This is a genomic window from Chryseobacterium sp. FP211-J200 (assembly GCF_001643375.1).
Lineage (GTDB): Bacteria > Bacteroidota > Bacteroidia > Flavobacteriales > Weeksellaceae > Epilithonimonas > Epilithonimonas ginsengisoli.
In genome coordinates this window covers 57,672-115,342 of the sequence record NZ_LSHB01000008.1, presented here as the reverse complement: position 1 = coordinate 115,342, position 57,671 = coordinate 57,672, and the positions used below count along the sequence as shown (strand labels likewise).

At 37.8% G+C, this 57,671-nt stretch carries 57 protein-coding genes and 1 pseudogene (2 of these 58 cut by a window edge); 19 read left to right on the top strand and 39 right to left on the bottom strand.

What is annotated here, in order from left to right; all coding sequences use genetic code 11:
• Positions 1 to 445, bottom strand: the 5' portion of a protein-coding gene (locus AXA65_RS02970; protein WP_165596557.1) for a helix-turn-helix domain-containing protein. 1,100 nt of this gene lie to the left of the window's left edge; 445 of the gene's 1,545 nt are visible here — the first part of the coding sequence; the start codon lies at positions 443 to 445; the stop codon falls past the left edge of the window.
• 254 nt (positions 446 to 699) lie between these two features.
• Between AXA65_RS02970 and AXA65_RS02965 the strand changes: the two genes are divergently transcribed.
• The 4 genes from AXA65_RS02965 (at position 700) to AXA65_RS02950 (ending at position 4,428) form a co-directional block, all read left to right on the top strand.
• On the top strand, positions 700 to 1,380 hold the full coding sequence (locus AXA65_RS02965; RefSeq protein WP_131797750.1) for a hypothetical protein: 681 nt from the start codon (positions 700 to 702) through the stop codon (positions 1,378 to 1,380).
• A gap of 147 nt (positions 1,381 to 1,527) precedes the next feature.
• Positions 1,528 to 1,893 (top strand): hypothetical protein, encoded by a 366-nt coding sequence (locus AXA65_RS02960; RefSeq protein WP_063968642.1) that lies wholly within the window; start codon positions 1,528 to 1,530, stop codon positions 1,891 to 1,893.
• Between the two features lie 49 nt (positions 1,894 to 1,942).
• Complete coding sequence (locus tag AXA65_RS02955; protein WP_063968641.1) at positions 1,943 to 2,698, top strand: T9SS type A sorting domain-containing protein; 756 nt, start codon at positions 1,943 to 1,945, stop codon at positions 2,696 to 2,698.
• Positions 2,699 to 2,817: 119 nt separating this feature from the next.
• Positions 2,818 to 4,428, top strand: coding sequence for a CTP synthase (locus AXA65_RS02950; RefSeq protein WP_063968640.1), 1,611 nt, complete (start codon positions 2,818 to 2,820; stop codon positions 4,426 to 4,428).
• A gap of 79 nt (positions 4,429 to 4,507) precedes the next feature.
• Here AXA65_RS02950 and AXA65_RS02945 read toward each other — a convergent pair whose 3' ends face one another.
• Positions 4,508 to 5,251 (bottom strand): SDR family oxidoreductase, encoded by a 744-nt coding sequence (locus AXA65_RS02945; protein ID WP_063968639.1) that lies wholly within the window; start codon positions 5,249 to 5,251, stop codon positions 4,508 to 4,510.
• Between the two features lie 97 nt (positions 5,252 to 5,348).
• On the opposite strand from AXA65_RS02945, the gene AXA65_RS02940 reads away from it, so the two are divergent.
• From AXA65_RS02940 to AXA65_RS02930, 3 genes are all read left to right on the top strand, one after another.
• Entirely contained in the window at positions 5,349 to 5,699 is a 351-nt protein-coding gene (locus AXA65_RS02940; protein WP_063968638.1) for a winged helix-turn-helix transcriptional regulator, read from the top strand.
• Between the two features lie 185 nt (positions 5,700 to 5,884).
• A complete protein-coding gene (gene yidC, locus AXA65_RS02935; protein WP_063968637.1) occupies positions 5,885 to 7,663 on the top strand; it encodes a membrane protein insertase YidC in 1,779 nt (592 codons plus the stop codon).
• A gap of 693 nt (positions 7,664 to 8,356) precedes the next feature.
• Complete coding sequence (locus AXA65_RS02930) at positions 8,357 to 9,019, top strand: TrmH family RNA methyltransferase (protein WP_063968636.1); 663 nt, start codon at positions 8,357 to 8,359, stop codon at positions 9,017 to 9,019.
• Here AXA65_RS02930 and AXA65_RS02925 read toward each other — a convergent pair.
• The 8 genes and pseudogenes from AXA65_RS02925 to tsaD form a co-directional block, all read right to left on the bottom strand.
• On the bottom strand, positions 9,016 to 10,128 hold the full coding sequence (locus AXA65_RS02925) for an NAD(P)/FAD-dependent oxidoreductase (protein ID WP_063968635.1): 1,113 nt from the start codon (positions 10,126 to 10,128) through the stop codon (positions 9,016 to 9,018). The genes AXA65_RS02930 and AXA65_RS02925 overlap by 4 nt on opposite strands.
• 39 nt (positions 10,129 to 10,167) lie before the next feature.
• Positions 10,168 to 10,749 carry a DUF1572 family protein gene (locus tag AXA65_RS02920; RefSeq protein WP_063968634.1) on the bottom strand — a complete coding sequence of 194 codons (582 nt, stop codon included), beginning with the start codon at positions 10,747 to 10,749 and terminating at the stop codon, positions 10,168 to 10,170.
• A gap of 92 nt (positions 10,750 to 10,841) precedes the next feature.
• Positions 10,842 to 11,549 (bottom strand): RsmE family RNA methyltransferase, encoded by a 708-nt coding sequence (locus tag AXA65_RS02915; RefSeq protein WP_063968633.1) that lies wholly within the window; start codon positions 11,547 to 11,549, stop codon positions 10,842 to 10,844.
• A gap of 116 nt (positions 11,550 to 11,665) precedes the next feature.
• A pseudogene (locus AXA65_RS02910) lies at positions 11,666 to 12,026 on the bottom strand (four helix bundle protein).
• A 48-nt stretch (positions 12,027 to 12,074) separates the two neighbouring features.
• Entirely contained in the window at positions 12,075 to 12,977 is a 903-nt protein-coding gene (locus AXA65_RS02905) for a DUF808 family protein (protein ID WP_063968632.1), read from the bottom strand.
• A gap of 372 nt (positions 12,978 to 13,349) precedes the next feature.
• Entirely contained in the window at positions 13,350 to 13,754 is a 405-nt protein-coding gene (locus tag AXA65_RS02900; RefSeq protein WP_063968631.1) for a hypothetical protein, read from the bottom strand.
• A gap of 42 nt (positions 13,755 to 13,796) precedes the next feature.
• Positions 13,797 to 14,300 carry a hypothetical protein gene (locus tag AXA65_RS02895; RefSeq protein WP_131797749.1) on the bottom strand — a complete coding sequence of 168 codons (504 nt, stop codon included), beginning with the start codon at positions 14,298 to 14,300 and terminating at the stop codon, positions 13,797 to 13,799.
• A gap of 66 nt (positions 14,301 to 14,366) precedes the next feature.
• A complete protein-coding gene (tsaD, locus tag AXA65_RS02890) occupies positions 14,367 to 15,383 on the bottom strand; it encodes a tRNA (adenosine(37)-N6)-threonylcarbamoyltransferase complex transferase subunit TsaD (RefSeq protein WP_063968629.1) in 1,017 nt (338 codons plus the stop codon).
• A 5-nt stretch (positions 15,384 to 15,388) separates the two neighbouring features.
• Here tsaD and AXA65_RS02885 point away from each other — a divergent pair, with 5 nt between their 5' ends.
• The 3 genes from AXA65_RS02885 to AXA65_RS02875 all read left to right on the top strand — a co-directional run bounded on the left by AXA65_RS02885 (position 15,389) and on the right by AXA65_RS02875 (position 21,069).
• Positions 15,389 to 20,038, top strand: a complete 4,650-nt coding sequence (locus AXA65_RS02885; protein ID WP_228391607.1) for a translocation/assembly module TamB — start codon at positions 15,389 to 15,391, stop codon at positions 20,036 to 20,038.
• A gap of 127 nt (positions 20,039 to 20,165) precedes the next feature.
• Complete coding sequence (locus AXA65_RS02880; RefSeq protein WP_063968628.1) at positions 20,166 to 20,636, top strand: Lrp/AsnC family transcriptional regulator; 471 nt, start codon at positions 20,166 to 20,168, stop codon at positions 20,634 to 20,636.
• A 64-nt stretch (positions 20,637 to 20,700) separates the two neighbouring features.
• Positions 20,701 to 21,069 carry a hypothetical protein gene (locus AXA65_RS02875; RefSeq protein WP_063968627.1) on the top strand — a complete coding sequence of 123 codons (369 nt, stop codon included), beginning with the start codon at positions 20,701 to 20,703 and terminating at the stop codon, positions 21,067 to 21,069.
• Positions 21,070 to 21,278: 209 nt separating this feature from the next.
• Here AXA65_RS02875 and AXA65_RS02870 read toward each other — a convergent pair whose 3' ends face one another.
• A complete protein-coding gene (locus AXA65_RS02870) occupies positions 21,279 to 21,845 on the bottom strand; it encodes a HupE/UreJ family protein (RefSeq protein ID WP_063968626.1) in 567 nt (188 codons plus the stop codon).
• A 30-nt stretch (positions 21,846 to 21,875) separates the two neighbouring features.
• On the opposite strand from AXA65_RS02870, the gene AXA65_RS02865 reads away from it, so the two are divergent.
• Positions 21,876 to 22,412: a DUF6702 family protein gene (locus AXA65_RS02865; protein ID WP_228391606.1), complete on the top strand. Its 537-nt coding sequence runs from the start codon at positions 21,876 to 21,878 to the stop codon at positions 22,410 to 22,412.
• A 367-nt stretch (positions 22,413 to 22,779) separates the two neighbouring features.
• Here the strand turns inward: AXA65_RS02865 and AXA65_RS02860 are convergent, their stop codons facing one another.
• The 5 genes from AXA65_RS02860 to radA form a co-directional block, all read right to left on the bottom strand.
• Complete coding sequence (locus tag AXA65_RS02860; protein WP_063968625.1) at positions 22,780 to 23,496, bottom strand: helix-turn-helix transcriptional regulator; 717 nt, start codon at positions 23,494 to 23,496, stop codon at positions 22,780 to 22,782.
• Positions 23,493 to 23,981, bottom strand: a complete 489-nt coding sequence (locus tag AXA65_RS02855; protein WP_063968624.1) for a hypothetical protein — start codon at positions 23,979 to 23,981, stop codon at positions 23,493 to 23,495. Before AXA65_RS02855 ends, AXA65_RS02860 begins: the two co-directional genes overlap by 4 nt.
• On the bottom strand, positions 23,909 to 24,241 hold the full coding sequence (locus AXA65_RS19750) for a hypothetical protein (protein ID WP_131797748.1): 333 nt from the start codon (positions 24,239 to 24,241) through the stop codon (positions 23,909 to 23,911). The genes AXA65_RS02855 and AXA65_RS19750 overlap by 73 nt, the downstream gene beginning before the upstream one ends.
• Positions 24,242 to 24,337: 96 nt before the next feature.
• Complete coding sequence (locus AXA65_RS02850; protein ID WP_063968623.1) at positions 24,338 to 24,910, bottom strand: ACP phosphodiesterase; 573 nt, start codon at positions 24,908 to 24,910, stop codon at positions 24,338 to 24,340.
• Between the two features lie 39 nt (positions 24,911 to 24,949).
• Entirely contained in the window at positions 24,950 to 26,293 is a 1,344-nt protein-coding gene (radA, locus tag AXA65_RS02845; protein ID WP_063968622.1) for a DNA repair protein RadA, read from the bottom strand.
• 152 nt (positions 26,294 to 26,445) lie between these two features.
• Here radA and AXA65_RS02840 point away from each other — a divergent pair, with 152 nt between their 5' ends.
• Positions 26,446 to 26,946, top strand: coding sequence for a peptidylprolyl isomerase (locus AXA65_RS02840; RefSeq protein WP_063968621.1), 501 nt, complete (start codon positions 26,446 to 26,448; stop codon positions 26,944 to 26,946).
• Between the two features lie 71 nt (positions 26,947 to 27,017).
• Here AXA65_RS02840 and AXA65_RS02835 read toward each other — a convergent pair whose 3' ends face one another.
• The 3 genes from AXA65_RS02835 to AXA65_RS02825 form a co-directional block, all read right to left on the bottom strand.
• Positions 27,018 to 27,752 carry a hypothetical protein gene (locus tag AXA65_RS02835; RefSeq protein ID WP_063968620.1) on the bottom strand — a complete coding sequence of 245 codons (735 nt, stop codon included), beginning with the start codon at positions 27,750 to 27,752 and terminating at the stop codon, positions 27,018 to 27,020.
• Between the two features lie 15 nt (positions 27,753 to 27,767).
• Positions 27,768 to 28,808 (bottom strand): hypothetical protein, encoded by a 1,041-nt coding sequence (locus tag AXA65_RS02830; protein WP_063968619.1) that lies wholly within the window; start codon positions 28,806 to 28,808, stop codon positions 27,768 to 27,770.
• Positions 28,809 to 28,905: 97 nt separating this feature from the next.
• Positions 28,906 to 30,345, bottom strand: a complete 1,440-nt coding sequence (locus tag AXA65_RS02825; RefSeq protein ID WP_063968618.1) for an aminoacyl-histidine dipeptidase — start codon at positions 30,343 to 30,345, stop codon at positions 28,906 to 28,908.
• 123 nt (positions 30,346 to 30,468) lie between these two features.
• Between AXA65_RS02825 and AXA65_RS02820 the strand changes: the two genes are divergently transcribed.
• Positions 30,469 to 31,263 carry a T9SS-dependent choice-of-anchor J family protein gene (locus AXA65_RS02820; protein ID WP_086048051.1) on the top strand — a complete coding sequence of 265 codons (795 nt, stop codon included), beginning with the start codon at positions 30,469 to 30,471 and terminating at the stop codon, positions 31,261 to 31,263.
• 86 nt (positions 31,264 to 31,349) lie between these two features.
• Here the strand turns inward: AXA65_RS02820 and yiaA are convergent, their stop codons facing one another.
• Both yiaA and ahcY read right to left on the bottom strand, forming a co-directional pair.
• A complete protein-coding gene (gene yiaA / locus AXA65_RS02815) occupies positions 31,350 to 31,742 on the bottom strand; it encodes an inner membrane protein YiaA (protein WP_063968616.1) in 393 nt (130 codons plus the stop codon).
• A gap of 324 nt (positions 31,743 to 32,066) precedes the next feature.
• Positions 32,067 to 33,380, bottom strand: a complete 1,314-nt coding sequence (gene ahcY / locus AXA65_RS02805; protein WP_063968614.1) for an adenosylhomocysteinase — start codon at positions 33,378 to 33,380, stop codon at positions 32,067 to 32,069.
• A 248-nt stretch (positions 33,381 to 33,628) separates the two neighbouring features.
• Between ahcY and AXA65_RS02800 the strand changes: the two genes are divergently transcribed.
• Positions 33,629 to 34,159, top strand: coding sequence for a HugZ family protein (locus tag AXA65_RS02800; RefSeq protein ID WP_063968613.1), 531 nt, complete (start codon positions 33,629 to 33,631; stop codon positions 34,157 to 34,159).
• 132 nt (positions 34,160 to 34,291) lie between these two features.
• Positions 34,292 to 34,945, top strand: coding sequence for an HAD family hydrolase (locus AXA65_RS02795; RefSeq protein ID WP_063968612.1), 654 nt, complete (start codon positions 34,292 to 34,294; stop codon positions 34,943 to 34,945).
• On the opposite strand, the gene AXA65_RS02790 is transcribed toward AXA65_RS02795, so the two are convergent.
• The 17 genes from AXA65_RS02790 to AXA65_RS02710 form a co-directional block, all read right to left on the bottom strand.
• Positions 34,942 to 35,646, bottom strand: coding sequence for a DUF421 domain-containing protein (locus tag AXA65_RS02790; RefSeq protein ID WP_063968611.1), 705 nt, complete (start codon positions 35,644 to 35,646; stop codon positions 34,942 to 34,944). The genes AXA65_RS02795 and AXA65_RS02790 overlap by 4 nt on opposite strands.
• An 83-nt stretch (positions 35,647 to 35,729) precedes the next feature.
• Positions 35,730 to 36,911 (bottom strand): hypothetical protein, encoded by a 1,182-nt coding sequence (locus tag AXA65_RS02785; protein ID WP_063968610.1) that lies wholly within the window; start codon positions 36,909 to 36,911, stop codon positions 35,730 to 35,732.
• A 144-nt stretch (positions 36,912 to 37,055) separates the two neighbouring features.
• Positions 37,056 to 37,892: a type 1 glutamine amidotransferase gene (locus tag AXA65_RS02780; protein WP_063968609.1), complete on the bottom strand. Its 837-nt coding sequence runs from the start codon at positions 37,890 to 37,892 to the stop codon at positions 37,056 to 37,058.
• Between the two features lie 79 nt (positions 37,893 to 37,971).
• Positions 37,972 to 39,075 (bottom strand): carboxylate-amine ligase, encoded by a 1,104-nt coding sequence (locus tag AXA65_RS02775; protein WP_063968608.1) that lies wholly within the window; start codon positions 39,073 to 39,075, stop codon positions 37,972 to 37,974.
• A gap of 194 nt (positions 39,076 to 39,269) precedes the next feature.
• A complete protein-coding gene (locus AXA65_RS02770; RefSeq protein WP_063968607.1) occupies positions 39,270 to 40,220 on the bottom strand; it encodes a RimK family alpha-L-glutamate ligase in 951 nt (316 codons plus the stop codon).
• Between the two features lie 149 nt (positions 40,221 to 40,369).
• A complete protein-coding gene (locus AXA65_RS02765) occupies positions 40,370 to 40,735 on the bottom strand; it encodes a hypothetical protein (RefSeq protein ID WP_063968606.1) in 366 nt (121 codons plus the stop codon).
• A 151-nt stretch (positions 40,736 to 40,886) separates the two neighbouring features.
• Positions 40,887 to 41,327: a hypothetical protein gene (locus AXA65_RS02760; RefSeq protein WP_063968605.1), complete on the bottom strand. Its 441-nt coding sequence runs from the start codon at positions 41,325 to 41,327 to the stop codon at positions 40,887 to 40,889.
• Entirely contained in the window at positions 41,327 to 42,802 is a 1,476-nt protein-coding gene (locus AXA65_RS02755) for a hypothetical protein (protein WP_063968604.1), read from the bottom strand. Before AXA65_RS02755 ends, AXA65_RS02760 begins: the two co-directional genes overlap by 1 nt.
• Before the next feature lie 96 nt (positions 42,803 to 42,898).
• Positions 42,899 to 43,612, bottom strand: a complete 714-nt coding sequence (locus AXA65_RS02750; RefSeq protein ID WP_063968603.1) for an alpha/beta fold hydrolase — start codon at positions 43,610 to 43,612, stop codon at positions 42,899 to 42,901.
• Positions 43,613 to 43,690: 78 nt separating this feature from the next.
• Positions 43,691 to 44,896 (bottom strand): acetyl-CoA carboxylase biotin carboxylase subunit family protein, encoded by a 1,206-nt coding sequence (locus AXA65_RS02745; RefSeq protein WP_063968661.1) that lies wholly within the window; start codon positions 44,894 to 44,896, stop codon positions 43,691 to 43,693.
• A 70-nt stretch (positions 44,897 to 44,966) separates the two neighbouring features.
• On the bottom strand, positions 44,967 to 45,620 hold the full coding sequence (locus tag AXA65_RS02740; protein ID WP_063968602.1) for a hypothetical protein: 654 nt from the start codon (positions 45,618 to 45,620) through the stop codon (positions 44,967 to 44,969).
• A 66-nt stretch (positions 45,621 to 45,686) separates the two neighbouring features.
• Complete coding sequence (locus AXA65_RS02735; RefSeq protein WP_063968601.1) at positions 45,687 to 47,093, bottom strand: M17 family metallopeptidase; 1,407 nt, start codon at positions 47,091 to 47,093, stop codon at positions 45,687 to 45,689.
• Positions 47,086 to 48,213 carry an alpha/beta hydrolase gene (locus AXA65_RS02730; protein WP_063968600.1) on the bottom strand — a complete coding sequence of 376 codons (1,128 nt, stop codon included), beginning with the start codon at positions 48,211 to 48,213 and terminating at the stop codon, positions 47,086 to 47,088. Before AXA65_RS02730 ends, AXA65_RS02735 begins: the two co-directional genes overlap by 8 nt.
• Before the next feature lie 229 nt (positions 48,214 to 48,442).
• Complete coding sequence (locus tag AXA65_RS02725) at positions 48,443 to 50,203, bottom strand: discoidin domain-containing protein (RefSeq protein ID WP_063968660.1); 1,761 nt, start codon at positions 50,201 to 50,203, stop codon at positions 48,443 to 48,445.
• 7 nt (positions 50,204 to 50,210) lie between these two features.
• On the bottom strand, positions 50,211 to 50,729 hold the full coding sequence (locus AXA65_RS02720) for a hypothetical protein (RefSeq protein ID WP_131797747.1): 519 nt from the start codon (positions 50,727 to 50,729) through the stop codon (positions 50,211 to 50,213).
• A 69-nt stretch (positions 50,730 to 50,798) separates the two neighbouring features.
• The gene (locus AXA65_RS02715) at positions 50,799 to 51,803 is read right to left on the bottom strand and encodes a bestrophin family protein (protein WP_063968598.1); all 1,005 of its coding nucleotides are present in this window, start codon (positions 51,801 to 51,803) and stop codon (positions 50,799 to 50,801) included.
• A gap of 23 nt (positions 51,804 to 51,826) precedes the next feature.
• The gene (locus AXA65_RS02710) at positions 51,827 to 52,243 is read right to left on the bottom strand and encodes an acyl-CoA thioesterase (protein WP_063968597.1); all 417 of its coding nucleotides are present in this window, start codon (positions 52,241 to 52,243) and stop codon (positions 51,827 to 51,829) included.
• A 135-nt stretch (positions 52,244 to 52,378) separates the two neighbouring features.
• On the opposite strand from AXA65_RS02710, the gene dnaA reads away from it, so the two are divergent.
• The 4 genes from dnaA (at position 52,379) to AXA65_RS02690 (ending at position 56,605) form a co-directional block, all read left to right on the top strand.
• The gene (dnaA, locus tag AXA65_RS02705) at positions 52,379 to 53,833 is read left to right on the top strand and encodes a chromosomal replication initiator protein DnaA (protein WP_063968596.1); all 1,455 of its coding nucleotides are present in this window, start codon (positions 52,379 to 52,381) and stop codon (positions 53,831 to 53,833) included.
• A gap of 84 nt (positions 53,834 to 53,917) precedes the next feature.
• On the top strand, positions 53,918 to 54,358 hold the full coding sequence (locus AXA65_RS02700) for a low molecular weight protein-tyrosine-phosphatase (RefSeq protein WP_063968595.1): 441 nt from the start codon (positions 53,918 to 53,920) through the stop codon (positions 54,356 to 54,358).
• A 39-nt stretch (positions 54,359 to 54,397) separates the two neighbouring features.
• A complete protein-coding gene (locus AXA65_RS02695; protein WP_063968594.1) occupies positions 54,398 to 55,675 on the top strand; it encodes a dicarboxylate/amino acid:cation symporter in 1,278 nt (425 codons plus the stop codon).
• 231 nt (positions 55,676 to 55,906) lie between these two features.
• The gene (locus tag AXA65_RS02690) at positions 55,907 to 56,605 is read left to right on the top strand and encodes an SAM-dependent methyltransferase (RefSeq protein WP_063968593.1); all 699 of its coding nucleotides are present in this window, start codon (positions 55,907 to 55,909) and stop codon (positions 56,603 to 56,605) included.
• A gap of 3 nt (positions 56,606 to 56,608) precedes the next feature.
• Here the strand turns inward: AXA65_RS02690 and fabF are convergent, their stop codons facing one another.
• Positions 56,609 to 57,671 carry the 3' portion of a beta-ketoacyl-ACP synthase II gene (gene fabF, locus AXA65_RS02685; protein WP_063968592.1) on the bottom strand. It continues 173 nt past the right edge of the window, so only the last 1,063 of its 1,236 coding nucleotides appear in the window; the start codon falls outside the window, past its right edge — the gene reads right to left on this strand; its stop codon occupies positions 56,609 to 56,611.

The following is a 57,671-nucleotide window of genomic DNA, read 5'->3' as shown; positions in this document are numbered from 1 at the left end:
TCAGGTTGGAAGCATTCAATTGGTAGATGTAAGCCAATAGGTTTTCCGGATAACGCTGGGACTTTATCTTCGAAGCATTGTCAACCAGATTCTGAGAGATTCTGATGGATTGTTTATAGAGTTGAAGGGATTGATATTGTTGAGCCAGTGCGTTATCTGAGTAGAAAGAGGTGTTGTCATTTCTGTTTTCACTCAGATCTTTATTAATGGATTGCTCAATGGATTTTGCGTAATCGCCTTTGAAATTGTAAGCTCTGGATGATAAGATTTGAAGACGTTGTTTGATGAGTTCAGATTCTTTGTTCTCATCTATATTTTGAAGAATTTGGAAAGTGTTATCCGGATTTTCATAGAGGCTTTTGTAAGCTTTGTCGAGAAGTTGCAAAGTTTCTGGGTTGCTTTGTGCCGAAATCAGAATGACGCCAGAAAAAATTAAAAACCACAAAAAAAAGCAATCGTCGCATAACATAAAAATAGCTTTTTTATTTGTGAAATACACGATTTTTGATACTTTGATTGCAAATATGGAATCAATTTAAGCTTGTTTTTAAATATTTGATTTTTAATAGCTTGAAACTTTAATCCTTTCTAAATTCACGAATTCGGAAAGATAAAAGTTAGGAAATGATATTATTTTAACATAAAATTGTGGAAGTAAGTTTCATCAAAAAATTTCACATTCTAAATATTTTAAAAATTATGAAAAAAGTCTATCTACTTTTACTCGGTATCACTGCTATGAACGGAGTGAACGCTCAACAAATGGAATTCAGATTAATAGACGAGATGGGTGCTCGTTTCTATGACATCAATGACAGTGGGTCTGCCATACATTCTGGTGCGTATTATGATTATACGACCAACACGACTACACCAACTGAAGGTGGACAGGCGACCAACCGAATCAACAATGTTGGCGATGTTGCTGGTGCAAGTGTCCTTGTAATTTCTGAAGAAGAAAGCATTGCAATGGCAGCTTATAGAAAAAATGGAACATGGACCTCTGTAGGCTATTTTGAAGGCGAGACTCCAAGCAGTAGCTCATTTGCCAACTCAAACGATATCTCACAAAATAGTAAATACGTGACGGGACAGATCGGTGCAACCGGATATACCAGTTGGCCGTTCCTTTATGATACAGAGACTAATACATTGACAAAACTTTCTGGTGACAATCTCTACGAAAACGGTCGTGGAGAAGCGGTCAACAGCAACGGAATTGTTGCGGGATTTGTGGATAGACCTGATATTCTAGACGAAGGGTCATTATGGATGCCAGCTTACTTTGAAGCTAATGGAACTTTACATTACATCGATTCTGCAACACCAGAATTTGGCGAAGCGGCTGATGTCAACAATGCAGGTATTGTAGTAGGTTAGAAAGGTGCGAAACCTTTTATCTATAATATTACGACTGGTGTTTATAAATCTTTCAATCCACCTAGTGGCTTTGATAGAGCTGTATTCACGTCAGTTTCAGAAAACGGAATTGCTTTAGGCTATGCAGGAAATGCGGGTAATAGAGAAGTGATCATCTATCATCCATCATTAGGTTCTGGTCCTATTTTCTTAAAAGACATTTTAGTTAGAAATGGTGTAACTCTTACGACATTTGATGGCAAATTAGGAACGGGCATGAACATTTCTCCTCATGGTAATTTTGTTTGCGGTTTTGATAACACGATTCCTCCTTTGTTTGCAGCTGGTTGGGCTGTTAATATGAACAACTTGTTGCTAGATGACAACGATTGCGCAATTACTTGTCCTGAGAATATAGAAACTGCACTTGCAAGTGCTTCTCAAACTGGGGCGGTTGTCAACTATACTTTGCCGATTGTTTGTGGTTCATCATCATCTACTGGATTGACTACAGTTTTGGTTTCCAGGACTTGAATCAGGTTCTCAGTTCCCAATCGGAACAACAGATGTTGTTCATAATCTTGTGGATGCGGACGGAAAAGTGGTGTATGTATGTTCTTTCCAAGTGAAGGTGAATGATATATATTGTACAACGTCTTCACAGTGGGGTGTAGATGCGATCACCAAAGTGCAGTTTGCAGGTATTGATAACTCTTCTGATCCTTACTCTGCGGTATCAAATGAATATTATTTGGGTCAAACAGGAGAAGTTTATCAGGGCAGTCAATATCCTTTCGTATTGGAAGCTAATACAAATGGTGGATATGACTATGCAACAGTCTATGTGGATTGGAATCAAAATGGAAGTTTTGCAGATGCAGGAGAAACTTTTGAAGCTGGAGGCATTACCTCTGATGGTGCAGATGGTGTTCAGATCTCTTCAAATATCACAGTGCCGGCTGATGCTACAATTGGGAAAACAAGAATGAGAGTATTATTGAACTGGGATACTCCGATTGCCAATCCTTGTGATAATGCAGATCATTTCTACGGCCAATCAGAGGATTACACTTTGGATGTCAAGGAGTCGTTAGCAACTTCTGATATTAACAAAAACAATGTTTCCATCTATCCAAACCCAGTTAAGAATGTTCTTAATTTCAATGGCGCGAAAAATATTTCTAAAGTAGAAGTTTACAATGTTGCTGGACAGAAAGTGAGATCTGTAGAGAATTTGTCAGATAACAAGATCGAATTATCTAATTTGACCAAAGGTATTTACATCATCAGAGCCAACATCGATGGTTTGGTTAAGTCCTTCAAATTTATCAAAGAATAGTAATTATTTTCTTTAGATTTTAATGAATGAGCGGGTAGATTTCTATCCGCTCTTTTTATTTTCCCGCTCAGAATTGCTTTTTCACCTCAGATAGTTTAACTTTGCACAAACCTAATCTAATGAGTAAAAAAGAAACGAAATACATCTTTGTGACAGGAGGTGTGACATCGTCACTGGGTAAAGGAATAGTCTCCGCTTCTTTGGGACTTTTATTAAAATCGAGAGGTTTTAAAGTGACTATCCAAAAACTTGACCCTTATATCAATATCGATCCGGGAACCCTTAATCCTTATGAACACGGCGAATGTTATGTGACCGAAGACGGCGCAGAAACAGACCTGGACCTTGGACATTATGAGAGATTCCTGGACAGTCCAACTTCCCAAAACAACAACGTTACAACAGGTAAGATCTACCAAACCGTTATCGAAAAAGAACGTAAAGGTGATTTCCTAGGAAAAACCGTTCAGGTCATTCCGCATATTACCAATGAGATCAAGCGTAGGATCAAGATGCTTTCCAAAAAGGATTATGACATCATTATCACAGAGATCGGCGGAACGGTTGGTGATATCGAGTCTCTTCCTTACATAGAAAGTGTTCGTCAGTTACAGTGGGAATTAGGCAAGAACAATTCTATGGTCATCCATTTGACATTGTTGCCTTATTTGGCTTCAAGCGGAGAACTTAAAACAAAACCTTCCCAGCATTCCGTTCGTCAATTGATGGAAAGCGGAATCCAGGCAGACGTTTTGGTTTGCAGAACAGAGCACACCATTCCAAAAGAGCAGAAAGCTAAGTTGGCGCAATTCTGTAACGTAGGTCTAGGAAACGTGATCGAATGTATCGATATGGATACGATCTACGAAGTGCCATTGTATCTACAAAAACAAAATTTCGATGAGGTTGTTTTAAATGAATTAAATCTTCCAGTAGGAAAAGAACCAAATCTAAAAGACTGGAAAACGTTCCTTAAGAAATATAAAAATCCAAAAAAGACCGTCGAAATTGCTTTGGTTGGGAAATATGTTTCTCTTCAGGATTCTTACAAATCTATTGCCGAAGCATTTATCCACGCAGGTTCCGATATGGAAACCGAAGTCAAGATCAAATGGGTTTACAGTGGCGATATCGAGGTTGAAGGCGCTGAGAAATTATTGAATAACGTGGACGGGATTCTGATCGCACCAGGTTTTGGAGATCGTGGGATCGAAGGTAAAATTCAGGCGGCCAAATATGCAAGAGAGAACAAAATCCCATTGTTAGGAATTTGTCTTGGAATGCAGATCATGACAATCGAATTTGCTAGAAATGTCCTGGAACTTAGCAAAGCCAACAGTATGGAATTCGATACTTCTACGCCTGATCCTGTAATTTCTTTGATGGAAGAACAGAAAAACGTAGTGGACAAAGGCGGAACGATGCGTCTTGGTGCATGGAAATGTGTTCTGAAGCAAGGTTCGAAATTGGCAGAGGTGTATGGTGCGAAGACCATTTCTGAACGTCACCGCCACAGATACGAATTCAATAGTGATTATAAAAAAGACTTCGAAGACAAAGGGCTGGTTCCTACAGGACTGAATCCGGAAACTGGTTTGGTAGAAACATTGGAATTGAAGGATCATCCTTTCTATGTTGGTGTCCAATATCACCCGGAATATAAAAGTACGGTGGCAACGCCACATCCATTATTCAAAGCGTTTATTAGCGCTGCTGTAAAAGGGAAGTAAAAGCATTATTTAATAAACAAAAACAGCTACGGATCTATATTCGTAGCTGTTTTTTTCATTAATGATAATTTCGAGTCGTCTATTTCCTTGCAAAAGTAGTGTAACCACCGTCAACCAATAGTTCTGTTCCGCTGATGTAACTGGCATCATCCGAAGATAAGAATAAGACCGTTTTTGCAATTTCGCTTGGATCACCTAATCTGTTCAGAGCGATCAATGTTGGAAAATGATCTCTGATCTCACTTGTTGTAACTTTCTCCAATCCTTCCGTTTTCACTGCGCCTGGACTTACAATGTTGACTCTGATCTTTCTCTCAGCCAATTCGTTTGCTGCGATATGAGCGATTTTGTTTAATGCACCTTTGGTTGCGGAATAAATACTTGATCCCAAATTGGCAGCGGTCGCAACAGTGGATGAGGTAAATACCACAGATGCGCCATCTTGTAAATGGGGCAGCAACTTCTGTAATGTAAAATAAGGACCTTTCACATTGGTGTTGAATTGTGCATCAAAATCAGCTTCTGTTGATTCTTGAATCGAGCTAAACACTGCAATTCCCGCATTCAAATAAAGGACATCTATTTTGTTTCCACTTTCTGCAATTGTTTTTTCTAAAGCTGAAATACCTTCTAGATTTGATGTGTCAGAAACCACGGTCTTCAAATTTGAACTGTTGATCCTTGAAGCCGCTTTTTCAAGATTTTCTGCATTTCTTCCAGTGATCAAGACATTAGCTCCAGCGTTGATGAATGCCTGTGCTGTTGCAAATCCTATTCCGGTAGTTCCGCCAGTAATGACGACGTTTTTATTCGTGAAATTCATTTTGATGTATTTTAATATTGTGATGCAAATTTACATCATCAAAATATCTTTTCGTAACTTTGTAACTAAAAGTAACATTCGGGTAACAAACTAACTTATGGCGGAACAAGATTGTAAAGATATCAACAAGAAAAAGATAATGGCAATCCACGATGCGATGGATGTGTTGAGCGGAAAATGGAAAATTTCCATCCTGTCATCAATTTGCTATTACAACAAAAGAAGATTTTCGGATATTTTAAATGATGTAGAAGGAATCTCAAACAGAATGCTAAGCAAGGAATTAAAAGATCTGGAAATGAACCAACTTTTACAAAGAACAGTGTTAGATACAAAGCCAATTTCTGTTCAATATCAACTGACAGATTACGGACTGAAATTAAAAGACATCATCAACAATCTTTCCGATTGGGGAACAGAACACAGAAAGGTCATTATCGGTAAATAATTAAAGGATCTATCAAACAAAAAAGTAATTCCTTTCCTTAATCGTCTTTATAACAGAATCTGAAAAATAAATCCTATTTTTGCAGACCAAAATGATGTAGATTTTGAATTAATGAATTGTCATCCTGAGCGGAGTCGAAGGGTCAAGTCAAATTTCAAATCTTAAACTTTAAATTATATTCTATAATGCAGCAAAACAACGGATTAGATAAAAGCCAGCTGATCAGCTTCGGTGTTTTTTCTATGATTCTTATCGGTTTTATGTTTTATTTCCAAAACCGAAACGCAAAAGCCGAGCAGGAACAACTGGCAATTGATGCCAAAAAAACAGAGCAGACCACCAAAGCAAAACCGGTTGCAAACAACCTGAATGCAGCGACTGTGACGCCAGCTTCTGTTCAGAAGGTCAATCTTCAGAACGATGAGCTAGCACTTGAGTTCTCCAGCGTTGGTGGACAATTGAGCTCCGTAAAACTGAATAAATATGAAGCTTTCGGTGGAAAACCACTTTATCTTTTCAGCAACAACAATGCAAGCTATGGTTTCCAGTTCAAAGACAAAACCAACAAGGTTTTCAATACCAAAGATCTTGTCTTTGTACCAACCGTTGCAGGAAACTCTGTAACCTTGACTTCGAAAATCGGAACTGCAATTATTCAATTCGTTTATACACTTAAAGCAAAATATACGGTTGATTTCCAGGTGAAAACACAAGGTTTGGCAACATTGGTCAACGATGGCAAAGCTGAATTCATTTGGGATTACACAGTAAAAGGTGCAGAAAAAGGAAGATCTCAGGAAGAAACTCACACAGAGTTCGCCTACTCTTTCAACAACTATAAAGATTACGATTACGACGCTCGTACCGATATGGAAGAGCCGGACGAAACACTCAACTGGATCGGTGTGAAACAACAGTTTTTCTCCGCCGTGATCGAAGCTAAGAATGGATTCACAAAATCAAAAGGCAATCAGGAGATCATCGAAGAAGGTGAGTTCCTGAAGAAATTCAATTACAACGGTCAGGTCAACTTGGCTGGAAACGAATTGAATCAAGATTTCACTTGGTACTTTATGCCACTGGATATGGACCTTTTAAAATCGTTTGACAAAAACTTCGATGAGATCCTGCCATTAGGTTGGTCATTCATCGGATCACTGAACAGATATGTCTTCATGCCATTGTACAATTTGATCTCATCTTGGGGCGTTGCCGCTGGTTGGGCCATTTTCTGGATGACGATCATTGTGAAGTTGATCTTGTCTCCGGTAATGTTCAAACAGCATAAACTAAGTGCAATGATGAAGGTCATTCGTCCGGAGATCGATGAGGTGAACGCCAAATTCAAGGATGCGGATCCAATGAAAAAACAACAGGAAACGATGGCCGTTTACAGGAAGGCCGGCGTGAATCAAATGGCGGGTTGTTTGCCAGCCTTGGTTCAGATCCCGTTGTTCTACGCACTATTCCGATTCTTCCCGAATATGATCGACCTGAGAGGCAAAAGCTTCTGGTTCGCACCGGATCTTACGGCCTACGATGATGTGATCAAATTTGGATTCAAAGTGCCATTGTTAGGCGAGCATTTGAGTATTTTCGCATTGGCTTGTACCGTTGTGATATTGATCTACACGGTGATGACTTCAGGAAACATCCAACAGCCACAACAGGAAGGAATGCCGAATATGAAAGTGTTGATGTACATCTTCCCGATCACATTCCTATTCTTCCTGAACAGTTCAGCTTCCGGTCTATCTTGGTATTATTTCGTGTCGAATGCGATCAATATTGTGATCATCTTGGTCATCAAATATTTCATCCTCGATGAGAAAAAGATCCACGCTCAGATCCAGGCCAACAAGCAGAAGGAACCGAAGAAAGAAGGGAAGTTCCAGAAGAGAATGAGAGAGATGATGGAGCAGGCGCAACAGCAGCAGGCACAACAGCAAAATAAAAAGAAATAAATATAAAGGCGGTAATTTTTTACCGCCTTTTTTATTACCTCAACTATTCATCGTTTCAAATTCTCAATATCAACTATCGATTATCAATTATAATTAGGAGCCGGGAACCTGCTGTCCACTATATCTTTTTTATTTTTTTTAGACGCTTTGTCATTCCAATTCACGCTCAGGACAAAAAAAATAAAAAAGGATGCCGTTTCCATCAGGGCTAGTGATTACGTCAAAGATTCAAGATTTGCCATCAAAATTAGATTTGCAAAAAATTAATGATGTCCAAAGAAAAATATAAACAAAGTGACCAACAAAATGTTTAAAGAATGAATTTACAGGTCGCTCTGGTGGAGCTATATCTTTGACGACTTATTTTTTCTACTAATAGCAAGTCCCTACAGGACTAAATACAGCTCCAATAGGAGCGGACTGTTAATAAGAAATACAAATAGTTTTAATTAAAGCTCCAGAGGAGCGACCTGTTAATTGTTTTTGAATTTAATCTTAAAATTGATGAATACTTTATGGGTTGTGCAATTTATACCAAGATTTATTTTTTCTTTGATGAGTTTACCTCTTTGCGAAACTTAAAATATTTTCAATAATGTCCAAAAAAAACTTTGCGGACTTTGCGTTTAAAATTTACATTTTTATAAAAAGAAAATCCCGAAATTTGCACGCTCCAACTTAAAACCCAAAACATTGAATCCAAATTCTACCTACGAATATCTCCAACAATTCCTAACTGAAGAACGTCTTGCTAAGATTGAACATTATTCACAGGAAAGCTCAGATTTCGTTCTGCCAGTGATGGAGGATATTTACCAATTCCGGAATGCCGCAGCGATTGTCCGTTCCGTGGAAGCGTGTGGTTTTCATAAAGTGGTAGCAATGGAAAAGGAAAACTTCTTCGAACCAAACCTCAAAGTCACAAAAGGCGCAGACAATTGGGTAGAAGTGGAAAAAATGCCAAGAAAGATAGAGTCTCTTCAAAACATCAAAGATCGAGGTTACAAGATTGTCGCAGTTTCTGCAGAGAACAACGCAAAAATGCTCCCGGATTACAAAGTGGAAGAACCAATCGCTTTGGTCTTCGGAACAGAGTGGGAGGGTACAACGGACGAGCTTCTGGATTTTGCAGATGAAACTTTGGCCATCCCAATGTTCGGATTTACGAAAAGTTTCAACGTGTCTGTTGCGGCCGCCATCTGCATGTACGAACTCAAACAAAAACTCCTAAGATCCAACATCGATTATAAACTTTCCGAAGAAAAATTACTTCAATTGAGAATCCGTTGGTCCGTGAATTCTATCAAAAGCGGAAAAGAGATTTTGGAGAAATATGAAAGGGAAAATCAGTTTTAAAAAACCAACCCACAAACCATTTCCCCAATCTTCGGTGCTAATGCAACACCCATTCCGGAAAGTCTCACGGCACAAAATTGTCTTTCGGAAAGCTGCTTTACAATTGGCGTTTTCTCATTTCCCATGGCCATAATTCCGGACCAACGCATTGCGATTTTGAATTCTTGATCTGGTAGGATCACTTCTTTGAGAAATTGTTCAAGATGATTTTGAAGAAATTCTGTTGTCTCAAAATCTGTCGTTTCTTCAGTTTCAAAATCCTGATTTCTTGCGCCTCCAAGTAGAACTCGATTTCCAAGATTTCTGAAGTAATAGAAACCTTCATCATAGTGGAAAGTGCCTTTCAGTTTCAGATCTTCAATTGGTTCTGTTAGGATGATTTGTCCTCTTGCAGGAACTATTTCTTCGGATCCTAAAAATTTTGAACTGAAAGCATTCGTGCAAAAAATGACTTTGTCAGATTTCAGGATCAGGTTTTCATTGACTTTAATTTCAACCTTGTTTTTAGTTTCTGAAACAGATTCAACTTCAGTTCCGCAAAGGAATTCGACTTTCACATCATGGCATTTTTCTACCAGTTTAGTCAGTAATTTTCCAGAATGCAGGCTTCCTTCGCAAAGATTCTCAACCAAAATTTCGGATTTTCCCAACCTAAATTCCTCAATTTTTTCGTTAGCAATTCTGAACGTTTCTTTTGTTTTTGTAATTGGAAAAAGATGTTGGTTGACCTTCTCTAATTTCTTTAAAGGAGATTCATCATTCAATATCTCATAGCCGCCACAAAGCTCAAAATCGATGTCGTCATCAGAAAAATAGTGTTGAATTTTCTGCAAACCTTCAAAACGCATTTTCACCAGATCCAACGTTTTCTCCCAACCCATTTTCTCCGAATCAGAAATGATCTCGGTCAAACTTCCGAAACAGGCAAAACCTGCATTTCGCGTGGAAGCTCCGGTCGGAATCGGATTTCTTTCAACAATTAAAACCGATCTCTCGGGATGATTTTCCTTGATAGAGATCGCGGTCCAAAGTCCAGTAAATCCTGAACCGATAATGATAACATCACGTTTTCTGTAAAAAGTTTCGAGTTCCCAAATGCTAGGATTCATACTTTCTGGTATTGAGTTCTAGATTTATAACTTCCATATTTAACTTTTAAAATCATCTCTCACTTCCTCACTTTTCGCAAAACAAACGCGCGAAGAATTCTCTTGTTCATCAAATTTTGAATGCATTTCTTGATTGAAATCTGCCGATTTATTTCTGGCGATAGAAAGCGTTTGCCAATCCTGATCTTTCATCATTTTAGCAATGTAAACGATTTGTCCAATGTGATAAGGATAATGCGCCAATTGTCTGAAAACTGCGTCTAAAACAGAATGTGCTTCGCCTCGGATGTAGATCGTAGCATTGAAATTTTCATCTGTGATCTGGTCTAAAGCTTCGAAAAGACAACGCCAGCCTTTCTCCCAATATTCCAAAACTTCGTCTTTCGTTTTGAAGGTACTTGTAAATTCCAGGTCGCGGTTTCTCCAGTCTTTCTCGCCATCTTCTGTCAGGAAATTGATCCATCGTGATAGCATATTTCCTGCCAGATGTTTTATAATGATTGCAATCGAGTTGCTTTCCTCGTTGTATTGCCAGAAAAATTGTTCCTCAGAAAGTTGAGCTAAGGTCTTGTCTCCGATGTCTTTATAATATTGGAAACGTTTTACAAACAGGTCTTTCATTGTGAATTTGTTTACCTATAAATATAAAAAAAATCCTTTCAGATTTTGAAAGGATATAGATTTTTATAGTGTTTGTCGTTTTATTCTGAAAATCAAAACATCTTATCGTAATTCCAAGCCGCCACAAAAATCCCTGCCGTTTCCGTTCTCAACCTTTGATTGCCGAGCGAAACTGCTTTGACTCCTTTTTCTGCTAGTTGGTGGATTTCTTTATCAGAAAAATCACCTTCCGGACCTATCAAGAATGTGTAAGTTTCAAAGTTGTCATGCTGAGGCTCTCGAAGCGCATTTAAATTAATTCTTTCCAAGTTTTCATTGCAATGTGCTACAAATGTATTTTCTGGATTTAGATTTTTCATAAATTCAGAGAATTTCTGAAGGTCATTGATCTTTGGAAAATGGGAACGCAGACTTTGCTTCGAAGCGCTGATCGCTTGTTTTTTCAATTTATCGATGCTGATATTCTTTCGCTCGGTTTGTTCCGTTAATATAAAACTGACCTCGGAAATTCCCATTTCGACAGCTTTTTCCAAGAAGAATTCGATGCGGTCAATGTTTTTTGTCGGTGCAATCGCGATGTGAAGTTTTGGCGAGAAGTCGGGAAGATTTTCTTTTACTTCAGAAACGTTGAGTGTTACTTTTTTGCCTTCAAAGATGAGCGTTCCTTTGGCAAGATTTCCTTTTCCATCGGTTAGGTAAATTTCTTCACCTTCGCGCATTCTCAAGACTTTTGCAATGTGCTGCTGTTCGTCAGAGTCAATTAATATTTCGGGGAAGATCTGTCCAAAGAAAAGTTTCATGTTGTTTGTAGAAGAATCGTTGAGTTGTTAAATTGTTGAATCGTTTTTCGTGAATTGTAGAAGTGCTAAGTTGTGAAATTGTTTTCCAAGATTGATATAAATTGTAATAAATTTTGTCATTGGTTTATGGATTTGTTCAAAGCATTAATTTGGTTAGTGATTAATTCTGCTTTTTCTCTCAGTTCAATGTAACTTTCATCTGACAAAAATCCTAAGTCATTTGATAAGATAAGAAAATTTATAATTTCAATCGTTGAACCAAATGCAATGTTCAAGAATCTCGATTTTTCTTTATTAGATTGTCTGGAAAAACCTTCTGCAATATTCGCTGAAATACTTGTAGATGCACGTCTCATTTGATTAGTGATTCCAAATTTCTCATTGTCAGGAAAAGAAGAGGTTAAAAGATAAATTTCTTTTACCAATTTCCTTGAATTTTTGCCAAACTTCTAATTTTTCAAAATAAAATTGATACATATTTTACTCTGTCTTCTAACAATTCAACAAATTTTGCAGTTTAACAAATCAACGATTCGTCGGTTTTACTAATTTAAATATCTTCTTCCCAACCGTCATTATCAAAACCGCAACCAATCCGAACACAATTCCTAGCCCAAATTGTGGCACTTGCTCAGGAATGTTTGCCGGAATATTTTCTGAAACCCAATGATGAACTGCATCGATGTAATGATGGAAGATCCCACCAGAAACCATAAGCAATGCAATAGTTCCAACAACACCGAGAACCTTGATGACAATTGGCAAACCTTTGATTAAAACTTGACCAAGTCCGTTTAGAAAACCTTTGTTGTTAGATTTTTTTTGTAGGAAAAATCCGGCGTCATCCATCCTAACAATCAATGCGACAAGTCCATAAACGCCCACGGTTGCAATGATTGCCACAAAAGAAACGCTGATGATCTGGGTGATCAATGGATGTTGTTTTTCTAGCGCAGTTCCCAAAGCGATAATGACAATTTCCAAAGAAAGGATAAAATCAGTCTTGATCGCGGAACTGATCTTGGATTTTTCAGAATGTTCATCATCTTCTGGTAAAGTGCTTTCCTCGACTACTTCGTGACCTTTCTTCTCGCGATGGAAAAGAAATTCTACAATTTTCTCCATGCCTTCGTAAGCCAGATAGACACCACCGAGTATCAAAATATAGTTGATGGCCGGCTCGTACAACCATTTAAGCAAAAAAATAAGCGGAAGTATGATCAGTTTGTTGATAAATGAACCTTTGGTGATTGCCCACAGCACGGGAATTTCTCGGGACGAGAGGAAACCGGTTGCTTTTTCTGCATTCACTGCAAGGTCATCGCCGAGGATTCCGGCTGTTTTTTTTGTTGCGAGTTTACTGGTGACCGCGATGTCGTCCATCAATGCGCCAATATCATCTAAGATTGCGAAGAATCCTGAAGCCATAACTTTTTATTTTGATGCAAAAATAAGTTTTAAAGTTTAAAATTCAATGGTTAATGTTTTGGATAGCGAAGATTTATATTGGAATCTTAAGAAATCTATTTCGTAATTCAAAAATAGTTGAAATATGCACAGAGTATTTATTAGTGGGCTTACTGACTCATTTAGTTATAACAAATTCGTTGCATCTGGCTTAACTAAGTGAATCAACGGGGCAACTAAATGAATCAATGGGGCAACTAAGTGAAACTATGATGTAACTAAATGAATCACCGGTTCAACTAACTTAAAAAATGGTGTAACTAATCACATCGTCGATGCATTTAAGTGGATCAATGACTCAACTAAGTAGATTTATGCAAATCTGAAATGTTTTTAAAACGCTATTTCATTTTCACTCAGAAATGCAACACCTGTTTTCATGGTCGTATAAATATCGGTATCACACTCCCGCAGAGAACACATATAAACTTCTTCTTTCCAGCTTCCATTGATGAAGATGAGGTTCAAGTATTCAAATTTTCGCAAGTTGTTTTTGATGGAGAGAAAGTCGCCTTCTTTTGGCTCATATTCGAAACTGAAAACATTTTCAGAATTGATCGTTTCCAGAATTTCCTCTTTGATATTTTGAATATAACCAGTCTCGGAGCTTGTCAGTTCATAATCATCAGATTCTTCTGCATTTTCATTTTTTCCCGTAATCGTTTCTAAAATCCAGTAATATTTTGAATTCTTTTTGGAATGTGTCCCGAGTTGTTTTTCTTCTAGTAATATTTTCATAAGTTATATTTGGCCAAAGCTATTTCTACTGTAACGTTGTGTCTATTTTGTTGTGTAAATGATTTTTTCAGAGGTAAAATTTGGAGCAAAGCATTTTTTAGACTTGGAATATTTTATCATATCAATTGTATCAAACCAAATATTAAATCGATAAGTAGTTTTTGATTGTTTCAGAACTTTTTTGAAAAATTTGGATTCATTGATATTAATAGAATAAGAGATTGAATTATTTGGTTTTAAATTCTTGAATTTACCAAAACAATCCAAACAATTTACATCTATAATTGATTTTTGAATTTTATCAAAATTATTTAAGCTAGCTTCAAATTTTTCCACTTCGATTGGCTGTATATATACTTCGTGAAAGACGTCAGAGATTTTTAATTTTTGAGATTCTTTATTTGTAATGTTTAGTTTTAATATACCAGTTTTCGAAAGTCCAATCGTATCAATTTCGTATTTGATGTTACAATTATTAATTTCAACTTCCTGCGAAAACAATGTGACAAATTGAAGGAACAGAATTAAAACAAAAATCTTTTTCATCATATTAACTTTGTTAAAATATTGAATTGAATTCTTCTGACTTCCAGCTTCCAACCTGCAGCTTTCCTACAAATCATACTTCGCCGTAGCAGTCGTCCTGATATCAGTAAACTCGCCACGTTCATATTTCAGTTTGGCAACGATGGCGATCATTGCAGCGTTGTCAGTTGTATATTCAAATTTTGGGATGAAGATATTCCAGCCGAGTTTTTCTTGATTGATTTCCATTGCTTTTCTCAACGCTGAGTTGGCAGAAACACCGCCGGCAATCGCAACATCTTTTATATTAAGGTCAAGAGAAGCTTTCTCCAATTTGTTCATTAATATTTCAATGATGGATCTTTGGACAGACGCACAAAGGTCATTCAGATTTTCCTTAATGAAATCCGGATTCTTCCGCACTTCCTTCTGAATAAAATAAAGTACCGAAGTTTTAATCCCACTGAATGAATAATCATAATTTTCCATCCTCGGTTTGTTGAACTGGAAAGCATCTGGATTTCCTTCTTTCGCCAACTTGTCGATAATTGGTCCAGCTGGATAATCGAGGTCAAAGATCTTTCCTATTTTATCAAAAGCTTCGCCTGCTGCATCATCTATCGTTTTGCCGATAATTTCCATTTCGAAATAATCTTTAACCAAAACAATCATCGTGTGACCGCCAGAAACCGTCAAACATAAAAATGGAAAAGTCGGTGGCATTGGATTGGCATCATCAATAAAATGCGCCAAGATATGCGCCTGCAAATGGTTGACTTCTATCAAAGGCACGTTCAGACTCATGGCCAGAGATTTGGCAAAAGAGGTTCCAACAAGCAGTGATCCCAAAAGTCCGGGACCGCGCGTGAAGCCGATCGCGCAAATCTCATTTTGTTGTATATTTGCTTTCGAAAATGCTTTTTCCACAACGGGAATAATGTTTTGCTGATGCGCTCTGGAAGCCAACTCGGGAACCACACCGCCATATTCGTTATGGATCGCCTGATTGGCGGCAATATTGGACAGGATTTTGCTACCGCTGATGATGGCTGCAGAAGTGTCGTCACAAGAAGACTCGATACCTAGAATAATAGATGCACTCATAATAGATGGCAAATTTAGAAAATAAAAACACAACAAACGAAGATCCTAATATTGACCAGCCAGTCAAAAAGAAAAGAATACCACTTTTCTGGAGGATTCTCAACTACCTATTTTTCGGGATCATCGGACTGGTGGTTCTGCTTTTCATTGCTATCAATCTGCCTGTTACCAAACGGTATATTGCAGATGAGGCTATCACGATGTTGAACAAGGACCTCAATATGAGAATGTCTGTCGAGAACATCGAGGTCAATTTCTTCGGTGATGTGAAGATCAAAGGCCTCAGAATTAGGGATTACAAAGATTACGAATTCGTGAAAGCCAGAGAATTGCGTGTTGATTCTGACTGGTTTGCTTTGGCGTTCAATACGAGAGATATCAAATTCAATCAAGCGACAATCATCGATCCTGTGATCAGGGTGATTACTTATAAAGGTGATAGCATCAGTAATTTTATTCGATACGTGGATAACTTCAATGACGGAAAGCCGCGCGACCCGAAAAAGAAGCCCTTCAAAATGGGAATGAAGATCGACTTGATCAACGGCGTTTCCACAATCGTGAATGAAAATAGTCCGGGAGAAGCAGGAAGATGGCTGGACGCAAGGAATATTAATATGCACGTCACTTCATTAAAAGTTGACGGTGCGGATGTTTTTGCTGATATCAGAAACTTCAGTTTGATAACGAAACGTTACGGCAAAGAACACATCGTTGATACATTTTCCACCAATTTCGAGATCACGAAAAAGCATATGAAATTCGGGAATCTGACGATCAATACCAATCATTCATTATTACAAGGTGAAGCTGTGATGAATCTTGATCCTGTGACCAGATTTGCTGATTTTGGAAAGAAGGTGAGTTGGGATTTGAAGATCATTCCTGGAAGTCAGATCAATGGTTATGACCTCAGTTATTTTGTGACCGATTGGGATAATTACACACCGATCAATATCTCCGGAACAATGACTGGTCCGCTGAATGATTTTGCGCTGAATAATTTTCTCATCCGCTCGCAGGATGTCAATCTGAATACCAAAAATCTTAAGATCAATGGCATTATCGATAAAAAATTCTTCATCGAAAGTAAAAATGTCTCTGCCGATTTCACCTATAAAGCTTTAAAGGCCTCGTTGCCGAAATTCATTGCTTCGAAGCTTGGAAATATTGCAGATGATTTTGGAAGGATGAAATACAACGGTTCTGTAAAAGTGAATCCAAAGCAGATCTTCGCAACAGGGCAGGTTATTACAGGAATCGGTCAGGCAAAAATGAAAGATTTCAATCTTGTAGATTACAGTACAAAACGTCCTAAATACAGAGGTTATGTGGATGTAAAAGATTTGAACGTCACAGCATTGACCAAGAACAAACAAGTTGGATTGATCTCAGGGAAATTTGATGTACAAGGTGAAGGTTTTGATGTCAATACCATGTACATCAAAACCAAATCCGATGTTGCGCATATCGATCTGATGGGCAAAAGCCTTAATAATATCGCCATCGAAGGTGTTCTTAATAAAAAAAGATTCACTGGAGATGTGGTTGCCAATGATCCCAATGCGAAAGGAACCTTCAAAGGTGTTGTGGATTTTTCTACCAAAAGACTGTTCGCAGATTTCGCAGCAAACATTCAATATGTCAATTTAAAATATTTCGGGATCAATGCTGGCGATACCAATTCTGTAAGCGGCGTTGTGAATGGGAAGGTTTCTATGACCAATCTGAATGACCTTGATCTGGACGCAGATATCAATGGTTTGACGCTGAATTCGACCAAACAAAAACTCAGTATTCCAGATTCCAAACTGAAAGCGTTCTTTGAAAACGGAAACCGAATTGTCTCTGTGGATGCGCCAGGAGCAGTAATGGGAACAATTTCCGGAAGATTTGATCTGGAGGATATTGGGAATATGATCACCAATAGTATCAACAAAATATTGGTTGGGAATCCTCCAAAGAAAACATACAACGGGCAAAGTTTCGATTTTAATTTTGATGTGAAGCAAGGTCTGGTCTCATTTTTTGTTCCTGACCTGGAATTGAAAAATGGGGCGATAGTTGCCGGGAATTACGTCGGAAATACAAACGACCTGATCCTGAATGCCGATGCGTCTCACATCAAATATGTGATGACCAACAAAAAAGAACTGACTGAAGCTGAAAAATTCCTTGCCGAAACCGACGCGACCTATCAACCTGACCTGAATAAAACCAGTGACAGTGCGATGGTGGACAGCATCAGCCTAAGAGTGAATACGGCAGATCTTAATCAGCAATTGTTAGCGAGTGTCAAAAGAGCACAATACGGTGAAAATGTTTTGCAAGACGTGAAACTGACGGCCAATAATGAGAATTCTCAAGTCCTTCATATCGGTACAGTTTTCAAATTGGGAAGTCTGGAAGACGAGACGGCCAAACAAATGAAGGAATATGCAGTGAATATCAATCAGACCACTAATTTGGCTGGCGATTATGTTTTACGTTTTGAACCTACGACCGTGAAGTTCAATGATGTGGCTTGGAGTATTGATACAAGTCCGGAACTCGACCATTCCATTACTTATAGAAAAAAAGAAAAGGATTTCTTGATAAAAAACCTGCGCGTTTATTCAGACGAAAGTGAACTTCTGATAAAGGATGCAGACTTCAAATCAGCAAAGAATTTCATGGCCGATGCTGAGGTTAAAAACATGGATATTTCCAAACTGTTGGCTTTTGGCAGCGGTAAAAATCCAATGGATATCAAAGGAACAGCCAATGGGACCATTCAGATCAAAAAATCTGAGAATAACTTGGAGCCTTTGGTCAACCTAACTGTGAATGATATTTTCATGAATGGGAAAGCCATGGGAAATCTGGACGCGAATATTACCAAAAGCGAAAAACCAAATGTCTTCGATGTCAGTATAAAAGCTTTGTCATCCGACTTTTTGGGTCAAAACACATTGGATGTGACCGGTACGATCGATAATAATCCAGCTTCACCAGTTCTGGATGTCAATGCAAAAATGAATGAATTCGATCTGGCATTTGCACAGCAATTTGTAAAAGAGATCTTTGGAAATTTCCGAGGTAAGGCTACCGGCGACCTGAAGATATCTGGTGCTTTGAACAACATCGATTACAGTGGTGATCTTGCATTGAAAGGATTTGGACTCAAATTATTGTTTACAGGCGTAGATTATTCATTTGATGATACAGTAATTAACTTGTCCAGAGGTTTGGCTCTTTTGAACAACATCGGGATCAAGGACGGCCGTTCCAATTCCAAAGGGAATATCTCGGGTTCTATCCAATTTGAAACTTTGTCATCGTTGGGGATCAACTTAATTATGCGGGCAGATAACCTTTTGGTCATCAATAATAGCCAAGATGATAATGATCTCTTCTGGGGACGTGTTTATGGTCAGGGCGATATCTATGTCAGCGGACCGGTTTCTGGACTGGAGATCAGTACACCAAATGACGGACTAAAGGTGATCAATAATAGTACATTTACCTTCAATAGTGCTTCTACAGCAAATGTTGATGAGTTCAAGATCCTGAGATTTTTGAAGCGTGATGAGGAAGGTGGTATTTCTGTAGAAAAGAAAAAACGATCTGGTGCCAATATGCTGATGGATTTTGATATCAGTGTAGACAAGGGAACCTTGGTTAATGTTCTTGTAGGCGATGAAGTGGGAAGTATTGCTGTAAAGGGTGAGGCCGACCATCTGAAATTCAGGATGGAAAGAAGCGGGAATATCTCAATGAATGGAACCTACACTGTGGATAATGGGACTTTTGTTTCCAAAGCGATCCTAGACAGAACCTTCCAGATTGCAAAAAATAGTATGATCCGATGGAGCGGAAGTCCAATGACACCTGATCTGGATATTACTGCAAACTATACAAGACCTATTACCAATGCTGGCGAGTATCTTGGAATGTCCCTCACACAACCTGTAAATGTGGTATTGACCACTAAAATTACCAATACGCTTGTAAAGCCGGAAATAGAATTTGGTGTTTCCGCCCCGGATAGCTCCTCCGAGGTGAGAGAGACCTTAGCTACAAAAATGAATAACCAAGATGAGCGGACGATCCAATTTGGTTCTGTGCTTGTTCTGAACAGTTTCAATGTGGTAAATAGTGGTGGACTGGATTTCAATTTGCAAAATACGGCGATCAATACAGGTTATAATATGTTGTTCAAACAGTTGGGTTCTGTGCTGAATACGATCAGTAGTGCCTTCCAGGTCAATTTGGATTACATCAGTGGTGACATCAATTCCAATACTGCCGATCGCGCGAATACCAGCGTCAGTTTGGCTTTGTCTCCTAGGGTAAAGTTGAAAACAGGACTGGGAGTTCCGGTGACAAGAATGGATAATACAACCAATAATTATTTGTCCGCCGAGGGAACTATAGAATATGACTGGAGTCGACTAAATGATGGCAGCAGGTTGTTGAGAGCTTACTCCAAACCTTCAAATCTTGGTTTGGGAACGGCCAATGCGCTGAACCAGAGTTATGGTGTTGGGGTCGTGTACAGTAAAAGTTTTAATTCTCTCAAATATATCTTCAAAAGACGTGAAAGAATAAAAAGAGACTCTGCTGATATTGAAGTAAATAAAGAAGATTCCCTAAAAAACAAGCCAATAAAATGATAATTATCATAGAATTTGCTCAGATTGTTAAAAGCTGTTAATGTTTTGATATTTGTTTTTAGTTAATCTAATTTTTTTTAAATTTGCAAAAAAATTAGATATATTTTAAATAAATAATAATACGACAATGAACTATCAATTAGACGATATCGATAAAAAAATTCTTGATTTCTTAGTAGAAAACACAAGAATGCCTTTTACGGAAATTGCTAAGCAAATGGACGTTTCCGCAGGAACGATCCACGTAAGAGTTAAGAAAATGGAAGACGCAGGGATCATCTTGGGATCATCTCTAAGCATCGATTACAGCAAGTTAGATTACAACTTCACCGCATTCATCGGGATCTTGCTTACAAAATCAAACCACACTCAGGAAGTATTGAGGCAATTGGCTCTTATTCCAAACGTCGTGGAAGCTAGCGTAACATCCGGAAAATATAATATCTTCTGCAAAATGAAAGCAAAAAATACAGAAGATGCTAAGAAGATCATCTATCAGATCGATGACATCCAAGACGTCATGAGAACAGAAAGTATGATCTCTATGGAAGAGTATATCAGTGATAAGAACCGTTTGATAAACGCGGTTAGTATATAGTTAGTTAATAGAAATTTCTATAGAAAGAGCTTATTCGTAAGCTCTTTTTTTATATTTTTATACCATGAATTCAGTAGACAGAAGTTACAAAAGCAACAAAGATTATTACCTCTTTTTCGGATTGATCATCCTGGTGTTCTTCCTTAGCATCAATACAGATTATGCCGAATATTCGCTGCATCAGAAGATCAATATTCCCGGTAACTTTTTCTACTACACTTTTGGGGTCGATGTTTTGGTGGTGATCAGTTGGATCTTGATCTTATTTTACAGAAAGATCGGCGTGATCCTTTTTCCCATTTTCGTAGCGGTGCATTTCGCTTTGCACAACTATTTCCTCAGCACCTTTTTATATTCTGACGTTACCGTTTTATTCCTTTACATCGGACTTGGGTTACTTGCGATCATTCCGCGTTGGAATGTTTTGAGATAAAAATATGATATAAATTTGGGCAACTATTTCCGTCTTCCGCTCCCAATCTTTTTGCCTTTGCTTTTCCAACCACAAAAAATGAGCTCCGTTCAAACCTAACGAAGTGGTTCATCGATTCAATTAAAAAATAGTAAATATGAGATAAGCCGGGCTGCAGACTTTCAGTGTTAAAGACGATTTGTCTTTTTATATATTATTTCTTGTGCAAATTAAAACGGCATTCTTTCCAGCGCCATTTGAAGTGCGACCGCTCCGGCAGCAGATGAGGTGATCAAAAGCCATTCTCGTGCGTTCAGTTTCGTGAGTTTCGTCAAGACAGTGAAGATGGTCAGGATAATTAATATCATAGTGATTTGACCCAATTCCAACCCAATATTGAAACCTAACAATGGAATCGTGATGCTTTGTTCTTTCGCTAGCATCATTCGCGCCGTGTTCGCAAATCCCATCCCGTGGATCAGTCCGAAAAATAAGGCGAAATAATATTGATAAGGATGTTTCCCTTTGATAAGGATATTGTCCAAAGCTGTGATCACGATCGTACAAGGAATCAGAAATTCTATCCAATCGCTTTTCACTCGGATGATATCAAAACTCGATAAAGCCAAGGTGATGCAATGACCAATTGTAAAAGCCGTTACCAAGATCAACAATCTTTTAAAATCCTTGAAGCTGTAAGCCGCGATCAAAGCCAAAATAAATAGCTGATGATCCAAGGCGTCCAAAGAAATAATGTGATCCCAACCCAGCTGCAAATAAAATAGAAAATCCTTCATTGTTCAATTTCTGAAAACCGTACGAAAATAATGATTAATTTTGACTTCAATTATGTTTTGCTGATGAAAAAATCCCTCATAGCCTATATCCTCTGTTCTTTTGTCTTTTGCCTTGTCTCTTTCAAGGTTCATCCGTACCATGTGGGTTCGGTAGAGTTCAATTATAATTCGAAATCAAAGACTTTTGAGGTGACAGGGCGTTTTTTTATGGATGATCTGGAGAATGCCCTCAATAAAAAATATGGAAAGTCGGTTCATTTTCTCGATCCGAAATACAAATCCGAGATCAATAAGGAATTAGAAAATTACAGCTCCGAATATCTTAAATTAAAAGCGGATAATCAATTCGTAAAAGTCAATTATGTTGGTTATGAGGAAGACCATGAAAGTGTCAATATCTATTTGGAATCTGAGACGCTGGCTGTTCCCAAAAAAGTAGAAACTGCAGTCAGCTTTCTCTACAACTTATTCGATGATCAAATGAATATCATCCACATTGTCGTAAATGGCGAACGCAAAAGTGAGAAACTGAACTATCCTGACAGATACCTCTATCAACAGTTTTAGTTCTATATTGGAATCTTATCGTTAAGGCTGGGTTAAAAAAAAAGAAAAGCTCAAGATCACTTGATCCGAAGCTTTATACTATCAGCTGTTTTACAATGATCTTTAGTTAATCACAAAAAAGATCGGCTGATTGTCATCCGTAATAAATTTGAAATCAAACCTACGGATGTAGGTCCTTTGTGTTTTCAGAATCTTGAAGCAAGATGCCTTTTTAAAAAATAAACTTTTTAGTAATAAATTACTGTTTTTCAATCGGAAACAAAGGTTGCTATTTAACATAATATTACCAAAAATACAACTACAACAAATTTACTAAATGTTGCTAAGTATTTGATAATCAGAGTTTTTATTTTGTTGTTAAGGTGATTTAGAAGTTCATCATCCAATTATTAAGGTCAATATCGGAAGGGATTCCCAACTGTTTCCTAAGTCTGCTCTTTTTCATCTCTACACTTCGCACAGAGATATGACTGAAATGGGCAATTTCTTTGGTGGAAAAATTAAGTTTGAGCATGGCACAAAACTTCACCTGTCCACTTGTCATCTCGGGATAGGTAGTATTCAGCTTGTGATAGAATTCCGGATATACTTCTATAAAACGACTTAGAAATGATGAGTCGTTGGATTTTGCGAGCTCCAGCAGTTCTGCAAACGAATCATTCACTTTCAGTTCCATTTGATTGAGAACTTCTTTTTTATGTTGAAGATGGATCTTGGTTCTTTCTCTCTTTTTCTTTTCCCTCTGGTATCTTTTGAAATACTTGATCGTAAAATAAAATTTTAGAATCACGATCGCAGCAATGCCAATAATGATGAATGTCAAACTCTTGTACCACCTGACTTTTTCGCTCTTGATGATATTTTGGGAAATATGATCTGTCTCCGCTTTTTCTTTCCTTCTGATGATGTCGTAGAGCTCTTTTGACTTTTTGGCGTAGTAACTGTAGAGTTTGTCCTCTTCCAGTCTTTCGTAGATGGTCGCCAGGTCATCATAGATGTTTTGCAGTCTGTAGATGTCTTGGGCTTTTTCGAAGATGGGAAGTGCCTGTTTGTAGTAATAGATAGAGCTGTCTGTCTTGTTCATCTCAAGATAGGTGTTCCCAATGCCATATAGCCCAAATGCTTGGTTGATAGAGTCATTTCCGCTTTCGCCAATTCATAGGCCTTGCGGCTGTAAAAGAGCGCTTCCTTATGTTTATCAAGGTCTATATAAGTATAGCCAACACTGGAATATTGGATGGCCAACCAGCCATTTCTTTTCTTTACATCTTTGATCTTTTCATAATAACCAACACTTTTCAGGTCATTGACGATGGTTTTTTCTGGTGACTGATATTGCAGATTCAGGATCTCTGACCTTCCTGCATAGATCTGTCCCATGGAACTGTAAAACTCGTCGTTATCTGTTACTTTTTTACAAAGCTCCTCAGCACTTTTGCTTGTTTCGGATGATCTTTCGAAAAAACCAAGATAAGAATAGGCAAGTGCTTTGGCGATCAGAGCCTGTACAGAATGGTAGTCGTCATTTTCTCCTTTCGCAAGGTCCAGAAGTTTATCAGCTGCCTCCAAAGCTTTCTGCTGTTCACACCCAGTCCCAGATAGGAATTGATGATGACTTTCATCGCTTTAGCCATGCCTAGGTAATAGTCGGCGTTTTCGGAGATCTTGTACATATCAAGCCCAATTTTCAAGGCTTTATTTCTATCGGCGAGTTGGAAAGTGCCAATGAGAATACTATCGATTTGTTTAGGCGAGTATTGTTGTGCTTTCGTTTGTAATGTGCACGAAATTAATAGTAATGTTAGTATTAATCTTTTTGTAGGTCCCACAGCTTTGAAGTAGCGGCAAAAATATTAAAAATTCAAAGATAATTGTCTATTAATATCAAATATTTGTGCAACAAGAATATATTATAGCATATGTTTCTAAACGGATCTATAATTTTTTTCGAATTCAGATAGAATATCTGGGAAGAAATTGTCGAAGCATTTCTGGAGTTCATTTTTATTTTCCAGAAAAATATCGAAGACTTTGAGGTCTTTATCAAGATACTTGGCCTTGTGTAGGACGTTCTGCATACTGAATTGGATGCCTTGCTCTTCTCTGTAATTGGTGAGCCAATCGTCGTGTTCCATTCTCACCAGCATCTTTTTGTAATTTTCTGGAAGACATCTTTCATTTTCCCAAAGGATCTTGTAGACTCTTTTGGAATGGAGTTTCAATTCCTTTTCGGTGTAGAGATGTGCCACATAATAATCGAAGGCTACATCTACAAATGCCCCAGAATAGAGCCTGACCAATGGACTGAATATCTTTTTGGCTTCAGAAACAGCAGGATGAGAATCTGTAAAAGTATCGATCGCACGGTGAAGCTTGATTCCTTCCTGAATATCCAATGGAAAGTTTTCCCGTTCATTATTTTTGATAAAGTCCGCGATCATATTGCCCACGAGTTGTCCGTTGGTAAAAGAAAGGATAGAGTGGGCGAGGTAGTTCAAGCTGAAGGTGATTTGGTCTTATAAATTTACAGAAATAATTTAGAATAATGATTCCACAAAATCCTCGATTTTGCTTATTTCTTCTACTTTGATCCCGTATTTTTTCTTGGGAAGTTTGTTCAGGTTGGAAATGAAGATCTTTTCATAGCCTAATTTTTCAGCTTCGGTGATCCTTTGTTCTACCTGGGCAACGGGACGGATCTCGCCACTGAGACCAATTTCTCCGGCAAAGCAAAAATGTTCCGAAATCGCAATGTCCTCGTTACTTGATAGGATCGAAGCTACAACCGCAAGATCCAAAGCTGGGTCATCTGTTTTGATTCCGCCTGTGATATTAAGGAAAACATCTTTTGCACCTAACTGAAAACCTGCACGTTTTTCCAAAACTGCAAGTAACATATTCAATCTTTTGGAATCGAAACCTGTTGAGCTTCTCTGTGGTGTTCCATAAACAGCGGTGGAGACCAAAGCCTGAATTTCCAGCAACATCGGTCGATTGCCTTCCAAAGTGACTGCAACAGAGTTTCCTGATAGTTCCTCAAATTTCTTGGTAATGAGAATCTCAGATGGATTTTTAATTTCTTTCAAACCGGTTGAGATCATTTCATAAATTCCAATTTCCGATGTAGAACCAAAACGGTTTTTGTTAGCCCTTAACAATCTGAAGAGGTGATTTCTGTCGCCATCAAAATTAAGAACCACATCTACCATATGTTCCAACACTTTTGGTCCGGCGATTTGTCCGTCTTTGGTGATGTGACCTACGAGGAAAACAGGGATATTATTTTCTTTAGCAAATTTGATGATCTCATTGGAACATTCTCTGATCTGGGAAACGGTTCCCGGCGAACTTTCGATGAGTTGAGATTGTAAAGTCTGAATAGAATCGATAATGATAAAATCTGGTTCCAGTTTTTTGGCTTCGTGCAGGATCTTTTCAAGCGATGTTTCTGTAAAAAGGAAACAGTTCGGATTTTTAACTTCGGCTAGTCTGTCTGCTCTCATCTTGATCTGCGATGCACTTTCTTCACCCGAAACGTAAAGGATCTTTTTCTTCATTTTCAAGGCAAGTTGAAGAAGCAAAGTCGATTTTCCGATTCCAGGTTCTCCACCTATTAAGGTAACAGAACCCAAGACAATTCCGCCACCCAAAACGCGATTGAGTTCTTCCGAAGGAGTGATGATCCTTGGCTCTTCTACAGCTTCAACTTCGATGATGTTGATGATCGAGGATTTGGATCGCGTAGCCACAGATTTTGTCGTTTTTTCTACGATTTCCTCTACCAATGTGTTCCACTCGCCACAGGTTTTGCATTGACCGTGCCATTGGGAATATTGAGCGCCACAATTCTGACAGAAATATAGAGTTTTGAGTTTTGCCATTCTGCGAAGTTCAAGAAAAATTTTGGAAAAGAAAAGATCAGAAAGAAGTTTTATTTTGAAATTTTATCACTTAATTTTCAAAAGCTTAATTTTGTACCCTGATACATCAAGAATGTTATCATCGAAAAAATTATAATATTAAATAATTAAAAATGGCATTAGACAAAAATCATGTAGTAACTCTAAAATATGTGCTACATACTAATGATGAAAATGGAGAAAAGCTGTTTGTAGAAGAAACTACTGCAGAAAATGCTTTAACGTTTCTATATGGCGTAGGAATGATGATCCCAAAATTCGAAGAAGAGATCAAAGATCTAACGATTGGCGACAAAGCATCTTTCGAGATCGCACCAGGCGAAGGTTATGGTGAAAGAGACCCTGAGGCAGTTACTCAATTGCCTGTGGATATGTTCGAAGGTCAGGAATTGCCTCCGGTTGGAGCAGTTTTACCACTTTCTGACAACAGTGGGAACAATTTCCAGGCGATGGTTTTGGAAGTGACTCCAGAAGCTGTTACCGTAGACTTGAACCATCCAATGGCTGGAAAAAGTTTATTTTTCGATGTTGAGATCCTCAATGCACGTCCTGCTACAGAGGAGGAATTGGCACATGGTCACGCTCACGGAGAAGACGGTCATTCTGGACATTAATATAATTTCTACTCGACAATATAAAAAGCACTCATATTTGGGTGCTTTTTTTGTTTTTTTATTTAAAATTTTTAATTCACCAGCTTTATCGCAAACTCTTCAAAGGACTGTTTTGCACCTCCAATAAAGAATTTTAGAGCGTCTTCGTTATCGCCTTCTCTAATGATTTTCTTTAGCTTGTCAGAGCTGTCATAGTAGAACGTGTAGTTTTCTTCAAATGTTTCGGAGAGTTCCTCATTCATGTACATGTCTATTTCAAATGTCACTTTGATAGATGATAGATCGATTTGTTTTACATCTTTTACATTGTGGGTCATCGCACAGCCAGTTCCGCAACTGATGACGAAAGACTGATTTTTGACCTTCGAAAAGTCTCTTTTGGAAATATTGTTTTTTATCTTTTTTGCGGAAACCAAAAACTCGGTGTAGTTTAGAAATTCAGGATCTCCCGCTGGTCTCATGCTGTCCATTTTCCATTTGATTTCCAACTTGTTTCCTTTAGTAAACTTCGAATCGTCTTTATTGAAAATCAAATGAATTGTATCATTGTTTTTTTTGACAACAAATAGATAATCGTCGGTATAATCCATGAAATCTACAAAATTCACCGTATCTGTATAGATTTTCCCGAGCTCGATATTTTCATTCGGTCTCAACAAACTTTTGAATTCTGTGGGTGTTTTTTCTACATCACTATTTTTCTGAGTTGAATTTTCTTTCGACAGATCTTCCGCTTTCTTTTCACAAGCTTGAAAAATCAAGAGAAACAAAATCAATGTTAGAAAGGAAATGAATTGTTTTTTCATAATTGTAGATCTGTTCTAATTATTACGAAGCTTGATCTTTTTTCTAATCCACCACATGAGCAACCAATAGATCAGTAAAAGAATAGGGTAGGTTAAAACAATAAAAAATACATAACCGTGCTTTGTATATTCTTTTCCAAGACTAAGGTCGATCAGGTCATAAGATAAGAAATAGATCACATAAAAAAGGATCGGGACCAAAATAATTCCCAATACTAAAATAGATGTTTTCGGATTTCTTTTTAATAGTTTCCAATGGACAAAAAACATAGCAATCAAGGCGATCAATGCAATTCCCATTGGGTCGAGAAACATCAAGATCTTTGAGAATAGTGAGGTTTTCTCTGAAATTACGATTTTGATGTTTTCGTGATTCCCAGGTTTTATATTCCATCTCGCCACATTTTTTTCTAGTTTGAAATTGCCAAGATTGGATTTTGTGATCTCTGCATCATCATCAATTGTCAGGTTAACTTCTATTGGTCCGAAAAATTTCCAAAACTTCGATGGATAAAGAGAATATTCCAACTCGTAGTTTCTGATAAAGCCGAAAGTGTTGTATTGCAGGAGCGCGTCATAGTTGACTTCGATCACATTATCACCTTTTTCCAGATTTGCTGAGAAGTATATCAGGTCTTCTTGATTCACAAACAATTCCTCGTCCTCAGCATATCTTAAGAACATGCCATTGTTTTTCTTATTAATGAAGGAATAATTGTTTTTCTCAAAATCTAATTTTTGAATCGATGCAGGACGATTGTTGATTTTAATTTCTTTTTCGGTACTAATACCAAGCGCTAAAAAGACCAAAGGAATCGTTTGCTTTTCATCGGAATGGATGATGTATTTGATCTTGTATTCAGCAAAGTAAAACTTGTCCACAGGTTCTTTGACCAATCTGATATTGATGATCTCACTTTTAACAATTGTATTTTTCGAGCCAAATAATACAGAATGTTGCGAACCATCGGACCAAGGTTTTGCCATGTTCCCAAAAACCAAAAGTGGGAAGAGATAAATTAAAAAACTAAAGTATAGTTTTTTCGTAAAATTCATAGTTGTCTGGTTTTTATTTAGTTTTTGTTAAAAATACATAAAGAAATCTCAATATCACAAACAAAAAAAACTCCCAAATCATTGAGAGTTTTTAAACTTATTTCAGAGGAATGTTTTTCAATATTTCCTGTGTGTATTTCCAAAATTTTTGGGTTGATGAGATGCTAGCTCTCTCATCTGGCGAATGTGCACCTTTGATCGTCGGTCCAAAACTCACCATTTCCATTTTTGGATAGTTGGCTCCGATGATGCCACATTCCAAACCGGCGTGACAGGCAACAACCATTGGTTTTTCTCCGAAGTTGTTTTCATAAAGATCGGTCATTACCTGGATGATCTCTGCATCTGGTTTCGGTTTCCAACCTGGGTATGAACCACCAAATTCAGTTTTCAGACCATTACTTTCAAAGGCTGATCTCAACTGGTTGGCAACTTCCCATTTTGTAGATTCTACAGATGATCTTGTAAGATTTAGGATTTTGATCTCACCATTTTTAAGTTCTACTCTTGCTACATTGTTGGAAGCTTCTACCAGACCTTCCACATCCGGACTCATTCGGAAAACGCCATTGTGTGCAGCGTTGATAGCAAAAATGATCTTCTTGGAATCTTCAACTGAAAGTGCTTTTTCTGATAAATCTGTTTTTTCGATATTGATGATTATATCTTTTTCCAACGAAGCAAATTCCTCCAAGATCTCAGATCTCAACTGTTCTGCATTCTTCAAAAATTCAGAAGGATTTTCTACTGAAAAAGTAGCAGTTGCTTCTCTCGGAATGGCATTTCTCAAACTTCCACCGTCGATAGAGATCAATTGAATTTGATCTTCCAATCCGGAAAATAAAAGTCTTCCCAATAATTTATTAGAATTACCAAGTCCTTTTATGATGTCCATCCCAGAGTGTCCACCTTGCAAACCTTTGATCTCGATCTTGAACGTTTCGCCTTTGGGATCATTCAAATCAAATTTGGCAGAAGCTGTCACATCTACACCGCCAGCACAACCGATATCGATCTCGTCATCTTCTTCGGTGTCAAGATTAAGAAGTATTTCGCCTTTCAATTGTCCAGGTTTCAATGCTAGAGCGCCAGTCATTCCCGTTTCTTCATCGATGGTGAAAAGTGCTTCCAATTCTGGATGTGCGATGTCATTGCTTTCAAGGATCGACATGATTGTAGCTACACCCAAACCGTTGTCCGCACCAAGTGTTGTTCCTTTTGCTTTTACCCAATCGCCATCTACAAACATTTGGATACCTTGCGTTTCGAAATCAAAATCGACATCGTTGTTTTTTTGGCAAACCATATCCAAGTGAGATTGCATCACGATTGGCTGTCTGTTTTCCATTCCTGGTGTTGCAGGTTTTGTGATGATGACATTTCCCGTTTCATCAACAGTGGTAGGTAATCCCAGTTTTTCACCGAATTCCTTTATGAATTTTATGACTTTTTCTTCTTTTTTTGAAGGTCTTGGAACGGAGTTAAGTGCTGCGAAGTTCTTCCAGATCACTTTTGGCTCCAGTTGAGAATATTCCATTTTTTGAATTGTATAAATTATCACACAAATTTAATGAATCTATTATTGTTTAAAGAAAAGAGATCAAGTTGAATTCGTATCAATTTAATTTTGTCTATCTTGAACCAAATAAGAAAATTTACAATGAAGAAACTTTTACTTTTTAGCATTTCATTATTAGGAATGTTTTTCAGCAATGCACAAAGTGCAACAGATTTACCTTACGCTTACGGTTTTGAAACGCCAGGTCTAGATGGTTGGACGGTTGTCAACGCTGGTACGGGAAACAATTGGGAAGTGGCTCAAGCATCTGGACAAACGCCAGATCCGTCTGAGGGGGAAAATTACATGCTGTATTATTTCCACGAGAATGCGGCCAATTCTTATCTATTTTCGAGAGGTCTTAATTTGAAGGCCGGACAAACAATCAATTTGAAATTTGATTATATGGGAACCGATACTTGGTTTCCAGAGAAAATGGAAGTTTTGGTGGGAACTTCTCCAAATGTTGCGGCTATGACACAGCAAATCTGGATAGACGAGGAAATCATCAATTATCCTTATCAAACGGCTTCTGTAGATTTTACAGTTCCAAGTGATGGCGTTTATTACATCGCTTTCAGAGCGTTTTCGGATCCTGACCAGTTTTATTTGAGTTTGGATAATATCAAGATCGAACAAAGTTTGCTGTCAACATCTGACGTAAAATCATCCACACTATCTTTTTATCCAAATCCTGCGAAAAATATTTTGAATGTTGATAACGCAAACGAAGTAACGGATATTACAGTTTACGACCTATCTGGCAAGAAGGTTTTAAATGCAAAACCAAACACCAAAAATGTAAAACTAGATGTTTCGAAATTGGCAAAAGGTGTTTATATGATGAGAGTTGCCACAAAAGATGGTGCTAAAACCGTGAAGGTGATCAAGGATTAATTTTCCTTTTCAAAAAAATATAAAACAAAAGCCTTCAAATTTGAAGGCTTTAATTATTTCTAATGTCTGATAATCAATTATAAATCTTAATCTTCCATCATATTATCACGCGTATTCTTCTGAACGGCAATCGCTCCGAAAAGTGCAAGCAAAAATGCGAAAGCGTAAAATCCTTTTTCACTTGGTAGAATCGTGGCGTTCCAGAGCCCGATAACCAACAAAACGATGGATGATAATGTAGCAAACCAACAAAGTCCGTAATAGATGTCGGTAACCTTGATGTTTTCCATCTTGTCGCGAACGGCTTTCTGCAAAGAGACTACTGAGAATAAGCCGTAGAGTAGGATGGTGAAGTAGTATCCTTTTTCATTCAGTTCCATCTCTGCGCGTGCAAGTCCTGTGATGAAACCTATCATTCCTGCGCCCAGTGCGACCCAAGATGCTGCGACGAAGGCATTTGATACTTTTTGTTTTGCCATTGGTTTTTGTTTTTTTATTAATTAATGATATCAAATATATTCTTTTTTTGATAAATCAATTGAAAGCGTTGAAATTTATTGGGAAAGTTCCTACTGAAAGGGAAGCCCATAGCCCCGATAGTAGCGGTTACCCCACAGCAAGCGATGGGAAAAGCTGTGGCGCGAGGAGTAGTAGGGGATAGCGGGAGATAGCTCCTGATCGGTTGGAGAGTTTGAGAGTTGATGTGTTTGAGGGTTTTGAGGATAAAAAAACGCTCCAGAAAAATCTGAAGCGTCTTGAAGTATTTTTTCGTCATCCATCTTCCGACTTCTGACTTCCAGCATTTAGTATCTGTAATATTCCGGTTTGAAAGGTCCTTTCACATCAACGCCGATGTAATCTGCTTGTTCTGGTGTAAGGGTTTCCAATTCTACGCTTAATTTCTTAAGGTGCAATTCTGCTACTTTCTCATCCAAATGTTTTGGCAACATATAAACTTCGTTTCCGTAAGCGGCAGAGTTGGTCCAAAGTTCGATTTGAGCCAAAGTCTGGTTACTGAATGAGTTAGACATTACAAAACTTGGGTGACCTGTTGCGCAACCAAGGTTTACCAATCTTCCTTCTGCAAGGATGATCACTTCTTTACCTTCAATCGTGTAGATGTCAACTTGAGGTTTAACTTCAGATTTTGTGTGACCGTAGTTTTCGTTCAACCAAGCCATATCGATCTCGTTGTCGAAGTGACCGATGTTACAAACTACCGCTTTATCTTTCATTTTAAGGAAATGGTTTCCTCTTACGATGTTGTAATTTCCAGTCGTCGTGATGATGATGTCTGCGTTGTCAACTACAGTGTCAAGTCTCTTAACTTCATATCCGTCCATTGCAGCTTGAAGTGCACAGATCGGGTCGATCTCAGTTACAGTTACGATAGAACCAGCTCCTCTGAAAGATGCAGCAGTTCCTTTTCCTACGTCTCCGTATCCGCAAACTACAACTCTTTTACCAGCTAGCATAAGGTCTGTCGCTCTTCTTACAGCATCTACTGCAGATTCTTTACAACCGTATTTGTTATCGAATTTAGACTTGGTAACAGAATCATTTACGTTGATTGCAGGCATTACCAAAGTTCCGTTTTTCATTCTTTCGTACAATCTGTGAACACCAGTTGTGGTTTCTTCAGAAAGTCCTTTGATGTCTTTTGTGAATTCTGGGTATCTGTCAAAAACCATGTTTGTCAAATCTCCACCATCATCAAGGATCATATTCAATGGCTTTCTGTCTTCACCAAAGAATAACGTCTGCTCGATACACCAGTCAAAATCTTCTTCGTTAAGACCTTTCCAGGCGTAAACCGGGATTCCAGCAGCAGCAATCGCCGCAGCAGCGTGGTCCTGAGTAGAGAAGATGTTACAAGAAGACCAAGTCACTTCAGCACCAAGTGCTACCAAAGTCTCGATCAAAACTGCAGTCTGTATCGTCATGTGAAGACATCCTGCGATTCTTGCTCCTTTAAGTGGTTGAGATGGTCCGAATTCTTCACGGATAGACATCAAACCTGGCATCTCAGCTTCCGCCAAAGTGATCTCTTTTCTTCCCCATTCTGCTAAGGAGATGTCCTTAACTTTATAAGGAACGTATTGTGTTGTTGTACTCATATTTATAATGAAATAAATTTAAAAATCAGTTTTGAAACTAAAGTGCAAAATTACAATATATAATTAAGATATAAAAATACGAGGCTGCTAGCCATTGTATGAAATTAGACATTCTTTTAATTTATTTATTTTAATTCTAAATAACTACTTTTGCAGAGTGTTCAGAACCGATAAACATTGATCTTCTTTTTTATGGTCAATTATCATTAACATCAAAATTAATATCTATTTAAAAATAAATTTACATCATGAGTGAAAGTACACCTACGCAAGACGCACAAAGACAGGCAAAACCTGTTGCTCCAAAAGTAAAAGAGTTAATTGCTAAAACATTAAGCGTTACTTTAGCAACAGTAGATGCAGAAGGAACGCCGAATGCGAGCTACGCGCCGTTTGTGGAGATTGACAACAAATTCTATATCCTGGTTTCTTTTATGGCAAAACACACGAAGAATCTTTCGGAAGGTAGAAAGGTTTCTGCAATGTTCATCGAGGATGAGTCTGCTACAAAACAAGTTTACGCAAGAGAAAGATTGACAATTGAGGTTTCTACTTCTCAAATCGAAAGAGATTCTGCTGAATGGACCAACGTTGTAGGACAATTGAAAGAAAGACACGGAAAAATCGTGGATGTTTTGAACGAAATGACAGATTTCATCTTAGTGGCACTTCACCCTGTGAAAGGTGCGTACGTGAATGGTTTCGGAAGTGCTTATTTTGTAGATGCCAATCTTGAGATCATGGAACACAGAAACGACCAAAATCACCAGACAAAATAAATAATGAAGGGCTTAGTTTTTACTAGGCCTTTTTCTTTGAATCTCTTTTCATTAATGAATTTAATTGTGCTTTAATTTGACCAAACTTTTAGAATCCATACTTTTGCACCGAATTTTAAATGAAGTTTGCAGATGAAAAATACGGTTATTTTTGATATGGATGGCGTGATAGTGGACACAGAACCGCTTCACAAAAAAGCTTACTACCAACATTTTGGAGAATTGAATATCAATGTTGATGCAGAATTGTTCTCAAAATTCACGGGCAAATCTACCCGAAATGTCTATCAAATGGTCAAAGATATCTTCGGAATCGAAACTGAGACTGAAGAATTGATCCAAAGAAAAAGAACCATTTTCTATGACCTTTTCGATACAGATCCAGCTTTGACTTTACTAGATGGTGTGCAAGTTTTGATCAATAATCTATATTCTGAAAATTTCCAACTGATCTTAGCGTCTTCTGCAGCAAAAACTACAATTGACAGGGTTTTCAAACGTTTCAATCTGTTTCCATTTTTCTCATATCTTGTGAGTGGCGAAGATTTCCCGGAGTCAAAACCGCATCCGGCCATCTTCATAGAAGCACAAAGACTTTCTGGAAATGACAAATCCAATTGTATTGTCATAGAAGATAGTACAAACGGGATTTTAGCGGCCAATGGTGCAGAAATATTTTGCGTTGGTTACAAAAGTGCCAACAGCAAAAACCAGAATTATGATTCGGCTGATCTCGTGATCCACCATTTTGATGAGCTGGATATTGAGAAGTTGAAGGTGCTCTAAGAAATTCGTTTTTTGTTAGAAGATTCCACCCATTCATCTTTGCCGCAAACTCTGCATTGGCTTTTTTCGTGTGTTTCAAATTCCTGAGTATAACCACAAAAAGTGCAAGAGTAATGTGAATTTTTAGCAAAAGTTTTAATTCCTTTGTCCAAAGAATTGGGCATGATCGGCAAGCCGTATTTGACGTCTTTATCCTCAAAATAGAACACGCTGATCTCTCCGGAAATTTCCTCAATGGCTTTTTCTATTTGACCAAGATGAGAAACACCTTTTAGCCTTAGTTCAGAGAAAAATTCATCCTCACCAAGTGCTTCCTTTTTGAAGTCTTTGATACAAAAAATACCTTGGTCAATCAGGCAAATTGGTTTTCCTTCAACCAGTTTTTCAAATTTTTTACTTTTGCTAATAACATAAGTAATTATGCTGTAAAGACTTATGATCATTGTAAATACCACCAAAGCGGGCATGATTCCAACATTCTTGTAAAACATCGGATCTCCAGCTGCTGAACCTAATCCAATAATTACTACCAATTCAAAAACGGATAACTGCTTGACGCCTCGTTTCCCCAAAAGCCGAAGTCCAAAAATAATAATGAAGAACATAATGCTCGTTCTCAGAATGGTCTCCAAAAGGAAACTCCATTCTTCGGAACCAAGTAGAATTTGTTTGAGGTCGAATGTATCGCTGGTAAGGAACATAGTTTTTTTTGAAGCTATGTCAAAAAATACGCCAGAGGGAAATTAATATTTGATAGTATCATTTGATACTAAAAACTATTTGGTTAATTCCCGAAAAACGCCATAGAACTCCCGATCCAAATCGCATCTTTCTTGTTAAAATCAACATTCACCATTGCCGCTTTCGTCATTCTTACAAGATTGACAAGGAGTTCAGGATCTTCTTTTTTCGGGTCCCAACCAAAAAGCAAACGGATCTCCGCTTTGGAAAATTCACTGTTGATGTCTTCAAAAAGTGGCGCGTAAGTCACTTTTCTTTGGAGGATGTAATTTTCTTTGTCCTCAATTTGATCAATGATCTCTTGAGTCGGATTCAGATTGACGCCACTTCCTGCGAAAGAGAAGAGTGGTTTCAAGACAAAATTTTCAAGCGTTTCATTTTCAGGAAAATCAGATAGGAAATAACTTTTCGGGACAAACGCATGTTTCAACTTGGGAAGAATATATTTTGAAACTTTGAAGAACCAATTCGGATGCGTGACCCATTCTACATCTACATCGTCACGGAAATCAAATTCTGTTTCCAAGCCTTCGATCTTATCCAATTCATCAAAGATCACTCGATTGTAAATACGATTGATCGGAATTAATTTTCCATCTTGTTCATAGAATAATTTTTTGCCTTCTTTTTTAACCTTCGTCAGACAAACCGTTTTGATTCCCAACAATTGCTCTGTCAATACAAAATCAACGGCCGTTTTTTGTTTTTCAGGATAGATTTCCAGCAAAATTACATTTTCAGGATTCTCGTCTCCCACAATCACAGCTTTCAATTTTTCAACAAATTCTTCCTGTGAAAGCGACTTCTTCAAATCATTAAGAAAAGGATAAACTTCTGTGATCACTTCCTCAAACAACCTTTGAAATCCAAACAAACTTGGGAAAGCTTGCAACTCTATCAATTGCGGAATGATCTCTCCATTTTCATCTTGACAAATTCCACAATCAATCGCCAGGAAATGTGGTTTTTTAGTATCATTCGGAACGTTGCAATTGGCAGGAATCGCTTTGCTCAATTCTTCATCAGACATATTTTTGATCTGCGAAATAATGGACTTCGAGGCGTCGTCCAGCTTATTCCAAAAGTCATTGGTAAGGAAAATCGGACTTTCAGAAAGACGAAACGCGGCTTCCTGACCGCATTTCTCTATGATCAGCTCATTTGTTTTCTGATATTTTTCATGAGAAAATTCTTTGTTAAATTGAGTTCTGTATTTTGGGATCATAGTTTGAAGTATATTTTTAAATTATCGCAAAGGCGGAAAAATTTTATTTAGTATAATGTTGAAAGTCGCAAATTTTCGGAGCTTCGGTTCGCGACCTTCTACAATATTATTTGAAAAAAAACATTTGCGACTTTGCGTTAAAATCTAACTGTAAGCTAAATTCTTGGTGATCTGCTCAGAAGCGAATTTTAAAAATCTGGGAACGATCTGCGCTTGTGTCAAAACGATTTTGTCGTCGTCATTCATTCTGTCGATGGTTTCCAGATATTTTTCCATGCCGAAGGTTTCAATCATCGCCGTTTTATTTTTTGCGTCTTCAAGATTCTTCACAAATCCAGTTGGGTCTGCTTCCGGATGAAACTGCGTTCCGAAGATCTCATCAGAAAAACGAACGGCCATCAATGCTCTTTCCAGGTGAACAGTTGGACGGTATTTTTCCAAAGCCACTACTTTCATTCCTAATTCGTCAATTTTTTCCTGATTTGGTTCAATGCATTGGTAACCTCTGGAATCTACCGCATAGAAAGGATCTGGAAGATTTTTGAACAAGAATTCTTTCTCGCCATCTTCAGATTTGTGGATTGGCATCACGCCGAAAGAATAGGATCTTCTCTTGCAAACATTCGCAATTCCAAAATGGATCACTGCCAATTGGAAAGAATGACAAATTAGAAACGCGTATTTTTTCTGTTCACTTTTCTTGTTGTGATTCCAAATTTGGTCTAAGAAATCAGCATATTTATTTTCCCAGTCATAACCTTCACGATGCGGATTTCCTGGTCCTCCTGAAGATAAAAATATATCAAAATCACCAATATTTGGCATCTCGTCTTTGTAACGAACGTCGAAGATCTCTACCGAAACATTATCATCAGATTGCTTCTGAAAAGCTTGAGATAATTCTTTAATATTGCGCATCCCTTGATTCGGATGGTTGTTATTCATATCCAAAAGCGCAATTCTTACATCATTTTTACTCATATTCATAAATTTTCTACAAAATTAAGAATTTTAAATTTGAGGTAATTTTAACTGAAAAATCGAAATCATTAGTTTTCAATTAGATCAATCCTTTCTCGGTCTCATAAATCATATAATCCACGACTTTTTTCAAGTCGCCACCACTCTCGTTGAAGACTTTCAATTGACGGTCTGCGCCTGTTCCCATCTTGCAGATCTCTCTTGCATATTCCACTTCTTTTCTGCAACCTAGATCATCCACAACATCATCAATGAAAAGTAATAATTCTTCCAAAAGGTCACGATATGGAACGCTTGCTTCTTTCCCAAAGTCGATCAGATGTGCATCGATTCCGTCTTTTGAGGCGCGCCATTTATTTTCTGTCAATAACAGTCTTCTGTAACTTCTGTAACTCGTATTTTGCTGATGCATTTTGTAAATTTTCGCTACTAGAGCTTGCATTATTGCGGCAAGACAAACAGTTTCGTCGATCGTCATCGGCATATCACAGATTCTAAATTCGATGGTCGGGTAGAAGGGATGAACACGCAAATCCCACCAGATCTTTTTGGCGTTGTCAATCGTTCCCGTTTTTACCATCAAGTTTACATAGGCATCAAATTCTGCAACGCTTCCAAAATAACTTGGCAATCCGGTTCTTGGAAACTTGGCGAAAACTTCCTGTCTGTAAGATTTGAAACCAGTCAATCTTCCAACCCAAAACGGCGAATTGGTAGACAAGGCGTAAACGTGAGGTAAGAAATAACGCATTACATTCTGAATTCTGATTCCTTCTTCACGATCCGGAATTCCGATGTGAACGTGCAGCCCAAAAATTAAGTTGGACCTTGCAACGTCTCCCATATCACTCACGATTTTGTCGTAACGTGCATCTTTTGTGATGACATTGTCTTTCCAATGAGAAAAGGGATGCGTTCCGCCACCGGAAACCCGCAAACCTTGGTCGTGAGCAGTTTTCACAAGATGTCTTCGGAGGTCGGTGAGTTCCTGGCGCGCTTGCTGGATATTTTCGCAGATTCCTGTTTCCATTTCGACAACAGATTCGTGCATCTCGTGTTTTAAGTTTTCACTTAGAACAGCTTTCCCACCTTCTATTATCTTTGAAACGTGCGAGACCAGATCCCGCGTTTCGGCGTCTATGATTTGATATTCTTCTTCTACACCTATCGTAAATCTGTGCATAGTATTTGTGTTTGTTAGTTAAAGTTAGTTAGTAGTTAGTTTGTGTTTTTAGTTTTTTAACATTGAATTACAGCAGCCCGACTTGAGCGGAAATCCTTTTTTGCTTGGACTCGAGTTCTATTAAAACCAAAATCGTATGCAAAAAAGATTGGGATCGGAAGGCGGATTAAGCTGCCATAAATAGTATTTAAGTTTTAAAGTTTATTGGTCACAAATTTCCCCCAGTTGATATTCACTTTTCCTGGTTTGTAATCTTTTGCTTTTTCGATGGCCAATTTTGCAGAATGTTCTACAATCCAAGCAAAGTTTTCTTCTCCCACAGAATTTTTGTCGGCATCTGGCGCAGGATTACAGAAATCAATGGCGTAAGGAATGCCGTCTCTCACAGCAAATTCCACTGTGTTGAAATCGTAGCCCAAAGCTTCATTCATTTTTAACGTGTAATCTGTGATGGTTTTTAATAATGCTTCAAGTTCTTTACCTTCGGTTTGATGCGTTGTTGCATATCGTAAATGGTGCGGATTTCTCGGTTCGTAAGGCATAATATGAACGTACTTTCTGCCTAAACAATACACGCGGTAATAATCCTCGAAAATAATTTCTTCCTGCACCATCATTACCAATTGCTCTGTCTCAGCGTGTTTTGCCCACATATCTTCTGGACTTTCCACACGATAAACATTTCTCCAGCCGCCACCGTCGTGAGGTTTCATATAAGCCGGAAATCCTACATAATCGAAAATATATTCCCAATCGTGTGGAAATTTGAGGTTTCTGAATGAAGTTTCTGACGTATTGGTCGGTCTTTCATATGAAGGAAGCAACACTGTCTTAGGCAATGGAATTCCGATTTGCAGCATTAAAGCATTGTTGAAGAATTTCTCATCTGCGCTCCACCAAAAGGGGTTGTTGATCACATAAGTTCCGCTAACCGCCGCATTCTTGAGATAAGCTCTGTAGAACGGAACGTCTTGCGAAATTCTGTCGATGATCACAGCATAACCGTAATCTGCGCCTTGTTCCAGTTTATCGATTTGAACAGGTTCTGCGATGTATTCGCCCTTTCCAAGCTCATTAACTTTGTCAATGAATGCCCACGGAAAAGTGTCTTCCATTCCGAATAAAATTCCAATTTTTTTTGCCATAATTTTTTTGTTTTGTCAGAAGCCCGATGTCGGAAGTCTGAAGTTGAATATGTTTTGTTTGTTATTTAAAAATATTTATCTTACTTATTGTGTAAATTTTAAATTGCTAAACTATTTTAATATGTTTGTTTTTTTAAGTCTTTTATTATTTATTTTATCATAGGAAAAGAATACCTTTTATTTATAGTGCTGTCCATAGCCTTATCGAAGTATTGTGTTTGAATGACAACACTGTCATAACAATTTTTGTCATACGGAAATATTTTTTGTAATCGTTTGTTTATTGATAAAACATAATTATTAAGGATATGTTCTTTTTTTAGAGAATCATTATTTATATAGATTAATACTTCTTCTTGATATTTATATTTGTCACAATTTTCTAACTGATAATTTCTAGGAACATCTATACTAACTGTTTCACTCTGTACTTCTTTTTTTATTTCATATTTTAAACTAATTAATTCCTTTGTTCGTTCTACAGGTCTTACAGCTTTACCCCCGCCATATCCCAATGCTAAAACATATAATTATATTAACCCTATAATTACAGCTACTACTATGATGATGATATGTTTTCTTTTCATTATTTGCTAATTTTAGAGATTGGCGGACAGTTTACAGATATATACTGGTCATCTATTTTATTTTCCTGTTAGATAATATTTATTTTATCATAGGAAAAGAATACCTTTTATTTATAGTGCTGTCCATAAACTTATCGAAATATTGTGCTTTTATAATCACACTATCATAACAATTTTTGTCATATGGAAATATTTTTTGTAGTCTTTTGTTTACAGAGGTTGCGTAATTTTTAAGTGCCTCATTATTTTTTAATAAGTCATTATCAATATGAATCTGTAAATATTGTTGTTGAAACCCATGTTTATTGCAATTATCTAATTCGTAATTTCTTGGAGACCGTATGCTAACTGATTCGCTGTTTACCTCTTTTTGAATTTCTTTTTTCAAACTAATTATTTCTTTTGTTGGTTTAACAGGTCTTACAGCTTTACCTCCACCATATCCCAATGCTAAAACATATAAGTATATTAACCCTATAATTACAGCTACTACTATGATGATGATATGTTTTCTTTTCATTATTTGCTAATTTTAGAGATCGGAGGACAGTTTAAAGATATATACTGGTCATCTATTTTATAAAATATAGTATGGTATGGTGTTGCAGACTGGCCTATTCCTGAATATGGCTCTCCATCATTACCGACCCCAACCGCTTCGTGATATGTAACATTTTTTAAATCTCCAATTTCATTAAATATACTTATATCATTGGTATTCCCGTGCAATCCCTGCCAATCTAAATCATTTTTTCTTACAATCCCTGCTTTTTTTACACCTCTAACTATATGCTCACCAACAACCCAATCTATAACAGCATAATAGCCTCCCCACGATCTGTAAGATAACTTCAACGAGCCAACTTCCGGTGTGAGCAAATATGGCGAAATATCGCTTTTAGAAGCAAAATACATATAGGTCAGCTGGTAACTTGGGATTTCAGGATTAATGGAAAATTCGTTGGCTTCATCTGTTGAAAGCAATATATGCTCACCTATTTTGATTCCTTTTTCATATAGGTAATCCGCCATTCCTGCTGCATAAGCCCCGCCCTCGCTATGAGAAATTAAGTAAACTTCGTTTCCTCCTAATCCGTTTGTTATTTCTTCAAAATTTTCCTGGGCAAATTGTCTTCCGTTTGCAAATCTGTCGGACCCGCTTTGGTCTCCCCCTGCATAAGAGGAGCCATCGTAATATAAAATAAAGTTTTTATTCTCTATTTCTTCATTTTTAAGTTTTTGATTTCTAAGTTTAAAGATGTCTGATATTAAAAAATAATCTTTTGCGCTATTAATCATCTCATCTCCATCATACCAATAAGGCTTTTTCGGTTTTGTAGGTCCTACCATTTCTCCAAAAGAATATTTTGCCAATCGCCATTGTCCGTTTACAAAAATAATTTTTGGCAGACCTTTTACCTGTCGATAATCGTGAAACTGTATGGGCAGATCTTCTTTTTGGTCTTCATAAGAACAAGTGAAAAATAATTCTACCATTTTATCTTCTTCCTGAGCAGCTAACCAAGAAAAATATTCCCCAAGTACAATTGTTTTAACGGCTTTGTTATTCTGCACGGCGGTTTCCTGAGATTCGTTATATTCGGTAGGCTTTTTACCCTTATAGAAAGGATATAGTGGAACTTGATCGTTGCCATTGTTGCTATCAGACTCAGATTTATGGATGTCATCATCAAAAAGAATCATCCGGATGGTTTTGCCATCGGGGATGTCTTGGGTTTCCACATGAAATTTCACAGTCTCACCAAGCAAAGCCTCGGTAATTCTATTGTCTTTTTCATCCGTCCAATATCCTTTTATGATATATTTTCCTCCAGTTGTTGGTTCTTGAGGTTCTCCAAAATAAATTCCGCCATCAGCCGTAAAAGAAGATTTTCCACCTGCTGACATATAAAAATTCTCGCAAAAGACATTGTAAGATTCACATTCTATAGTACTTGTTCCACCGGTTATTCTAATTATTTTTCCACCAGCCATAATTTTTTGTGTGTTTTTGATTTGATGTATTTTGATAAAGATTTAGTACTACAATAAAATATGTTCGAGATTAATATTGTTTGATTAATGTATAGTTTACCCAAAAAATCTTCCAATGAATTTCGGGAAAACCATTCTCCAAAGTACCCAATCGTGGTCTATCCATTTCTGCTCGTCATACCAATGGTTAATGCCTTTCGACGTGAGAATTCCTGCCATTCTTCTTGTTGGTTCCAAGCAAATATCGCGGTCAGAAGTGCTGAGGACAATGTGCATATGTTTGTATTTCCAAGCTTCGTCATTTTTTACAAATTCGTCGGGACAATTGAAATAAACCAATTCGTCCTGAATTCCGTCCATAAAATTTCGAATCGAAAAAGCACCTGACAAACAGAAAAGATGCGACACCAAATCTGGAAATCTAAATGCGAAATTGGCCGCGTGATAACCGCCAAAACTTGCGCCGGCAACTACAACTCGATGCGTATTATGCGTTCTCTGAATGTAAGGGATGAACTCCTGAACCAAAAACTGAACGTATAATTCGTATTTTCTGATTCTGTCGTGAGCGGAAATATTTTTGTTATAAAAACTTAAATTATCAATCGTTTCCAGATTGAAAAGCTTCAGTTTTCCATTGTCTGTGAACCAAGAAATACTACCATTCAAATGGAAATCTGCATTTTGCGTATAAGAACCCTGCGAAGTTGGAAACATAATGACAGGAAGCCCGAAATGTCCCGTGACTTCTACCTTGATGCTCTTCCCAAGGATGTGTGAGTAATAATCTGTATGTGTAATTTGAGGCATATCTAGTTTATAATTGATAAATGATAGTTGATGAATGATTAATTGAACTGTTAGTCTGAGGTTCTCAAAGACAAGAATTTAGCTCGTTGGTTTGTCTTTCGGAGGTAGAATATTTAAGATTCTTTCTGTAACAATCGTGGCAGCTTCATCCAATCTTTCCTGGACTTTTTCTTCCGTTGTTGCCTTGTAAACAATTCCTATGTGATAATCGATTGGTAAGAATTTTTCGACATCTTCGTTTTGAAGGTCGGTTGTATCAGAATGTTTTTCTTTAGCCAAGGAAACAATCAATCCTGAATATAATTTCTGAGTTTCCTCAACCTTGTATTTTTCACCATCTAATAAAGCATTTTCCAGTTTTGCCCATTCTCTCCAAATATTAACGCCTGTAGCAGCTTCTACCATATCAGGAATATGCGCACCACCAACTCTAGATGAAGTTTCCAGAAAGTAATATTGTCCGTCAATTCCTCTGATATATTCACTGTGCGTTGCGCCATTTTGAATCCCGAATTTATCCAGAACTTCTTTGTTGATTTTCTCCAGACCAATTGCTTCTTCTGAATCTTTTGCTAAAGTTTTGGTTCGAAAAACACCGCCTTCGTGAGACACTTTCATCGGTGGAGAAAGGTATTTCGAAAAGCACGTAAACACAATTTCTTTATTGTAAACCAAACAATCTACGTGGTAAACATCTCCGGGTTTGAAGGATTCTAAAAGGAATTTATACCGTTCATCACCAAGATTTTCCACAGCTGGCCAAAGCTCCTCTGGTGAATTTATTTTTTTGATGCCGCTGGCTGAAGCTTCGGAACGTGGTTTCAAAACCCAAGGTCCGGGAACATCCTGCGTGAATTTGTGCAGTTTTGCATCATTGAAAATCGATGAGAATTCAGGTACGGAAATCCCGTTGTCCTTTGCCTGTTGGCGCATTGCCAGCTTATCTCGGAAATAACGATGCGTTGTCTGTCCCATTCCGGGAATACGATAAGTTTCACGAATCATTGCCGCTTTTTCCACATCAAAATCGTCCAAAGCAATTACGGCATCTATCTGATGGTTTTTCATCAAATAAGCAAATCCTTGCACCAAATGGTCTAGATTCCAAACCGATGCTTCTATTTCGGGCATATAATAAACCTCGTCTATCGCGTGCCACGGCCACGGCTTTTCTTTCAGGTTTTCTGACGTGATGAGAATGACTTTGTTTCCAAGCTTTTTGCACTCGTCCATAAAGTCGTAACCTTTGTAATAACAGGAGATGCAGACAATCGTTTTTTCCATATTCATTATTTTTTGTTGGAAGTCAGAAGTCGGATGCCCGAGGTCTGATTTCTTATTTTGTGATTAGTTTTTAAAATCCGTAAGCTTCTATTCTTTCTTTGAATTTGTTTTTTTCTATGACCCAGATGACTTCATAACTTCCAGCTCCATCACTATTCATTGAGAAAATATACAAGGTGTCATTTTTCTCGTCGTAGGTTGCCTGATGGTTGGCCAAATTGGGCTCATAAAGGTTTTTCAATGCAATATTTGGTAACTCAATTTCCGTTTTGTTGATCTTTACTTTTATTGATTTATATTGTCGTCTTGGGATATTTCCGTCAGCTCCAAAAATCTGATAGCCATCAATTTTATCTAATAAGGTATTACTGTTTTTGACAAAAGTTAGCTTGTGATTTTCTTTGATAAATTTTGTTTCTCTTATTTCAATTTTAATCTGGTCATTTCCTAATTTCAAAATTCCATCATTTTGTGACTTCTGAGGAATCTTAATAAAATCAGTTACAAATTTGATTCTGTCTTTATAAATATAGCCACCTAATTCCTTTCCTTTCTTTTTATAATCGATATTTATCCAGTTACCATTTGGTTCAAAAGAATAGACTACAAAGCCATTTTCCAATTTGTCAGAAATATTGTTTCCAATTTCCGCTGTAGTTCTCACGTTCACAAAACCATCTTTATCAGAAACAATTGCAAATTGTCCAAATATTGCAGGAGACATTATCAAAGTAAATATGAAACTCGCTATTATTTTCATTAATGATTAATGTTGTGTTTGCTCTAATGACTAATTATAATTCTCAATAAAATCCAACAGCAATTGCACGCCGTAACCAGTTGCTGCCTTATCTTTCGCATAACTAACATTTCCAAATGCAACACCAGCGATATCCAAGTGCGCCCAGTTTTGATGACCTTCAATAAACTGTTCCAAGAACTTTGCCGCGACGATACAATCCCCAAAAGGTTTCATCGAAATGTTTTTAAAATCAGCAACATCTGAAGTGAAATCGTCTTTCCAAATGTCCCAAAGTGGCAGATTCCAAAGTCGTTGATTGGTTTTATCAGCTGATTTTTCCAATGATTTTTTCAAATCGTCATTGTTGGAAAAGTAGGCGCCACAAGTGTAGCCGAACATTCTAACGGAACTTCCTGTCAAGGTCGCCAGATCGATCAAAACATCGGTTTCATAATTCTTTGACAAATATGAAAGTCCATCTGCAAGTGTCATTCTGCCTTCTGCATCAGTGTCTAAAACCTCAATTGTTTTTCCGTTATACGCGGTAATCACATCACTTGGCAAATACGCATTTTCAGAAACTGCATTGTCAGTAATCGGGAGAATTGCTACAATATTGAAAGGCAATTTGAGTTCCGAAGCCGTAATCAAGGCGCCAATCACTGCACTTGCACCACCCATGTCACTTTTCATATAATGCAGATTGGCAGAAGGTTTTATAGAAATTCCGCCTGTGTCGAACAAGACGCATTTCCCAACCAGGCCGATGGTTTTAGCATTTTTTTTCTCAGACTTATATTCCAAAATCGTGAAAGCAGCTTCCTGCGAACTTCCTTGATTGACTGCTACAAATGCGCCTAAACCCTCTTTGATGGATTCTTCACGGTTCAAAACTTTGTATTTTAAACCATATTTTTCTGCGGTTGATTTCAGGAATTCTGAGATCTGGTCAACCCTTTTATAATTCGCAGGTTTGTTCAGCCATTCCATTCCGGCAAATTGTCCGTTGCAAAGGGCTTCGGTCTTTAAGGCTAAATTTTTGGCTTGCTCTTCAGAAATATTTTCAATATGAAGGTCAAAATTTTCCTGCCAAAACGGATGCGATTTCTCAAAAGGGTAGAGATAAGTTCCCAAGAATAGACCTTTCACCAATTCTTCAATCAAATCCAATCCTAATTTGGAATGAACCAAAGTTGGAACTGCCTGCAGATTTTTTTTGTAATCATTTGCAAATTTGTTCGCTACAGCTTGTATTTCAAAACCTTTTGAGTCTTTCCCAATTCCAACGAAAAAGTTGATTTCGTTGGAATCTGTTTTGATGAAAACCTGGCTCTTTTTTCCGTTGAAGAAATATTCCGTATTCGGGTAATTTGATTTTTCCTGTTCCCAATCGTCTTCGCTGAATAGGAATATATTTTGTGTTGTGGTTTCTTTTTTATTAAATATTTTAATCATTTGCTTCGTTCTTTTCCAATTCGTTTTTAGCTTTCACTGGACTTTCCAAACTGTCGATGAAAAGCCATTCTACTGCTCTTGGGAATTCCTGAGACCAGTAGAACTCCTGATGTGTTCCTTGTTCATTGATGTTGGTTCTGACCTCAAAATCATAGACTTTCTGGACTTTCAATTTTTTCAAAGACTTTTCAAAAAGTCTGATTCGGCTGACCATTTTAGAACCTTCTTTCCGGCCACCATACAAATAGACTTTGATTTTGTATGGATTGCTGAAGCCTATCATTGGGAAATTATTATTCGGTTCTACCCAAAGCGATGGCGAAAAGATCAACAGTTTTGAATAGACTTCAGGATAAAGAAATCCGCCATAAATACTGATCAATGCACCCAAAGAGCTTCCGCCAATTCCTGTGTTTTCTCTATCTTTTTTTGTTCGGTAATTTTTGTCGACCCAAGGCTTCAAAGTGTCTGTGATGAATCTCAGATATTTTTTGCCTTCTGCATTTTCCGTTACAGCATTGTTATCGAAAATATATTCCTTGATTCTATCATCGTTTCCGTGTTCTATAGCAATGACAATCAGTTCGCCTCGGCCATATTCAGCAAGAAGTGCCAATTTTTTATCGATTTCCCAATTCCCGTAAGCCGACCCTTCATTAAACAAATTTTGCGCATCCTGAAGATAAAGCACCGGATAACTTTTCTCTGACTGATGATAATCGAAAGGCAAAAGTGCCCAAACCTTTCTGGTCTTATCAAGCTGAGGAATGTAAAATTCTTCATCGATCAATTCCACCATCGGGAAAAATTCTTTCTTAAAAGGTCCCCAATTCAGCCGCCATTTTTCTACATCAACTTGGATTTTTTTTGTTTCTTTTTGGACTTTTCTGTTCGGGGTGATGTTGTCATATTTGTCGATCTCTACATTTTCCCAACCACCTTTGGTAAATTTGAATTCTATCTCGTCATTTAGCCATTCATCCAGGATATGGATATAATAATTGCTTTCGTCCAACTTCTCCAATTTGAATTTTGGGTCCTTTGGATTCCATTTGTTAAAATTTCCGGTTATATAAATCGCTCGGTCATCATTGTCTTCTGACTTCAGGAAAAACTCCATTCTTAATTGATTCTCTTATTAATTATAAATTTATAAAATTATTTCTATTAACGGATAATTGTTAACAATTTTTCTTTTAAAATTTAAGTTTGTTAATGAATATTAATCAGGGTTTTAAAATTGTTGAATTAATGAGAATTTAATATTTCGAAATAATAATCAGAAAAAATAAAAAAGCTTCCGAAGAATCACTCCGAAAGCTTGAATTTTTATTTGATAAAGTTTGAAATTATTCCGATTTTACAACCTCCGTTCTCTCAGAGATTCCGTTTGCATTGAAAGCTTCGATTTGGAAATAATAAGAATCGGTTCTGTCGGCTCCTGTGAAGAAATATTCATTTTTGCCATATACCATAATGCTTCCGTACAATTTGTCCCGCGATTTTCCCCAATAGATAACGTAGCCATCCGCGTCGGAATTCTGTTGCCATTTGAACCAGATGCTTCTTCTTTCACCATATTTTTTCGGGTCAGCGCGCAATGGAACGAAGTTTTGAACTTTTCCAGGTTTTGGTCCTGCACCTTTTCCAAAGACACGCAATCCACTTAATGCAAATTTTCCAGTCGGCATTTTTAGGTTTTCCATTTTCAGGAATCTCGCTTTTGCCGGTTTTTCCAGTTCAATGTAATCGTGAGGAACGTCTTTTTGGTTTTTTGATTTATCGACGATCACTTTCCATTTTTTACCGTCATTAGAACCATAGATCTTGTATTGATGGATTTTGCCGAGTGTTTTTCCCATAAAATCTGCATCTTGGTCAGCGTAATTCACCTGGATCGCATTGATGGTGGAGACTTCTCCCAGATCCGTTTGAAACCATTCGCCGGAATTTCCGGTTTTTGCAGACCAGTAAGTTTTAATATCTTCATCCACCGCAAGATTCGCCTGATAGCCACCTAAGGTTGAGGAAACCTGAACGGGTTTATTATAATTCAAAAGCATCCAACCTGGGAATAATCCTTTTGAGAAATCTTTGCCTTGAGCAAATTGTGGAAGAAGTGTTGGATAATCGCCGTAAGCCGTGTTGGTGTACATCACGTCGTCTTTGTCGAAGCCTGTTGGCCAGATTCCCAATCGTCTTTCAAAATTATTTTTGGTCGAAATGAAAATCGTGGAAACGTGCCACCAATTTCCGAAATTATCTTCAAAAGTTGCCCCGTGACCAGCGCCTCTCGCAAATCCTCCTGGTTTATAGGAAAACGGATTGTGTTGCTGATATTCAAAACCTTCCAATGGATTTTTGGAAACGTAAACACCGTCAGAATAGCCACTGAATTCTGTGGCTGGCGCACCGTATTGCATATAATATTTGTCTTTGTACTTCGTCATCCAAGCACCTTCCACAAAGGGTTGGAGAAAAACATTGTCGTTATATTCTCCAAATCTTTCCCAGCCGTGGTCTTCTGGTTTCAATCTTAAAATCGGTTTTACAAAACCTTCAGATTGCATTGTTTTGGTTTTAACTTCGGTTCCTAAAAGTGGCCATTCATTGCTCGAGCCCCAATATAAATACAATTTATTTTTGTCTTCATCATAATGGAAAGCAGGGTCCCAAGCGCCAACTTTCAAAGTGTCGACAGCAATTTTCCAATCGTCTTTCGTTGGATTGGTGCTTTTCCAGATCGGAAAATCCTGTTCCCAAGTGGAGCCGAAAACGTATAAGGTATCTTTCATCGCCCAAACTGCAGGTGCGTTCAAGTCGTGCGTGTATTTGTTGTCTCTAAGGAATTTTCTGTGGACAAATTTCCAATCCAGCATATTGTCAGAATACCAATAACCTTCCTGATTGGTCGAAAATAAAAATAGTTTTTTTTGGAAATTGACAATCACTGGGTCAGCAGTTGCACGGTGTTTACCTTGTTTGGAAAAAACTTCGAAAGGCGTATAGCCATAATCGATATTGATAGGATTGCAATAGGTTTTTTGTTGCGCCGAAATCGAATTTAGAAAAAATATGAATGCTAGAGTGAATACTGTTTTTAATTTCATTTGAATTCTATTCTGAGATTTTACTGTATTGTTCAAGTAGATTGTTGACAAATCTGAAGGTGTCCTGTTTGATCTTCATATTCTCTTCTGGATCTCTGTGAAAGAAAAGGATGTAATCTTTGTCATCGATCGTGAGTTTTTTACCGGCAGATTTCGCATCATAAAATTTATCCAGCTTGTAGATGAAATATTTTCCACCTTTTAGTGTGATGACGATAGAAAAAAATTGGAAAGGCGCGACAGAACTGCGATTAAAATTGTTGATAACATTCGCTATGTAATCTTCCTCACCATCCTGATTGAAATCGCCTTGGTCGATTGTCATCACATCATTATTACTTAAAAAATCTTCGAACTCGATGTCCTGAACGCCGTCTGGTCTGTAGTATTTCATTTCATCATTGATGTTGAGCTTGTTCGTAAAGCTGTTTTTGCTGATGAGACTTTGCAGGGTTTTGAGATCCATATCGCTTCTGATGCAGGACATCAGGCAGATCGCAGTTAGTAAAAAGTATAAGACTTTCATTAATGAAAAACGTTTATTCTAAATTAAACAAAAAAAGCCGAAACCCGACTTTTTAAAAAAAATATATGATCACATCAAAATTCCGTTGCTAGGCAGAATTGCGGGAGGCAACTCTTTTTCATCCAGCATATCGCGCATATCAATTTCTATCATTCCGCTGATCTGGGAAATCGGGACATCATTTGCACTGCCTTCAAAAGGATTTTCGCAACTTTCGCCGATCTGTTCCAAAACCAAAAATACCCAGCCCAACAACATACTGAAAGGAATTGTGAGCCAAATATAATTGCTTTCCAATTTTGCAAACTCATTCATAAAACCTAACGGTAGCAAGATGCAAAAGAGATTTGTGAAATAAGTATTGATCGTCGAGAATTGTCTTGGATAGGGAAAATTTTTGATACGCTCACATTTACCTTGCTGGTCATAGAACTCTTTTAATTGATTTTCCAATGCTGTATAATTAAAGTCATTGATACAGTCAGACTCTTGCAGTTTTCTCAAGGCTTCGGATTGAAGCGTAATGATCTGCGTCGCTCGGTTTTTCTTTTCTAATAGGAAATTGATCTCATTCTGGTCAATGTAATTTTTCAGTTCCTCGCCAAGGTCAGATTCCCATTCTGGCACTTTATAGAATTGAAGATATCTTCTATTGTAAGGGCGAGTTTTCACATTGCCCCAAACTTTCACTTCCCTCAATTGAAACCTTAAAGCTGTCAGCCAGGCAAAATGACGATAGAAAAGTTCTTTGTGCAATAGTTTTTCCTCATCAGAATTATTTTGTCTGATGAAATCTTTGACCATGATTCCAAAACTACGACTGTTATTGATGATGGAACCGTAGATCTGTCTTGCTTCCCAAAGTCGTCCGTAAGTCTGAGTGTTTCTAAAACCAGAAATAAAAGCGGTCGCCGTTCCCAAAAGTGCAATCGGAACCCACGGAATTGCCAGCCATTTCCATCCCAAAAAGTAAAATAGCAATGTCGGGATTGTGCTGATGATGAGCATTTTTATAATTTTTTCCCGATTCCACATGACGAAGTGGGAAACTTTGTATCTGTCGGATGCGTTCATTCATGCTTTTTATTAATTTGATTTTAAAGATCTGGATTCCATTTTTTCTCGATCAATTCCATCAGGTAATCTGGACATTTGACGATCTTGTTGGTTTCGGAATCAAGGAAAAATAGAGTCGTGGAAGCTTCTGTGATCTTTATATTATCTTCGTTATAAATTTCGTAATCGAATTCAATTCTGATTCCCGGAATTTTTCTAATGTAAGTTCTGATTTCCAAAAGTTGGTCATAAAGTGCTGGTTTCAAATACTTAATTTTGTATTCCGAAACTGGCAAGAAAATTCCCCTTTTTTCGATTTCGTCGTAAGACATTCCCAAGCTTCGAAAAAGCTCGACTCTGGCGACCTCAAAATATTCTGCATAGTTGCCATAATAGACGTATTTCATAGGGTCTGTTTCGCCGTAACGTACTCGTATTGTGTTAGTTGTAACTATCATTTTAAGCTGTTAATAATTCATACAAATATATTTTTTAATAATCAATAGAGAAAAAATTTTTTTTAGAAAATTAATAATTAGATATTTGTTGTCTTCTAAAAAAACTAAAATCTTACCGGAAATAGCAGCAGAAAAATGAATGAAAATTTAGTATTGATCTGGGATAGATGTCTCCAATTCATGAGGGACAATCTAAACGCAGCGGAGGATAACACAGACCTCAAAAAGTTAGAAAACTCTTTCGACTTGTTATTTGATAAGGTTCAGCCAATTTCTTTGGTGAACAATAATCTGACGTTGCTTGTTCCTAGTGATTTTTACAAAGAATATATCGAGGACAATTATTTGTCTTTACTGTCTGCTGCGCTTAAAAAAAATATCGGTAAAGGTGTAAAATTGTGGTATTCTGTGATGGAAAACAAACCGTTCGGAAAGGAGAAGCCAATTACAATGAATGTAAAAGGAATCTCTACACAACAGCCAAAAATACAGGAAGCTAGACCGGTTCTTAGAGAAAATAATGTGAATGCTTTTGCTGTTCCAGGGATCAAAAAGATCAATATTGATTCTAACCTAAAGGCAGATCAGTCTTTTGATAATTTTATAGAAGGAGAAAGTAACAAATTTGCTTCAACCGTTGCAAGATCGATCGCAAAAAGACCTGGTTCTACAGCCTTCAATCCATTGTTTGTTTACGGAGGTTATGGTGTTGGAAAAACGCATTTGGCACAAGCTATCGGTTTGGAAGTGAAGTCCTCTTTTCCAGAGAAAGTAGTTTTGTATCAATCTTCAGAGAAATTCATTCAGGATTTTGTGAAAGCGGCCAAGTCTCAGAACAAAACAGATTTTCAGCATTATTATCAGATGATCGATGTTTTGATCATCGATGATATCCAGTTCCTTTCTGGTAAAGCAGCAACACAAGATAGTTTCTTCCATATCTTTGATTATCTACATCAGAATGGAAAACAAATTATCTTAACGTCTGATAAAGCCCCTGCAGATATTTTGGATACACAGGAAAGAATTATTTCCCGTTTCAAATGGGGACTTTCTGCAGAGATCAAATCGCCAAACTTCGAAACCAGAAGAAAGATCATCGTTGATAAGTTAAGCCGTGACGGCATCGAATTGACAGACGATATGTTGGATTATCTGGCATCGGAAGTTAAGACAAACGGTGTGAGAGAACTGATCGGCGTTGTAAACGCCGTAATTGCTTACTCTACGGTTTATAAATCAGATTTCAGTCTTGACCTTTTAAAAGATACGATCAATAAGTTAGCGACAACGCAGAAGAAAACCATCAATATTCCTTACATCCAAGAGATTGTTTGCGATTATTTCGGGATCCAAAGAGAACAGTTGTTATCTAAAACCAGAAAAAGAGAAATTGCTTTGCCTAGACAGTTGGCAATGTACTTCGCAAAAGAATATACCAACGCTACCTTTACAAAAATCGGTGAAGAAATGGGCGGAAAAGACCACTCGACGGTGATGTACGCTTGCGACACGATACGTGACGTTTCGAAGATCGATAAAGAACTCAAGAAATATATCAAGGATCTGAAAGAAAAGATAGCTCAATAACATATACAAGGATTTAAATTTTTTTAAATCCTTTTTTTATTTTAAATTTAAAGTCAATTTACATTTTACAAAGATTTTATAGTTATGAAGATTTTAATGGTCTGTCTCGGAAATATTTGCAGAAGTCCTTTGGCAGAAGGGATTTTGAAACATAAATTAGGAGACGGTTATTTTGTGGACAGCGCTGGAACCATCAATTATCATGAAGGAAGCCAGCCGGACGAACGCTCCATAAAAACCGCTACCAAAAACGGAATCGATATTTCCACACAGAAATCCAGACCAATCACCAAATCAGATTTTGACAAATTCGATCTAATATTCTGTATGGACAAAAACAATTACAAAGACGTTTTGAAACTAGCAGACGATTCTCAAAAACACAAAGTAAGATTGATCTTGGATGACGAGCTGGAAGTTCCCGACCCGTATTTTGGAGGAATCGACGGTTTTGACAAAGTTTACCAAATGCTCGACGAATCTTGCGAAATAATTGCCGAAAAGATCAGGAATAATACCATATAATTCACAAACAATTCTAAATTTGTAAGACAACATTTTCTTATGAATTTTGACATTGAACAAAAACCGCTGAAGCCCAAAAAATTCTATCAGCATCTCTATATTCAGGTTTTGATTGCGATTGTCTTCGGCGTTTCACTCGGTTATTTTTATCCAGATCTGGGCGAGAAAATGAAACCTTTGGGCGACGGCTTCATCAAGCTGGTGAAGATGATCATTGCACCCGTTATCTTCCTCACCGTTTCCACGGGAATTGCCGGAATGAGCGACCTCAAAAAGGTTGGAAGAGTTGCAGGTAAAGCATTCATCTATTTCTTCACATTTTCAACTTTAGCGTTGATCATCGGTTTGATTGTCAGCCACGTTGTTCAACCCGGGAAAGGTCTTAACATCGATCCAAATACCTTGAACGGCGCGGAGATCGAGAAATATGTCAAAGCCGCACATGACAACTCGATGGTGAGTTTTATCTTCAACATTATTCCGGAAACATTGTTCAGTCCTTTGACAGGCGACAATATTTTACAGGTTTTGTTGGTTGCAATTTTGTTCGGTGTTGCCTTGGCGGTCACTTCCGAGAAAAGTTATGCCGTTTACGATTTCCTTCAAACATTAACGATTCCGATTTTCAAAATTGTTGAGATCTTAATGAAACTCGCGCCAATCGGAGCTTTCGGCGCAATGGCATTCACAATTGGAAAATATGGCGTCGAATCGCTCAAAAATCTGGCAATGCTCGTCGGCACATTTTACATCACTTCCGCGTTGTTCGTGGTTTTGGTCTTAGGAAGTGTCGCTTGGTACAACGGATTCAATATTTTCAAATTCCTAAGATACTTGAAGGACGAAATTCTACTGGTTCTCGGGACTAGTTCATCCGAGCCGGCACTTCCCGGACTGATGAAGAAACTTGAAAATGCAGGTTGTGAAAAAGGCGTTGTAGGTTTGGTGGTTCCGACAGGCTATTCCTTCAACCTCGATGGGACCAATATTTATATGACCTTGGCGGCGCTTTTCATCGCTCAAGCTTGCAATATCGATTTGACTTTGGAACATCAACTCGGTTTACTATTGGTGGCGATGTTGAGTTCCAAAGGTGCAGCGGGCGTTTCTGGCGCAGGATTTATCACGTTGGCAGCCACTTTGGCGGTAGTTCCCGAAGTTCCGATTGCCGGAATGACCTTGATCCTCGGCATCGACAAATTTATGTCCGAATGTCGCGCGTTGACCAACGTTATTGGAAATGCCGTTGCCACAGTCGTCGTTTCCAATTGGGAAAATCGCCTCGACAAAGACCGATTAAAAGAAGTTTTGAATTAACTTTGTAATCTAAATATTTTGGGCAGCTTTTTCCGCCTTCCACTCCCAATCTTTTTTGCAGACGGTTTCAGTTCATTAGAAATTGAGTACAAGCAAAAAAGGATTTCCGTTCAAGTCGGGCTGCAGATTCAACATAAATCAACAGTGAAGATTAAAAACGTGTTTTGTCGTTCCATAGAAATAACACAAAATCGTTAATACATTTTACATTATACTTTTTACAACAAAAATATGCTTTACCTTTTACCAGCTTACCTTTCCGAGAATTCGCCATTAGATTATTTCGCCCCAACGATCAAAGACATCATTATGAATGTCGACCATTATTTTGTGGAAAATGAAAAAACTGCCAGAAAAGTCATCAAGTTTTTCGCACCTGAAAAAAAGCAGCCGGAACTCAAACTTTTTCTTCTCGACAAATATTCCGAAACTGCCGATCTGAAGGAAGCTCAAAAACTGATGAAAGAAGGTGTGGATTTCGGATTGTTGTCAGAAGCTGGTCTGCCTTGCATCGGCGATCCGGGAAACATCATCGTCGGTTGGTCGCATAAAAACAATTTGAAAGTCATTCCAATCAACGGACCAAGTTCTTTCGTTTTGGCTTTGATAGCGAGTGGTTTCAACGGCCAGCAGTTTTCATTTAACGGTTATTTGGCGATTGAAAAAGAGAAGAAGAAAAAGGAAATTCAACAGTTGGAAAGTTTGGTTGAGAAAACGGGATTTACACAGATCTTTATGGAGACGCCTTACCGCAACAATCCGCTTTTCGAAGACTTGACCAAGTTCCTGAACCCCAATACAAAACTCTGCATTGCTGCCAACATCAATGATCCCGACAACGAGTTCATCCAAACCAAAACCATCAACGATTGGAAAAAACAAAAACCGGAACTTCATAAAATTCCGGCTGTTTTCTTAATTGGTAAATAGTGTCTAGATCTTCCTAAAAATCACCGTCGAGTTATGACCTCCAAAACCAAAGGCATTACTCATTGCAATATTGATTTCCTTCTCTTTCGAATCAGTCACGATATTAATGCCAGCAGGAATATTCTCGTCAAGGTTTGAAATATTGATAGTCGGTGGAATAATGCTGTTCTGAATCGCTTTGATACACAAGATTGCTTCGACTGCGCCGGCAGCTCCCAAAAGATGACCAGTCATAGATTTGGTTGCGCTGATATCCAGATTCGGACTGCCTTTGAAAACTTTCGTGATAGCATTCAGTTCTGCAAGGTCTCCAAGCGGTGTTGAGGTGGCGTGTGGATTCAGATAGTCGACTTGGTCTGATGTGATGTTGGCATCTTCAAGTGCCAATTCCATAGATTTTGCTGCGCCAATTCCTTCCGGATGTGGAGCGGTCATATGATAAGCGTCGGCGGTCATTGCAGCACCAATTAGTTCTGCATAGATCTTTGCACCTCTTGCTTTAGCGTGTTCGTATTCTTCCAGGACCAATGCGCCTGCACCTTCTCCCATGATGAAGCCATCACGTTCTACGTCGTAAGGTCTACTTGCCGCTTTCGGGTCGTCATTTCTGGTGGACATTGCTTTCATCGATGAAAATCCACCCACTGAAGCCTGCGTAATGGGAGCTTCCGAACCACCGCTTACGATGATCTTCGCTTTTCCCCAACGGATGTAATTGAAGGCATCCATAAACGCGGTGTTTGCGGTTGCACAAGCGGAAACTGTTGTGTAATTGATTCCTCGCAATCCATATTTCATCGAGATCATTCCAGAGGCCATATTGGCAATCAGTTTCGGAACAAAGAACGGACTGAATCTTGGCGTTCCGTCGCCGGAAGCATAGCTGATAACCTCCTCTTCGAAAGTCTGCATTCCGCCTTGTCCTGTTCCCCAAATCACACCGATGTCAAAAGGGTCGATGCTTGTCAAATCTAATCCAGAATCTTCCATTGCTTCTGCGGAGGCGTAGATGGCGAATTGCGTGAAAAGGTCGCTGCGTTTGATCTCGTTTCTGTCCAAATACTTT

Excerpts from the sequence above, each read along its gene's own strand:
- ahcY (WP_063968614.1), bottom strand. The coding sequence starts at position 33,380 with ATGAGTACAACAACACAATACGTTCCTTATAAAGTTAAGGACATCTCC.
- tsaD (WP_063968629.1), bottom strand. The coding sequence starts at position 15,383 with ATGAGTGCATCTATTATTCTAGGTATCGAGTCTTCTTGTGACGACACT.
- dnaA (WP_063968596.1), top strand. The coding sequence starts at position 52,379 with ATGAATGAAAATTTAGTATTGATCTGGGATAGATGTCTCCAATTCATG.
- AXA65_RS02690 (WP_063968593.1), top strand. The coding sequence starts at position 55,907 with ATGCTTTACCTTTTACCAGCTTACCTTTCCGAGAATTCGCCATTAGAT.
- AXA65_RS02800 (WP_063968613.1), top strand. The coding sequence starts at position 33,629 with ATGAGTGAAAGTACACCTACGCAAGACGCACAAAGACAGGCAAAACCT.
- AXA65_RS02875 (WP_063968627.1), top strand. The coding sequence starts at position 20,701 with ATGAATTCAGTAGACAGAAGTTACAAAAGCAACAAAGATTATTACCTC.
- AXA65_RS02760 (WP_063968605.1), bottom strand. The coding sequence starts at position 41,327 with ATGAAAAGAAAACATATCATCATCATAGTAGTAGCTGTAATTATAGGG.
- AXA65_RS02775 (WP_063968608.1), bottom strand. The coding sequence starts at position 39,075 with ATGCACAGATTTACGATAGGTGTAGAAGAAGAATATCAAATCATAGAC.
- AXA65_RS02745 (WP_063968661.1), bottom strand. The coding sequence starts at position 44,896 with ATGGAAAAAACGATTGTCTGCATCTCCTGTTATTACAAAGGTTACGAC.
- AXA65_RS02835 (WP_063968620.1), bottom strand. The coding sequence starts at position 27,752 with ATGAAAAAACAATTCATTTCCTTTCTAACATTGATTTTGTTTCTCTTG.
- AXA65_RS02925 (WP_063968635.1), bottom strand. The coding sequence starts at position 10,128 with ATGAATCCTAGCATTTGGGAACTCGAAACTTTTTACAGAAAACGTGAT.
- AXA65_RS02820 (WP_086048051.1), top strand. The coding sequence starts at position 30,469 with ATGAAGAAACTTTTACTTTTTAGCATTTCATTATTAGGAATGTTTTTC.
- AXA65_RS02720 (WP_131797747.1), bottom strand. The coding sequence starts at position 50,729 with ATGAAAGTCTTATACTTTTTACTAACTGCGATCTGCCTGATGTCCTGC.
- AXA65_RS02795 (WP_063968612.1), top strand. The coding sequence starts at position 34,292 with ATGAAAAATACGGTTATTTTTGATATGGATGGCGTGATAGTGGACACA.
- AXA65_RS02770 (WP_063968607.1), bottom strand. The coding sequence starts at position 40,220 with ATGGCAAAAAAAATTGGAATTTTATTCGGAATGGAAGACACTTTTCCG.
- AXA65_RS02825 (WP_063968618.1), bottom strand. The coding sequence starts at position 30,345 with ATGGAATATTCTCAACTGGAGCCAAAAGTGATCTGGAAGAACTTCGCA.
- AXA65_RS02830 (WP_063968619.1), bottom strand. The coding sequence starts at position 28,808 with ATGAATTTTACGAAAAAACTATACTTTAGTTTTTTAATTTATCTCTTC.
- AXA65_RS02940 (WP_063968638.1), top strand. The coding sequence starts at position 5,349 with ATGGCGGAACAAGATTGTAAAGATATCAACAAGAAAAAGATAATGGCA.
- AXA65_RS02790 (WP_063968611.1), bottom strand. The coding sequence starts at position 35,646 with ATGTTCCTTACCAGCGATACATTCGACCTCAAACAAATTCTACTTGGT.
- AXA65_RS02880 (WP_063968628.1), top strand. The coding sequence starts at position 20,166 with ATGAACTATCAATTAGACGATATCGATAAAAAAATTCTTGATTTCTTA.
- AXA65_RS02695 (WP_063968594.1), top strand. The coding sequence starts at position 54,398 with ATGAATTTTGACATTGAACAAAAACCGCTGAAGCCCAAAAAATTCTAT.
- AXA65_RS02870 (WP_063968626.1), bottom strand. The coding sequence starts at position 21,845 with ATGAAGGATTTTCTATTTTATTTGCAGCTGGGTTGGGATCACATTATT.
- AXA65_RS02780 (WP_063968609.1), bottom strand. The coding sequence starts at position 37,892 with ATGAGTAAAAATGATGTAAGAATTGCGCTTTTGGATATGAATAACAAC.
- AXA65_RS02965 (WP_131797750.1), top strand. The coding sequence starts at position 700 with ATGAAAAAAGTCTATCTACTTTTACTCGGTATCACTGCTATGAACGGA.
- AXA65_RS02785 (WP_063968610.1), bottom strand. The coding sequence starts at position 36,911 with ATGATCCCAAAATACAGAACTCAATTTAACAAAGAATTTTCTCATGAA.
- AXA65_RS02730 (WP_063968600.1), bottom strand. The coding sequence starts at position 48,213 with ATGGAGTTTTTCCTGAAGTCAGAAGACAATGATGACCGAGCGATTTAT.
- AXA65_RS02725 (WP_063968660.1), bottom strand. The coding sequence starts at position 50,203 with ATGAAATTAAAAACAGTATTCACTCTAGCATTCATATTTTTTCTAAAT.
- AXA65_RS02710 (WP_063968597.1), bottom strand. The coding sequence starts at position 52,243 with ATGATAGTTACAACTAACACAATACGAGTACGTTACGGCGAAACAGAC.
- AXA65_RS02905 (WP_063968632.1), bottom strand. The coding sequence starts at position 12,977 with ATGGCTTCAGGATTCTTCGCAATCTTAGATGATATTGGCGCATTGATG.
- AXA65_RS02885 (WP_228391607.1), top strand. The coding sequence starts at position 15,389 with ATGGCAAATTTAGAAAATAAAAACACAACAAACGAAGATCCTAATATT.
- AXA65_RS02740 (WP_063968602.1), bottom strand. The coding sequence starts at position 45,620 with ATGTCTCCTGCAATATTTGGACAATTTGCAATTGTTTCTGATAAAGAT.
- AXA65_RS02950 (WP_063968640.1), top strand. The coding sequence starts at position 2,818 with ATGAGTAAAAAAGAAACGAAATACATCTTTGTGACAGGAGGTGTGACA.
- yiaA (WP_063968616.1), bottom strand. The coding sequence starts at position 31,742 with ATGGCAAAACAAAAAGTATCAAATGCCTTCGTCGCAGCATCTTGGGTC.
- AXA65_RS02700 (WP_063968595.1), top strand. The coding sequence starts at position 53,918 with ATGAAGATTTTAATGGTCTGTCTCGGAAATATTTGCAGAAGTCCTTTG.
- yidC (WP_063968637.1), top strand. The coding sequence starts at position 5,885 with ATGCAGCAAAACAACGGATTAGATAAAAGCCAGCTGATCAGCTTCGGT.
- AXA65_RS02865 (WP_228391606.1), top strand. The coding sequence starts at position 21,876 with ATGATTAATTTTGACTTCAATTATGTTTTGCTGATGAAAAAATCCCTC.
- radA (WP_063968622.1), bottom strand. The coding sequence starts at position 26,293 with ATGGCAAAACTCAAAACTCTATATTTCTGTCAGAATTGTGGCGCTCAA.
- AXA65_RS02735 (WP_063968601.1), bottom strand. The coding sequence starts at position 47,093 with ATGATTAAAATATTTAATAAAAAAGAAACCACAACACAAAATATATTC.
- AXA65_RS02920 (WP_063968634.1), bottom strand. The coding sequence starts at position 10,749 with ATGAAAGACCTGTTTGTAAAACGTTTCCAATATTATAAAGACATCGGA.
- AXA65_RS02750 (WP_063968603.1), bottom strand. The coding sequence starts at position 43,612 with ATGCCTCAAATTACACATACAGATTATTACTCACACATCCTTGGGAAG.
- AXA65_RS02945 (WP_063968639.1), bottom strand. The coding sequence starts at position 5,251 with ATGAATTTCACGAATAAAAACGTCGTCATTACTGGCGGAACTACCGGA.
- AXA65_RS02860 (WP_063968625.1), bottom strand. The coding sequence starts at position 23,496 with ATGAACAAGACAGACAGCTCTATCTATTACTACAAACAGGCACTTCCC.
- AXA65_RS02715 (WP_063968598.1), bottom strand. The coding sequence starts at position 51,803 with ATGAACGCATCCGACAGATACAAAGTTTCCCACTTCGTCATGTGGAAT.
- AXA65_RS02755 (WP_063968604.1), bottom strand. The coding sequence starts at position 42,802 with ATGGCTGGTGGAAAAATAATTAGAATAACCGGTGGAACAAGTACTATA.
- AXA65_RS02895 (WP_131797749.1), bottom strand. The coding sequence starts at position 14,300 with ATGAAAAAGATTTTTGTTTTAATTCTGTTCCTTCAATTTGTCACATTG.
- AXA65_RS02900 (WP_063968631.1), bottom strand. The coding sequence starts at position 13,754 with ATGAAAATATTACTAGAAGAAAAACAACTCGGGACACATTCCAAAAAG.
- AXA65_RS02915 (WP_063968633.1), bottom strand. The coding sequence starts at position 11,549 with ATGAAACTTTTCTTTGGACAGATCTTCCCCGAAATATTAATTGACTCT.
- AXA65_RS02840 (WP_063968621.1), top strand. The coding sequence starts at position 26,446 with ATGGCATTAGACAAAAATCATGTAGTAACTCTAAAATATGTGCTACAT.